General features: G+C 69.8%; 50 protein-coding genes and 1 tRNA gene (2 of these 51 cut by a window edge). 25 read left to right on the forward strand and 26 right to left on the reverse strand.

The window, feature by feature from the left end:
- The 9 genes from OG844_RS25050 to gntD all read left to right on the forward strand — a co-directional run.
- Positions 1-391: the end of a cytochrome P450 gene (locus OG844_RS25050; RefSeq protein ID WP_406393240.1), read on the forward strand. The gene continues 839 nt to the left of window position 1, outside the view; 391 of the gene's 1,230 nt are visible here — the last part of the coding sequence; the start codon falls outside the window, past its left edge; its stop codon occupies positions 389-391.
- Positions 388-1,125 (forward strand): thioesterase II family protein, encoded by a 738-nt coding sequence (locus OG844_RS25055; RefSeq protein WP_406393242.1) that lies wholly within the window; start codon positions 388-390, stop codon positions 1,123-1,125. The genes OG844_RS25050 and OG844_RS25055 overlap by 4 nt, the downstream gene beginning before the upstream one ends.
- A gap of 94 nt (positions 1,126-1,219) precedes the next feature.
- Positions 1,220-2,218 carry a TauD/TfdA family dioxygenase gene (locus OG844_RS25060; protein ID WP_406393244.1) on the forward strand — a complete coding sequence of 333 codons (999 nt, stop codon included), beginning with the start codon at positions 1,220-1,222 and terminating at the stop codon, positions 2,216-2,218.
- Positions 2,219-2,314: 96 nt separating this feature from the next.
- Positions 2,315-3,391 carry a phosphopantetheine-binding protein gene (locus OG844_RS25065; protein ID WP_406393246.1) on the forward strand — a complete coding sequence of 359 codons (1,077 nt, stop codon included), beginning with the start codon at positions 2,315-2,317 and terminating at the stop codon, positions 3,389-3,391.
- Positions 3,392-3,396: 5 nt separating this feature from the next.
- Positions 3,397-3,627, forward strand: coding sequence for an MbtH family protein (locus tag OG844_RS25070; protein ID WP_406393248.1), 231 nt, complete (start codon positions 3,397-3,399; stop codon positions 3,625-3,627).
- Positions 3,624-11,942: an amino acid adenylation domain-containing protein gene (locus tag OG844_RS25075; RefSeq protein ID WP_406393250.1), complete on the forward strand. Its 8,319-nt coding sequence runs from the start codon at positions 3,624-3,626 to the stop codon at positions 11,940-11,942. Before OG844_RS25070 ends, OG844_RS25075 begins: the two co-directional genes overlap by 4 nt.
- The gene (locus tag OG844_RS25080; RefSeq protein WP_406393252.1) at positions 11,939-13,249 is read left to right on the forward strand and encodes an MFS transporter; all 1,311 of its coding nucleotides are present in this window, start codon (positions 11,939-11,941) and stop codon (positions 13,247-13,249) included. The genes OG844_RS25075 and OG844_RS25080 overlap by 4 nt, the downstream gene beginning before the upstream one ends.
- Positions 13,246-13,863: a hypothetical protein gene (locus tag OG844_RS25085; protein WP_406393254.1), complete on the forward strand. Its 618-nt coding sequence runs from the start codon at positions 13,246-13,248 to the stop codon at positions 13,861-13,863. Before OG844_RS25080 ends, OG844_RS25085 begins: the two co-directional genes overlap by 4 nt.
- 77 nt (positions 13,864-13,940) lie before the next feature.
- Positions 13,941-14,963, forward strand: coding sequence for a guanitoxin biosynthesis L-enduracididine beta-hydroxylase GntD (gene gntD / locus OG844_RS25090; protein WP_406393256.1), 1,023 nt, complete (start codon positions 13,941-13,943; stop codon positions 14,961-14,963).
- A 723-nt stretch (positions 14,964-15,686) separates the two neighbouring features.
- On the opposite strand, the gene OG844_RS25095 is transcribed toward gntD, so the two are convergent.
- Positions 15,687-15,761: transfer RNA gene (locus OG844_RS25095), tRNA-Thr, on the reverse strand.
- Positions 15,762-15,938: 177 nt separating this feature from the next.
- On the opposite strand from OG844_RS25095, the gene OG844_RS25100 reads away from it, so the two are divergent.
- The 3 genes from OG844_RS25100 to OG844_RS25110 all read left to right on the forward strand — a co-directional run bounded on the left by OG844_RS25100 (position 15,939) and on the right by OG844_RS25110 (position 18,481).
- Positions 15,939-17,075: a sn-glycerol-3-phosphate ABC transporter ATP-binding protein UgpC gene (locus OG844_RS25100; protein ID WP_356426413.1), complete on the forward strand. Its 1,137-nt coding sequence runs from the start codon at positions 15,939-15,941 to the stop codon at positions 17,073-17,075.
- 236 nt (positions 17,076-17,311) lie between these two features.
- Positions 17,312-17,725 (forward strand): hypothetical protein, encoded by a 414-nt coding sequence (locus OG844_RS25105; RefSeq protein WP_406393258.1) that lies wholly within the window; start codon positions 17,312-17,314, stop codon positions 17,723-17,725.
- A gap of 36 nt (positions 17,726-17,761) precedes the next feature.
- Positions 17,762-18,481, forward strand: a complete 720-nt coding sequence (locus OG844_RS25110) for a nucleotidyltransferase family protein (protein ID WP_351172946.1) — start codon at positions 17,762-17,764, stop codon at positions 18,479-18,481.
- A 72-nt stretch (positions 18,482-18,553) separates the two neighbouring features.
- On the opposite strand, the gene OG844_RS25115 is transcribed toward OG844_RS25110, so the two are convergent.
- A complete protein-coding gene (locus OG844_RS25115) occupies positions 18,554-20,191 on the reverse strand; it encodes a DoxX family protein (protein WP_406393260.1) in 1,638 nt (545 codons plus the stop codon).
- A gap of 162 nt (positions 20,192-20,353) precedes the next feature.
- On the opposite strand from OG844_RS25115, the gene OG844_RS25120 reads away from it, so the two are divergent.
- Positions 20,354-21,835, forward strand: coding sequence for a hypothetical protein (locus OG844_RS25120; RefSeq protein WP_406393262.1), 1,482 nt, complete (start codon positions 20,354-20,356; stop codon positions 21,833-21,835).
- 30 nt (positions 21,836-21,865) lie between these two features.
- Positions 21,866-22,489 carry an NUDIX hydrolase gene (locus OG844_RS25125; protein WP_406393264.1) on the forward strand — a complete coding sequence of 208 codons (624 nt, stop codon included), beginning with the start codon at positions 21,866-21,868 and terminating at the stop codon, positions 22,487-22,489.
- Positions 22,490-22,523: 34 nt separating this feature from the next.
- Here the strand turns inward: OG844_RS25125 and rlmB are convergent, their stop codons facing one another.
- The 5 genes from rlmB to OG844_RS25150 form a co-directional block, all read right to left on the reverse strand.
- Positions 22,524-23,480, reverse strand: coding sequence for a 23S rRNA (guanosine(2251)-2'-O)-methyltransferase RlmB (gene rlmB, locus OG844_RS25130; RefSeq protein WP_351180170.1), 957 nt, complete (start codon positions 23,478-23,480; stop codon positions 22,524-22,526).
- 108 nt (positions 23,481-23,588) lie between these two features.
- Positions 23,589-24,989: a cysteine--tRNA ligase gene (cysS, locus tag OG844_RS25135; protein WP_406393265.1), complete on the reverse strand. Its 1,401-nt coding sequence runs from the start codon at positions 24,987-24,989 to the stop codon at positions 23,589-23,591.
- 180 nt (positions 24,990-25,169) lie between these two features.
- Positions 25,170-25,679: a 2-C-methyl-D-erythritol 2,4-cyclodiphosphate synthase gene (gene ispF / locus OG844_RS25140; RefSeq protein WP_406393267.1), complete on the reverse strand. Its 510-nt coding sequence runs from the start codon at positions 25,677-25,679 to the stop codon at positions 25,170-25,172.
- Positions 25,669-26,433, reverse strand: coding sequence for a 2-C-methyl-D-erythritol 4-phosphate cytidylyltransferase (gene ispD, locus OG844_RS25145; RefSeq protein ID WP_406393269.1), 765 nt, complete (start codon positions 26,431-26,433; stop codon positions 25,669-25,671). The genes ispF and ispD overlap by 11 nt, the downstream gene beginning before the upstream one ends.
- A 268-nt stretch (positions 26,434-26,701) precedes the next feature.
- The gene (locus OG844_RS25150) at positions 26,702-27,184 is read right to left on the reverse strand and encodes a CarD family transcriptional regulator (protein WP_006380568.1); all 483 of its coding nucleotides are present in this window, start codon (positions 27,182-27,184) and stop codon (positions 26,702-26,704) included.
- Positions 27,185-27,808: 624 nt separating this feature from the next.
- Here OG844_RS25150 and OG844_RS25155 point away from each other — a divergent pair.
- Positions 27,809-28,483 (forward strand): DUF461 domain-containing protein, encoded by a 675-nt coding sequence (locus OG844_RS25155; RefSeq protein ID WP_406393271.1) that lies wholly within the window; start codon positions 27,809-27,811, stop codon positions 28,481-28,483.
- Between the two features lie 129 nt (positions 28,484-28,612).
- Here the strand turns inward: OG844_RS25155 and OG844_RS25160 are convergent, their stop codons facing one another.
- Both OG844_RS25160 and OG844_RS25165 read right to left on the reverse strand, forming a co-directional pair.
- Positions 28,613-29,293 (reverse strand): response regulator transcription factor, encoded by a 681-nt coding sequence (locus OG844_RS25160; RefSeq protein WP_006377546.1) that lies wholly within the window; start codon positions 29,291-29,293, stop codon positions 28,613-28,615.
- Positions 29,290-30,561, reverse strand: coding sequence for a sensor histidine kinase (locus OG844_RS25165; protein ID WP_406393273.1), 1,272 nt, complete (start codon positions 30,559-30,561; stop codon positions 29,290-29,292). Before OG844_RS25165 ends, OG844_RS25160 begins: the two co-directional genes overlap by 4 nt.
- Positions 30,562-30,759: 198 nt before the next feature.
- Here OG844_RS25165 and phoU point away from each other — a divergent pair, with 198 nt between their 5' ends.
- Both phoU and OG844_RS25175 read left to right on the forward strand, forming a co-directional pair.
- Complete coding sequence (phoU, locus tag OG844_RS25170) at positions 30,760-31,437, forward strand: phosphate signaling complex protein PhoU (protein WP_351180153.1); 678 nt, start codon at positions 30,760-30,762, stop codon at positions 31,435-31,437.
- Positions 31,438-31,624: 187 nt separating this feature from the next.
- The gene (locus OG844_RS25175) at positions 31,625-31,774 is read left to right on the forward strand and encodes a hypothetical protein (protein WP_329208675.1); all 150 of its coding nucleotides are present in this window, start codon (positions 31,625-31,627) and stop codon (positions 31,772-31,774) included.
- A 104-nt stretch (positions 31,775-31,878) separates the two neighbouring features.
- On the opposite strand, the gene OG844_RS25180 is transcribed toward OG844_RS25175, so the two are convergent.
- A complete protein-coding gene (locus tag OG844_RS25180) occupies positions 31,879-33,141 on the reverse strand; it encodes an MDR family MFS transporter (RefSeq protein WP_406393275.1) in 1,263 nt (420 codons plus the stop codon).
- 201 nt (positions 33,142-33,342) lie between these two features.
- On the opposite strand from OG844_RS25180, the gene OG844_RS25185 reads away from it, so the two are divergent.
- Complete coding sequence (locus OG844_RS25185; RefSeq protein ID WP_356426355.1) at positions 33,343-34,104, forward strand: phosphoglyceromutase; 762 nt, start codon at positions 33,343-33,345, stop codon at positions 34,102-34,104.
- Positions 34,105-34,248: 144 nt separating this feature from the next.
- Here OG844_RS25185 and OG844_RS25190 read toward each other — a convergent pair whose 3' ends face one another.
- The 6 genes from OG844_RS25190 to OG844_RS25215 all read right to left on the reverse strand — a co-directional run bounded on the left by OG844_RS25190 (position 34,249) and on the right by OG844_RS25215 (position 39,998).
- A complete protein-coding gene (locus OG844_RS25190; RefSeq protein ID WP_406393277.1) occupies positions 34,249-34,473 on the reverse strand; it encodes a ribosomal protein L7/L12 in 225 nt (74 codons plus the stop codon).
- 78 nt (positions 34,474-34,551) lie between these two features.
- On the reverse strand, positions 34,552-35,010 hold the full coding sequence (locus OG844_RS25195; RefSeq protein ID WP_406393279.1) for a hypothetical protein: 459 nt from the start codon (positions 35,008-35,010) through the stop codon (positions 34,552-34,554).
- Positions 35,011-35,121: 111 nt separating this feature from the next.
- Positions 35,122-35,913, reverse strand: a complete 792-nt coding sequence (locus OG844_RS25200) for a phosphatase PAP2 family protein (RefSeq protein WP_406393280.1) — start codon at positions 35,911-35,913, stop codon at positions 35,122-35,124.
- Positions 35,914-36,867 (reverse strand): YihY/virulence factor BrkB family protein, encoded by a 954-nt coding sequence (locus OG844_RS25205; protein WP_406393282.1) that lies wholly within the window; start codon positions 36,865-36,867, stop codon positions 35,914-35,916.
- A gap of 1 nt (position 36,868) precedes the next feature.
- Positions 36,869-38,497 (reverse strand): diacylglycerol kinase family protein, encoded by a 1,629-nt coding sequence (locus OG844_RS25210; protein WP_406393284.1) that lies wholly within the window; start codon positions 38,495-38,497, stop codon positions 36,869-36,871.
- 565 nt (positions 38,498-39,062) lie between these two features.
- Positions 39,063-39,998, reverse strand: a complete 936-nt coding sequence (locus OG844_RS25215) for a MerR family transcriptional regulator (RefSeq protein WP_406393286.1) — start codon at positions 39,996-39,998, stop codon at positions 39,063-39,065.
- A gap of 269 nt (positions 39,999-40,267) precedes the next feature.
- Between OG844_RS25215 and OG844_RS25220 the strand changes: the two genes are divergently transcribed.
- A complete protein-coding gene (locus OG844_RS25220) occupies positions 40,268-40,516 on the forward strand; it encodes a hypothetical protein (RefSeq protein ID WP_406393288.1) in 249 nt (82 codons plus the stop codon).
- Positions 40,513-40,770 carry a hypothetical protein gene (locus tag OG844_RS25225; protein ID WP_406393289.1) on the forward strand — a complete coding sequence of 86 codons (258 nt, stop codon included), beginning with the start codon at positions 40,513-40,515 and terminating at the stop codon, positions 40,768-40,770. Before OG844_RS25220 ends, OG844_RS25225 begins: the two co-directional genes overlap by 4 nt.
- On the opposite strand, the gene OG844_RS25230 is transcribed toward OG844_RS25225, so the two are convergent.
- Positions 40,750-42,165: an IS200/IS605 family accessory protein TnpB-related protein gene (locus tag OG844_RS25230; RefSeq protein WP_406393291.1), complete on the reverse strand. Its 1,416-nt coding sequence runs from the start codon at positions 42,163-42,165 to the stop codon at positions 40,750-40,752. The two genes, OG844_RS25225 and OG844_RS25230, sit on opposite strands and share 21 nt — an antisense overlap.
- Positions 42,166-42,245: 80 nt before the next feature.
- Here OG844_RS25230 and OG844_RS25235 point away from each other — a divergent pair, with 80 nt between their 5' ends.
- Positions 42,246-42,449, forward strand: coding sequence for a hypothetical protein (locus tag OG844_RS25235; RefSeq protein WP_406393293.1), 204 nt, complete (start codon positions 42,246-42,248; stop codon positions 42,447-42,449).
- A 24-nt stretch (positions 42,450-42,473) separates the two neighbouring features.
- Here OG844_RS25235 and OG844_RS25240 read toward each other — a convergent pair whose 3' ends face one another.
- The 3 genes from OG844_RS25240 to mshA form a co-directional block, all read right to left on the reverse strand.
- Positions 42,474-44,234 carry a glycosyl hydrolase family 28-related protein gene (locus tag OG844_RS25240; RefSeq protein ID WP_406393295.1) on the reverse strand — a complete coding sequence of 587 codons (1,761 nt, stop codon included), beginning with the start codon at positions 44,232-44,234 and terminating at the stop codon, positions 42,474-42,476.
- A gap of 120 nt (positions 44,235-44,354) precedes the next feature.
- Positions 44,355-44,864, reverse strand: coding sequence for a YbjN domain-containing protein (locus OG844_RS25245; RefSeq protein ID WP_406393297.1), 510 nt, complete (start codon positions 44,862-44,864; stop codon positions 44,355-44,357).
- A 37-nt stretch (positions 44,865-44,901) separates the two neighbouring features.
- Entirely contained in the window at positions 44,902-46,254 is a 1,353-nt protein-coding gene (mshA, locus tag OG844_RS25250; RefSeq protein WP_406393299.1) for a D-inositol-3-phosphate glycosyltransferase, read from the reverse strand.
- A gap of 196 nt (positions 46,255-46,450) precedes the next feature.
- Between mshA and OG844_RS25255 the strand changes: the two genes are divergently transcribed.
- From OG844_RS25255 to OG844_RS25265, 3 genes are all read left to right on the forward strand, one after another.
- Positions 46,451-47,236, forward strand: coding sequence for a class I SAM-dependent methyltransferase (locus tag OG844_RS25255; RefSeq protein WP_406393301.1), 786 nt, complete (start codon positions 46,451-46,453; stop codon positions 47,234-47,236).
- A 223-nt stretch (positions 47,237-47,459) separates the two neighbouring features.
- Positions 47,460-48,533, forward strand: coding sequence for a C40 family peptidase (locus OG844_RS25260; protein ID WP_406393303.1), 1,074 nt, complete (start codon positions 47,460-47,462; stop codon positions 48,531-48,533).
- A gap of 245 nt (positions 48,534-48,778) precedes the next feature.
- Positions 48,779-50,107, forward strand: a complete 1,329-nt coding sequence (locus OG844_RS25265; RefSeq protein ID WP_406393305.1) for a PP2C family protein-serine/threonine phosphatase — start codon at positions 48,779-48,781, stop codon at positions 50,105-50,107.
- On the opposite strand, the gene OG844_RS25270 is transcribed toward OG844_RS25265, so the two are convergent.
- The 3 genes from OG844_RS25270 to OG844_RS25280 form a co-directional block, all read right to left on the reverse strand.
- The gene (locus OG844_RS25270) at positions 50,089-50,424 is read right to left on the reverse strand and encodes a DUF2516 family protein (protein ID WP_351166733.1); all 336 of its coding nucleotides are present in this window, start codon (positions 50,422-50,424) and stop codon (positions 50,089-50,091) included. The genes OG844_RS25265 and OG844_RS25270 overlap by 19 nt on opposite strands.
- A gap of 113 nt (positions 50,425-50,537) precedes the next feature.
- The gene (locus tag OG844_RS25275; RefSeq protein ID WP_406393307.1) at positions 50,538-51,167 is read right to left on the reverse strand and encodes a hypothetical protein; all 630 of its coding nucleotides are present in this window, start codon (positions 51,165-51,167) and stop codon (positions 50,538-50,540) included.
- A 27-nt stretch (positions 51,168-51,194) separates the two neighbouring features.
- Entirely contained in the window at positions 51,195-51,704 is a 510-nt protein-coding gene (locus OG844_RS25280; protein WP_406393308.1) for a helix-turn-helix domain-containing protein, read from the reverse strand.
- Between the two features lie 147 nt (positions 51,705-51,851).
- Between OG844_RS25280 and OG844_RS25285 the strand changes: the two genes are divergently transcribed.
- Positions 51,852-52,313, forward strand: a complete 462-nt coding sequence (locus OG844_RS25285) for an NUDIX hydrolase (RefSeq protein WP_406393310.1) — start codon at positions 51,852-51,854, stop codon at positions 52,311-52,313.
- Between the two features lie 93 nt (positions 52,314-52,406).
- Here the strand turns inward: OG844_RS25285 and rox are convergent, their stop codons facing one another.
- From rox to OG844_RS25300, 3 genes are all read right to left on the reverse strand, one after another.
- The gene (rox, locus tag OG844_RS25290) at positions 52,407-53,837 is read right to left on the reverse strand and encodes a rifampin monooxygenase (RefSeq protein ID WP_406393311.1); all 1,431 of its coding nucleotides are present in this window, start codon (positions 53,835-53,837) and stop codon (positions 52,407-52,409) included.
- Between the two features lie 350 nt (positions 53,838-54,187).
- Entirely contained in the window at positions 54,188-56,575 is a 2,388-nt protein-coding gene (locus OG844_RS25295) for an ATP-binding cassette domain-containing protein (RefSeq protein ID WP_406393313.1), read from the reverse strand.
- Between the two features lie 138 nt (positions 56,576-56,713).
- Positions 56,714-56,805, reverse strand: the 3' portion of a protein-coding gene (locus tag OG844_RS25300; RefSeq protein WP_406393315.1) for a VOC family protein. It continues 325 nt past the right edge of the window; the window shows 92 of its 417 coding nt (coding positions 326-417); its start codon lies off the right edge, out of view — the gene reads right to left on this strand; its stop codon occupies positions 56,714-56,716.

The following is a 56,805-nucleotide window of genomic DNA, read 5'->3' on the forward strand; positions in this document are numbered from 1 at the left end:
GGTCGGCACCGGTCTCGAGGAGTTCGTCCGCTGGACGTCCACCGCCTCGTACGTGCAGCGGCAGGTCACCAAGCCCGTCGTGGTGCGCGGCGTGCAGCTGGCCGAGGGCGACTCGGTCACGCTGTGGACGGCGTCCGCCAACCGCGACGAGGACCAGTTCTCCGACCCGAACCGGTTCGACCTCGGCCGCACCCCCAACCGCCATGTCGGCTTCGCCAGCGGACCGCATCACTGCATCGGTGCCGCAATGGGCCGCACCGCGCTCGCCGCCTTGCTCCAGGGACTGCGCGAGCGGCCCGGCCGGCTGGTCCCGGCCGGCCCGGCAGTCCGGCTCCGGTCGAACTTCATGCTCGAGTACAAGAGCGTTCCCGTCGAGGTGACCGCGGTATGACTGTCTGGACCCTGCAGCCCATTCCGGCCGACGGCGACTACCTGGTCTTCGGCGTGCCGTACGCGGGCACCGGAGCCGCCTCGTTCAAGGCGTGGCCGCGAGAGCTCGGGGCGGGCCGGTTCTGCGCCGTGCAGCCGCCGGGCCGCGAGAACCGGTTCGGCGAAGCCCACGTCAGCAGCCACCAGGAGTTCGCGGAGGGTCTGGTGGCGGAGATCCGCGACCAGCTGGACCGGCCATACGCGCTGATCGGGCACTGCGGTGCGGTGCCGTTCCTGCTGCAGATCGCGGCCCATCTGGAGAAGCAGGGCCTGCCGACTCCCCAGCGGCTGTTCGCCTCCGGGTGGGGCGCTCCGCACAAGGGGCTCTACGGCAAGCTGAACTTCGTCGACCTCGACGAGGTCGACATGGTCGCCGAGATCGAGGAGCGGTGCACAGCCCTGGGCTACCAACTGCCGCCAGAATACCTAGAGATGGCCGCGCAGACCCTGCTTGCCGATGTGCGGCTGCAGCGCGGCTACCGGGCCGAGGCACTGCCCAGCCGGAACATCCCCGTCTCGGTGATCGGCTGGACCGAGGACGCTGTCGTCCCCCAGGCCGAGGTATGGCCCGGATGGGACGAGTGCGCCTCGACCACGCACCACGTTCTTGAGGGCGATCACTGGGAATTCCTTCGCTTCCCCCAAGAACTGCGCGACCTCGTCGAGCGCGAGATGACCGCCGCGATCAGCACGTAGACGGCCGATGCGGCTCGTGACTGCCAGACACCACGCACACGAACGCGGCGTGACATTCAGCATCAAGGCTGCGTAGACGCTCAAAGGACCAGACATGCCCATTCACGTGTTGAGCCATCGAGCCCCCCAGGACATCGACCAACCGAGCGTGACGCTGACCGACCGGGAGCGCACCGAGGTGCGCTCCCTGGCGGAGGAACTGCACCGGTCTCCGGCCGCCGGGCAGGTCGACGATCCCCGCTGGCTGGCGCAAGCGCGGCGGCACAGCTGCCGGCTGCCGGTCCGGCTGCTCGAAGCCCTGCGCGACTTCCGCTCCGCGCCCGGCCCCGGCGGAACCCTGCTGGTCGGGAACCTCCCCGTCGACGTGGAGACGTTGCCCGACACTCCGTCGCTGCCGGACTCGGTGGAGCGCAGAGCCACGGTCCCCGCTTCGACGGCGATGCTTCTCGGCCAGCAGCTCGGCGATGTGTTCGCCTTCCGCAACGAGAAGCACGGCGCGCTGGTGCACAACGTCGTGCCGGTCCCGGCACTGGCGGCATCGCAGAGCAACGGCGGTTCCGTCGAGCTCGAACTGCACAACGAGAACGCCTTCCACCCGCACCGGCCGGACCTCATCGGGCTGCTATGCCTGCGCAGCGATCACGAGGGCACCGCGGGCACCCTGTTCTCCTCCATAAGGCGGGCGCGGGTGCTGCTCGACGACAGCGACGTGGCGATCCTGTGCCAGCCCCGCTTCGTCACCGAGGCGCCGCCGTCGTTCCATGCGGGCGGCGCGACCACCGCGCACGGCGTCCTGAACGGCTCGTTCGACGACCCGGACATCCAGGTCGACTTCAACGCGACCAGGGCACTTGACGACGAGGCCGGCGCAGCGCTGCGCAGGCTCGGCGCCGCCCTGGCCGAGGTGGCGTCGGAACTGGTGCTGCGGCCGGGCGACATGGCGTTCCTGGACAACCGCCTCGTCGTGCACGGCCGTACCGAGTTCACACCCCGCTACGACGGCAACGACCGCTGGCTGCACCGGGTCTACGCCCATCTGGACGGGCGGCCCAGTCTGTCGCACCGGATCGGCCCAGGGCCCGTTCTGGCCTAGGGGCTGGACTGAGCCCGGGCCGATCAGGCCCACGGCCTGATCCGCCGGACAGCTCCCAGTCGATCGCCCGTGAGATTCCCGAAAAGGACGAAGCACATGAACGCAGCCCAGACGGCTGTCATCCCGTCGGCCGAACCGGCGGTGCCGAGCTTGGTGCGCCAGATCCTCCTGGACATCTGGAGCACGACGCTCACGCACGACGTGACCGTGCACGACAACTTCTTCCAAGCCGGCGGCGATTCGCTGACGGCCCTTGTCACCATCGAGCAGATCAATCAGCGCCTCGGCTGGCGGCTCAACCTGGGCGACCTGATGCGGTTCCAGACCATCGCCGAACTGAGCGCGGAGAAGGCGCAGCCGCAGGCCGCCAACACCGAGACCGCGCTGATCCGGATGAGCAACCAGGGTTCGCGCACTCCGATCGTCTTCGTCCACGCCGGGCACGGCATGGTCGACGGCTACGGCCGGCTCATCCGGGAGCTGGGCACGGACCGGGCCTGCTACGGGCTGCAGTCCCCCTTGCTGGTCGAGGGCGCCGGGAGCGTGCCGGACGACATCCAGGGGCTTGCCGGGCTCTACGCGGACGCGCTGCAGGACGAATTCGGTGAGGACGAGTTCCATCTCTTCGGCTCCTGCGCAGGCGGCGCGCTCTGCCTGGAACTCAACCGCATCGCCGCCGATCGCGGGCTCACCATCGGCCGGACGATCGTGGTCGACGGCTACATCGAACGGAACCCCACCGGTGTGATGTCCGAGGACGAGCTGATCGTGGACTTCTACGAGGGCGTCCTGCGCATGTCGGGCACTACGGAACAGTTTCCGGCGATGAGCCCGCAGGACGCGGACCTCGAGCTGGCGTTGCGCAACTCGGCCGCCGCCATGTTCGGCGCGGGCCTGGGCTTCGACGAGCGGGCCGAGGCATTCTGCCGCCGCCTCTACACCTCCTTCGTCAGCACCGCGCGGGCGTGGGAGTCGTACCGCCCCGAGCCCGCCGACGTCGATCTGCTCCTGCTGCTCGCGCAGGACAACTACACGCTCGAGAACTGGAGTTCGGTCATCAAGGGCGAGCTGACCGCGGAAGTGCTGGATTCCACGTTCTACGGCCAGCGGCTCTGCATCGAAGAGGCCTCGTATCTCGTGGCCCGCACCATCAACTACCTGGGCGAGAACTGATCAGCATGGACAGCACAGCCACTAACCCGTTCGAGGACGCCACCGGCGTGTACCTCGTGCTGCGCAACACCGCCGGTCAGTACTCCCTGTGGCCGGGGTCCGTCGATGTACCCGCCGGATGGCACACCGCCTTCGGCCCCGGACCGCGGACGGCCTGCGCCGAGCACATCGAGAAGAACTGGACAGACCTGGGCCCCGTGCGCTCGGGTGCCGCGGCGGGAGAACTGGCTTCATGACCGAACAACTTGAACGCTTCGCCACCCTCGTCCAGGGAGCAGGACCGGCGACCGGTCTCATCGGCCGGTTCGCGGAACAGGTCGCCCGTGCCCCCCAGGCACCGGCACTGATCGCCGGGGACACCGTCGTGACGTACGGCGAACTCGACGACCGGGCCACCAGGGTGGCGCGTCGGCTGACCGACCAGGGCATCAAGGCGGAGGACACCGTCGGGATCCTCCTGCCCACCTCTCCCGATCTGGTCGCCGCGCTCCTCGGCACCCTCAAGGCCGGGGCGATGTACCTGCCGCTGGACCCCCACTACCCGCCGGACCGGCTCGCCTACATGGTGGCCGACGCCGCACCCCGGGCGCTGATCACCACCCGGGAGGCAGAGGCCGGATTCGACGGCCTGACCGGGGTCGACACGGGCGCGGTGCTGTACCTGGACCAGCAGGAGGACCAGCAGGAGGACCAGCGCGACTCAGCTCCGGCCGGCACGGTCGGTCCGGACTTCGATCCGGACCGCGGCGCCTACACCATTTACACCTCGGGCTCGACGGGGCGCCCCAAAGGCGTCGTTGTCACACACCGTTCGCTTGCGAACTTCCTGGACTGCCTGACCGACCGGTTCCAGGTGCACTCAGGTGACGTTGTCCTCTCCACCACCTCGATCTCCTTCGACATCGCCGGGCTCGAGCTGTACCTGCCGCTGGTGAACGGTGCCGTGGTGCATCTGGTGCCGCGGGAGACCACCGTGGACGGCGTGGCGCTGCGCCGGTACCTGGCCACGGCCGGGCCGACGCTGGTGCAGGGAACTCCGGCGCTGTGGCAGCTGCTGCGGGAGGCCGGTTGGAGCCCGGACGAACTTCTCGGAACGGCACGCCTGTTGTGCGGCGGCGAGGCACTGCCGCAGGATCTCGCCGACTTCCTCGCCGCAGGCACGGCCTCGGTGTGGAACCTCTACGGCCCCACCGAGACCACCATCTGGTCGCTCCTGGCACCGGTGGTCGCCGGGGAGCCCGTCACCATCGGACGCCCGCTGTGGAACACCGGAGTCCACGTCCTGGACGATTGTCTGGCACCGGTGGCGCAGGGCGGGACGGGCGAGCTCTACCTCTCCGGGGACGGCCTGGCCCGCGGTTACCGCGGGCGCGGCGCGCTCACCGCCGAGCGGTTCGTGGCCTGCCCGTTCGGTGCCCCCGGAAGCCGTATGTACCGCACCGGAGACCTGGTGCGGCAACGCGTCGACGGCCGGCTGGACTTCGTCGGCCGGGTCGACGAGCAGGTGAAGATCCGCGGCTACCGCGTCGAACTCGGCGAGATCGAAGCAGCACTGCGTCGGCTTCCCCAGGTGGCCCAGGCGCGTGTGATCATGCGTGAGGACGTCTCGGGCGTGGCCCAGCTGACCGGGTACGTCGTACCGACAGGCGGCCACAGCCCCACGTCCGACGAGCTGCGCCACGCCCTCGGCGCCTGGCTCCCGGCGCACATGGTGCCGTCCGGCATCGGGGTTCTCGACCGCTTCCCCCTGACTCCGGCGGGCAAGATCGACCGCAAGGCGCTGCCGTCGGCGGCCCGCTCCGGTACCGGAACGGGCCGGGATCCGGTTACCCCGCAGGAGCGGGTGCTGGCCGAGCTGTTCGGTGAGGTGCTGGGGCTCAGCGACGTCGGTGCCGACGACAGCTTCTTCGACCGCGGCGGCAACTCGCTCGCCGCCAACCGCCTCGTCGCCCGCGTTCGCAGCGAACTCGGCGTCGAGATACCCATCCGGGCCGTCTTCGACGAGCCCACCCCGGCCGCCCTCGCACTGCGGCTCACCGAGGCCGATCAGGCCCGCCCCGCCCTGCGCCCGATGGACCGCGGCGCCACGCTACCGCTGTCGTACGCCCAGCAACGTCTGTACTTCCTCCACCGGATGGAAGGTCCCAGCTCCACCTACAACATGCCCGTCGCCGTACGGCTGACCGGGGAGCTCGACATGGCGGCGTTGCGCGCGGCCGTCGTCCACCTCCTGCAGCGGCACGAGAGCCTGCGCACCCGATTCATGGACGGGCCCTTCGGAGCCGAGCAGGTGGTGGTGGCCGGCTCCGACGCCGCCGTGGCCGCCGCTGCCAACATCTCCGTGCACGAGGTCACGGACCAGGAACTGCCCGCCGCCGTCGATATCGCGGTGGAACACCTCTTCGACCTCACCACCGACATTCCGGTGCGCGTCGACCTGTTCCGCACCGGCGGACACGAGCACGTGCTGCTGTTGTGCATCCACCACATCGCCAGCGACGGCTGGTCCCTGGTCCCGCTGGTGCGCGACCTGTGCGACGCGTACACCGCCCACCGTGCGGCCACGGCTCCCACGACGCCGCCGCTGGAGGTCCAGTACGCCGACTACACGCTGTGGCAGCGCGAACTCCTCGGTTCGACCGACGACGCGGACAGCCTCATGGCGCGGCAGCTCGCCTACTGGCGCGAGCACCTCGACGGTGCGCCCGAGCTGTTGGAGCTGCCCGTCGACCGTCCGCGCCCCGTCACGGCGACCTACCGGGGCGACGTGGTGCCCTTCGAGGTGCCGGCCTCGCTCGCGGACCGGTTGATGAAGCTGGCCAAGCAACAGGGCGTCAGCTTGTTCATGGTGCTCCAGGCGGCCACGGCGACGTTGTTGACCAAGCTGGGCGCCGGCACCGACATACCGCTGGGCAGCGTCCTTGCCGGACGCGCCGACCGTGCCGTCGATGACAACGTCGGCTTCTTCGTCAACACCCTGGTGTTGCGCACCGATACTTCGGGCGAACCGACCTTCACCGACCTGCTGGCCCGGGTCAGGACCGCCAACCTGGCCGCGTACGAGAATCAGGACCTGCCGTTCGAGTACCTCGTCGAGGTGCTGAACCCGGCCCGCGGCACCAGCCACCACCCGCTGTTCCAGGTCATGCTGGTGCTGCAGAACAATGCGGCCCCGCAGTGGCGCCTTGGCGAGCTGGCGGCAGAGCTCGAGGTGGTGCCGACCCGGACCTCGAAGTTCGACCTGACCTTTGAGCTGACCGAGCGGTTCACCGCGGGCGGTCAGCCGGACGGGCTCGGCGGTGAGATCGAGTACGCGACCGATCTGTTCGACCGGTCCACGGCCGAGACCCTGATCGAACGGCTGCTGCGGGTGCTGCGGTCGGTGGCCGACGACCCGGCGCGTCCGCTGGCGTCCATCGACGTCCTCGGCGCAGCCGAGCGGCGCACGATTGTGCAGGAGTGGAACGACACCGGCCTGGAACTGTCCGGTGCGACCTACCCGCAGCTGCTGGCCGATCAGGTGGCCCGTACCCCTGACGCCGTCGCGCTCATCCACGAGGACACGGAGCTGACCTTCGCCGAACTGGACCGTCGGTCGAACCGGATCGCTCACTGGCTGATCTCCCGTGGCGTCGGCCGTGACGACGTGGTCGGACTCGCGATGCGGCGCAGTCCCGAGCTGCTGTGCGCGCTGCTCGGAATCCTCAAGGCCGGCGGTGTGTATCTGCCGCTCGACCCGGACTATCCGCCGGACCGCCTTACTTTCATGATCGCGGACAGTGCTCCCCTCATGCTCCTGACCACGAGCGACGTCGTCGCGAAGCTGACCGGCGAGGCGCGACAGCTGCCACGCCTGGAGTTCGACGACCCGTACACGGCAGGCGGGTTGGCGCAGTACCGCTCCGACGCACCGACGGATGCGGACCGCCGCGCGCCGCTGCGCCCGGACGACCTGGCGTACGTCATCTACACCTCCGGCTCCACCGGGCGCCCCAAGGGCGTCGCCGTCACGCACCGGGGCATTCCCAACCTCGCCCACAGCTACATCGAGCGGTTCCGGCTCGGGCAGGGCTCGCGGTTCCTGCAGTTCTCCTCGATCAACTTCGACCCGACGTTCTGCGAGCTGTGCTGCACCCTGCTCGCCGGCGCGACCGTCGTGCTCACCTCGCCCGACGAGCTGCTCTCCGCCGACCGGCAGCGTGAAGTGACGGCCCGGTACCGGCCGACGCACATCACCTTCTCGCCCACCATTCTCAGCGGGATGGCCCAGGACGCACTCGCGGACTGCGGCAACGTGATGGTCGCCGGTGAGGCCTGCCTGCCCGCACTGGCCGCCGCCTGGGCGCCGGGCCGCCGGATGATCAACGCGTACGGGCCGACCGAAGCCACCGTCGACACCCTGTACTGGGAGTGCGGCAGCGGCCCGGACGGCTTCGAGGAGGCGTCGGTGCCGGTGGGCCGTCCGCTGAGCAACACCAAGGTGTACATCCTCGACGCCGCGCTGCGCCCGCTGCCGCCCGGTGTCACCGGCGAGCTGTATATCAGCGGTGACGGTCTGGCTCGCGGCTATCTCGGCAGGCCGGCCCTGACCGCCGAGCGGTTCGTGGCCTGTCCGTTCGGTGCCCCCGGCAGCCGTATGTACCGCACCGGAGACCTGGCGCGCTGGCGCGCGAACGGTGCGGCCGGTGTGGTGGACTTCGTCGGCCGCGCCGACGACCAGGTCAAGATCCGCGGGATGCGCATCGAACTCGGCGAGATCGACGCGGTGTTGAAGGACCACCAGGAGGTGGCGCAGTCCGCCGTCGTCGTCCGCGAGGACACCCCCGGCCATCAGCAGCTCGTCGGCTATGTGGTCCCCCGGGCGCACGGCGGGGCCCACGACATCGAGCACGTCGACAAGTGGCACCAGATCCACGAGCAGGGATACAGCGAGCAGCGCGACCTCGGCACCGAGCAGGATTTCACCGGCTGGAACTCCAGCTATGACAACGAGCCGCTGCCACTGGAGCACATGACCGAGTGGCAGGCGGCCACGGTCCGGCGCATTCTCGACCTGCGGCCGGCCAGGGTGCTGGAGGTCGGGGTCGGTTCCGGTCTGATTCTGCGGCCGGTCGCACCGCACTGCACCGCGTACACCGGTGTGGACTTCTCCAACGCTCTGATCCAGAACCTCGGCAGGGCGATCGAGGGCAGCGACCTGCACGACCGGGTCGAACTGCACACCATGGCCGCCCACGAGGTCGGTGCGCTGGCGCCCGCCTGCTTCGACACCGTGGTGATCAACTCGGTGGCGCAGTACTTCCCCAGCGTCGACTACTTGATCGACGTCGTGCGCCGGACCATGGAGATGCTCGCTCCCGGCGGGCGGATCGTGCTGGGTGACATCCGCAATCTGCGGCTGCTGCGGGCCTTCGTCACGGCCATCGCCCTGCACGACGGCGCGCACGCCGACGAGTCTCTGGCCACGGTGCGGGACATCGTCGCCCACCAGCAGGAGCTGGAGAGCGAGTTGCTGCTCGATCCGGCCTTCTTCACCCGGATCGGCGATCTGGTCCCGGACGTCGTCGGTGTGGACGTACAGCTCAAGCGGGGTTCCTTCCACAACGAGTTGACGGACTTCCGCTACGACGTGGTCCTGCACAAGCGGGGAGCGGACCTGGTGTCCCTCGCCGACGTGCCCGCGCGCGAGTGGAGCAGCGCCGAGGACGTCGACACCCACCTGGGTACGGCCCGGCCGCAGGCCCTGCGTGTCACCGGTGTTCCCAACGGCCGGGTGACGGCACAGGTGGCGACCGCGCAGCGGGTGGCTTCCGGGACCGGCGCTCTCGTACGCAGCCTGTCCGAGGCCACCGACGTACGGTCCGGGGTCGACCCCGAGACCTTGTGCGAGATCGGCGCCAGGCTCGGCTACACCGTGCACCCGACGTGGACCGACACCGAGGAAGGCGACCGGTTCGACGTGGTGTTCCTCGCTGCCGGGCGGGCCGCGGGGCAAGGGCTGACCGACGTGTTCCTGGCCTCGGACGAGGACGAGCGTCCGCTGTGGCAGCTTGCCAACGACCCCCAGGCCTCCGATCGCGGTCGCAACCTCGCCACCGAACTGCGCCGCCACGCGGCACGACGGCTGCCGGACCACATGGTGCCCGCCGCCGTCGTCGTACTGGACGCGTTGCCGTTGACGCCCAACGGCAAGCTGGACACCCGGCAGTTGCCCGCACCCGAGTTCGGCTCCCGGGCGGGACGACCGCCGGCCACGCCGCAGGAAGCAACGATGGCGGCACTCTTCGCCGACGTGCTCGGCCTGGCGGCGGTCGGCGCGAATGACCGCTTCTTCGACCTCGGCGGCGACAGCATCCGGTCCATCCAACTCGTCAGCAGGGCACGCGCAGAGGGCTTCCGGATCACCCCGCGCGATGTGTTCCACGAGCAGACGGTCGAGGCTCTGGTGGCCCGGGCCGCTCGGCACGCCGAGGCGCACCCGACGGACGACGGCGCGGTCGTGGACGTCGACGCCTGGGAGAAGATCCTGCGGACTCCCGATCCGGCCTACCCGGTGTCCGACGCCTCACCCGCCGTGGATCGGGGGCGCATCACCCGGCGCGTCCTCGGCAAGGACGCCGAACGGCTGCTGACCGGCCTGCCGCGCCTGTACCGCTGCGGCCCCGAACACATCGCGGTGGCCGCGCTCGCTCCGGTGCTCATCGAGTGGCGCCGTACGCAGCTGCCAGGGGCCGGAGCCTGGCTGCGACTCGACCTGGCCACGGCGGGCTCGCCGACCGCGCACCCGGTGCGTCTCAATCCGGGCACCCCGGACCCGGACAAGACTCTGGCCGAACCGCAGGAGCTGGCCCGTGTGCTGAAGCGGGTCAAGGAGCAGGTACGCGCCGTACCGGAAGCCGGCCGAAACTACTCCGCGCTGCTCGCCGACCCCGCGGCCGCGCAGCGACTGTCCTCGTACGGGGCTTCACACGTGCGCCTGCGGGTGATGCCCGCCGGTACGGCCCGTGCCAACAGCAACGTGCGCTTCGAGGACGACGCTACGGAACCCGCTCTCAGCATCGATGTCCGGCCGGCCGACGACGGCATGGATCTGGAGACCATCTGGTCCTGGGACGCCACACGGTTCACCGAAGCCGCCGTGGGGGCGCTCGCTGACCGGTGGGAGACCTTCCTGGTCGCGCTGGCAGACCTCGCGAAACATCCGGAGCTCGGTGGGCTGACTCCCTCGGACGTCGCTCTGGTCGATGTCAAGCAGTCGACCATCAACCAGTTGGAGACCGACTACCCCGGCCTCTGCGACATCCTGCCGCTCACCCCGCTCCAGCAGGGCTTCCTGCTGTACACCGCCGCCGACCACCGCGGCCCCGATCCGTATCAGAGGCAGAGCCTGTTCGACCTGGACGGGCCGCTGGACACCGAGCGGCTGCGAAAGGCAGCGCACGCACTCCTGATGAGACACCCCAACCTGCGCGCCGGCTTCACCCACAGAGGCGTTCAGACCCCGGTGCAGGTGGTGCAGGAACAGGTGGAGGTGCCGTGGACGGTGCACGATCTGTCCCGGCTCGCACCAGCGGAGCAGGAGCGCCGGGAGGCGGAGATCCTCGCTGCGGACCGGGGCCGGCGGTTCGACCTGTCGACGCCCGTGCTGATGCGCTTCACCCTGCTGCGCCTTGGAACGGAACGGCATCGGCTGCTCGTCGGAGACCACCACATCCTGCTCGACGGCTGGTCGAACTCGCTGGTGTGGCAGGAGCTGTTCGCCCTGTACCGCGGCGAGCGGCTGCCGGCGGCGCCGCCCTTCCGTGACTACCTGGCGTGGCTCGCGTCGTGCGACCGTGATGCCGCGGTGTCGGCATGGCGAAGCTATCTGACGGACGTCGATGGCCCGACCAGGGTCCATGCCGCCAAGCCGACGCCGGACGTCTCGCTGCGCACCATGGGTGTCACGCTGACACCGGAGCTGACCGGTTCACTGCAGCACCGGTGCGCACAGGCCGGGATCACTCTCAACACGGCCCTCCAAACGGCGTGGGGCATCGCGCTCGGCCGTCTCACCGGGCGCGACGACGTGCTGTTCGGCAACACCGTCTCCGAACGGCCGGCTGAACTCGACGGCGTCGAGTCCATGGTCGGGCTGCTGCTCAACACCGTGCCGCTGCGCGTGCGTATCCAGTCGGGCGAATCCATCGGCACAACCATGGCTCGGGTGCAGGAATCGCAGCTGGACATACTCCCGCACCGCTCCCTCGAACTCACCGAAATCCAGCGACTGTTCGGGGCAGGCGAACTGTTCGACGCCTGTTACGTGTTCCAGAGCTACCCCGCAGATTCCCTCGAGGAGAGCGAGACCGCCGGACTGCAGGTGCGTGAACTGGTAGACGGTGCGGAGGGGCTTCCGCATTACCCGCTCGGCATCACGGTAACTCCGGGCCGACACATCCGATTCACCGTCGGATACCACCCTCATGTGTTCGACGACGACCAGATCAACGAGATCAAGGAATCCATCATCGGTACGCTCGAAACGATCGCGGCAGGGGAACACGGATGAAGAATTTCCTGACGATGGTTCGTGGACTCCCGTTCGCGATGAAGGTCCTGCTGGCCTCCGCTGCCGCGCGAAGCCTGAGCTCCTTCGCGATCCTGGCCTACATGCCCATCTACCTGTACGACACGGTGGGCATGGACGGTGCCACCATCGGCTATGTGATCGGTGGGAGCGTACTGGTCGGCACGCTGACGGGCGTTTACGGTGGCTATCTCGCGGACCGGTTCAGGAAAGTCGACCTGGTCATCGTGCTCGACGTCGCGCTCATACTGCTCTATCTCAGCCTGACGGTGTTCCACGATCCGGTCACCGTGACGGCCATCCTGTTGATGGCCAACGTCGCCTCCTGGTCGATGGGCGTCGCCGGCAGTGCCCTGCTCTCCGAACTGGTGCCATCCGAGAACCGCGTCAAGGTGTTTTCTCTACGCTATTCGTTGCAGAACATAGGTGCAGCAGTAGGTCCCTTCCTGGGCATTGCCGCGCTCGCGGCCGGACCCGGTGGGCCGTTCATTCTCAGCGTCACCGTCATTGGCGCCTCCTTGCTGCCTCTGATAATTTTCCGCCACCGGTTCGTGCCCGCCGGCAGTGGTACGACGGCACCGGCTGGGGCAGCAGAGCAGAGCACAGAAGAGCAGAGCGCAGACAAGCAGGACGAGGAAGAGACTCCCACGTTCCGTCAAGTGCTGAAGGTGATGGGGGCGGACCGGCGGCTGACTTACTTCACCATCGGCGGAATTCTCAGCATCGTGGTGTACGGACCGCTCCTGACCTTCATGTCGCAGTACCTCATCCTGGTGGAGGACCGCGACACCGCCTACAAGCTGGTCGCCTACATTTCCGCCGCCAACGCCATTACGGTCATCGGCGCCCAGTACGCCCTCGGCAGCCGCCTGAGGCAGGACAATCTCCTGAAGTGGCTGACCGTCGGGATCGGCGCCTTCGTTGTCGGGTTGGTCGCGATGTCGCTGTCCACGAATGCGGCCATCATCGTCATCGCTGTGGTGATCTTCAGCCTTGGCGAGGTCGTTCTGGTGCCCGCGGAGTTCACATTCATCGACTCCATCGCTCCCGACAACCTGCGCGGCAGCTATTTCGGCGCACAGAATCTCATCCATATCGGCATAGCTCTGGGGCCGATACTCTGCGGTTTTCTGCTCCAGCATTTCGTGCCAGCCGCAATGTTCTACGTCCTGATCGGCGTCGTGATCGCCAGCTGGTGGTTCTACGTCATCGGCTGCCGGGTCACGGCAGCCGATCGCGAACCGGTGCAGGTGGGCGCGGAATCAGTGAAGGTGGGGAATGAGAAATGAGCTTCGCGGAGATCACCCAGAAGACGTACTGCCCCTTCGCCAAGCCATCGAAGATGGGGCCGGGGATCACCATTCGGACCGATGACGTCGAGAATGAGCTGGCGCGGCACCGTGACATCATCTCGGACTTCTTCCGCACGGCCGCCGAGCGCTCACGCGACGGCATGATCATCACCTTCGAGGAGTCGACGCTCGGTATCACGCTGGACGCGCTGGTGGATCTCACTCGACGCTTCTACACCACGCTCACCCAGATGTTCTCAAGCGTATATATTCCCGATGATCCGCGGCCTGATGAACGCTGGTACGCGATGATCGAAGGTGAACTGTTCTTCCTGGTCTCGTTCGCCCCCTGCTACCCGGAGACATCACCGCGGTACACCTACGGCGATCAACGGACCTACTTTCTGCTGCAACCCGCCAGCACTTTCGATCGGCATGCCAAATTTATCGATCGGCAACGTACGGGGATCAATCGCGCTTTTGCCGCGGTCGGCAAACCGTACGATGCGCGACTGGCCAATGTGGAGAACGACATGTTCAAGGCCGTCATGCCGATCGACTCTCTCGGTGATCACATTCCATGGTGGGTCCCTGAGGGCAGCACAGCGTAAGAACAGCAGGATCGCCTCCTGCACGCCGGCCTTCAAAAGGCTGACAGCAAACATTCGACACCAGAAGCGAGGCGCCCATGAGTCAGTACCGCGGCATTCTGAACTACGACCTCTCCGCCGAAGAAATATCGTCCCTCGAGCAGTTGCTCGCCGACCCGAATGTGGCACAGTACGATCCCGGCGAGCAGACGTTCTATGACAACGCCTGGGAGCTGGTGTCGAAGGTACCGATCGGACTTCGTCGGTTCTTGGAGGAATTCCGACGCAATGACGCAGCTGCCGGCTTCCTGCTGCGCGGCTTCGGCGTCGACGACGACGCTGTCGGCCCGACACCCTGTAACTGGGCCGAGGCCGCCGCCGCCGGACGTACCCGCCGAGAAGAGCTCTTTCTCGCGTTGATGGGCCAGTGCCTCGGCGAAGTGTTCAGCTGGCCCACACTGCAGGCCGGACGAATGATCCAGAACGTGCTGCCCATCGCCGGCGAAGAAGGCGAGCAGAACGGACACGGCAGTGACGTGCTCCTCGAATGGCACACCGAGGACGCTTTTCATCCCTACCGCTGTGACTACCTGGCCCTCTTCGGCATCCGCAACCACGACCGGGTGCCGACGACGCTGGCTTCGGTCCAGGACGTGGAACTGTCGGCGGACACGCGACAGGTGCTGTCCGAACCGCGGTTCTACATCCTGCCCGACGACGAGCACCTGCGTCAGCTCGCTGTCCAGCGGCCCGATGACCCCGGACTGCTGCGGATGCGCGAGATGCGGGACAACCCCGAGCCCGTCGCCGTGCTCTTCGGTGCCGGGGACACTCCGTACCTGCGCATCGACCCGTTCTTCATGCGCTGCGTCGACGGCGACGCCGAAGCGGAAGTGGCGCTCAAGGAGCTGGTGACAGAGCTGGAGCGTGTGCAGCAGGACGTGGTGGTGGAAGCGGGCACCCTGCTGGTCGTCGACAACTACCTTGCCGTGCACGGTCGTCGCGCGTTCACGGCACGCTACGACGGAACCGACCGCTGGCTGCAGAAGGCGGTTGTCGCACGTGATCTCCGTAAGTCGCGGTCCGCGCGGGAGTCCGCCGCAGGACGCCTCCTGGGCTGATCCAGATGCTCGGGATCAGAGGCTCCATCCGTTCCCGGATGGAGCCTCTGTCGTGCCGCTTGCCCATCGTCCTGCGCGTCCGGGGGCTCTTCCGGCTCCGGCATTCAACGACCGGACATCAGCGCCCAGACGCTCAGGCCCAGCCCGCCGACCGAAATTCCCGCGTGGACCCCGCCCCGGAGCGCCCAGATCTTCACCCCTCCCGATGTGCGAAGGATTCCGTGCTGTGCCAGCAACCCGAAGCCGGCCGCGGCAGGCTTGGGCTGCCGCGGCCCGCCCGACGCCGTACACCGCAGACAAGTGATCCACCCGGCTCACCGGAGATTCATCCGGAAGCGGAACCGGTACCACTGGCAGACGGCGGGGAAGACCGATAGCGGCAGAAGCAGGCACCCAGTAGCCGGCCTGTTGACCCGATCGCCGTCATCAAGCGACGCGACGCAGTCGCGGCTTCCCGACGCTTCCGGACCGTCGGCCAGATCGAACCTGCTCTCGCGCTGCTGGAAGCCCACGGCTACCTCCGGGCCGAGGAGCGGGCGATCCACGCTCTCGATGGACGCGATGCGTCGTATGGGAGACGCGTTCATGCCCGCCCCGGAACCGGTGACTGGGACCAGAACCGATACCCCCGGCATCAGGGCAGCGCGCGACCGGCGTCGGCGTCGCGTCCGCCGAAACGAAGAAAGCCCAGCTCAGAGCGCATCTGAGCTGGGCTTTTCGTTGAGCCCCCTGTCGGATTCGAACCGACGACCTACGCATTACAAGTGCGTTGCTCTGGCCGGACTGAGCTAAGGAGGCAGCGGAAGCAGTGTAACCAACGCCGGGACCGGAACCCGCTCCATATTCGGGACCTTCGGACTGCTGACAGATCCGAAAACGCCAGGTAGCGTCACACCAGGCTCACTCAAGTGGACCAGACCACTCCCTTACTCGGATCGTCCGGCACGTTCCTGCCGGTGGAGGAGAAGATTCAGCATGGCCAGTGTCACGTTCGACAAGGCGTCCCGCGTCTACCCCGGCTCCACGAAGCCGGCCGTGGACCAGCTCGAGATCGACATCGAAGACGGTGAGTTCCTCGTCCTCGTCGGTCCTTCCGGTTGTGGCAAGTCGACCTCCCTGCGCATGCTCGCGGGTCTCGAGGACGTCAACGGCGGTGCGATCCGCATCGGTGACCGTGATGTCACGCACCTGCCCCCGAAGGACCGGGACATCGCCATGGTGTTCCAGAACTACGCGCTCTACCCGCACATGTCCGTCGCGGACAACATGGGCTTCGCGCTGAAGATCGCCGGGATCAACAAGACGGAGATCCGGGCGAAGGTCGAAGAGGCCGCCAAGATGCTGGACCTCACCGAGTACCTGGACCGCAAGCCGAAGGCGCTCTCCGGTGGTCAGCGTCAGCGTGTGGCCATGGGCCGCGCGATCGTGCGTGAGCCCCAGGTCTTCCTCATGGACGAGCCGCTGTCGAACCTCGACGCCAAGCTCCGTGTGTCGACCCGTACGCAGATCGCCTCGCTGCAGCGCCGCCTCGGCATCACCACGGTGTACGTGACCCACGACCAGGTCGAGGCCCTCACCATGGGCGACCGTGTCGCGGTCCTCAAGGACGGTCTGCTCCAGCAGGTCGACTCGCCGCGCAACATGTACGACCGCCCGGCGAACCTCTTCGTGGCCGGCTTCATCGGCTCCCCGGCGATGAACCTCGTCGAGGTCCCGATCACGGACGGCGGCGTCAAGTTCGGCAACAGCGTCGTCCCGGTCTCCCGTGCGGCACTCTCCGCCGCCGCGGACCGCGGCGACACGACCGTCACCGTCGGCATCCGCCCCGAGCACTTCGACATCCTCGAGCACGGCGGCGCCGCCGCGCAGACCCTCACCAAGGCTTCGGGCGACGCGCCGGCCGGCCTGGCCGTGTCGGTCAACGTGGTCGAGGAACTCGGCGCCGACGGCTTCGTCTACGGTGCCGCGCAGGTCGGTGGCCAGCACAAGGACCTGGTCGTCCGTGTCGGCGGCCGTGCCGTTCCGGAGAAGGGCACGGAGCTGCACGTCGTGCCGCGCCCGGACGAGCTGCACGTCTTCGCGACCTCGACCGGTGAGCGCCTCACCGACTGACGTCGTCCGAACCGTACGACGGCCCCGCACTCCCGAGTTCCGGCTCGGGGGTCGCGGGGCCGTTTGCGTGGCGTTGCGCGCCTGGGGGTTTCGGACGCGGGCAGCCCCAAATATCGTGGCACAGCGGTCATTTCACCCCGGTTCGTCAACCGGCGATTCGAAAGGCCACCTCGAACGACCCCCCGCAGGAGTGACGAAATGTCGCCACGTCATCACTGACCGCTACGCTCGCCTGCGTGACCCACACCGCGCGCCGAATCGGCCGAACCCTCGCTCTCGTACTGCCCGTCGTCATGGTCCTCTCCGGGACCCTCGCGGTCACCCGCGTGCAGTGGTCGGCGCACAACACCGAGTCGCAGCTGCTGACGGCCGCTTCCGAGACCGTGTCCAAGCGCGCCAAGGCGCGTGAGCCGCAGGATGTCCTGCGGGACAAGCTGCTCCGGGAACTGCGGGAGGAGGACCCGGGCGTCGCACTGACCGAGCTCCAGCGCACGGTGGAGGCGCGTCCGTCGCTGGCCACGCACTGCATGTCGATCGCGAAGGCGCTGGGCAAGGCGGCCGTAGACCAGTACGGACCGACGCGTGCGCACCGCTTCTCCCGTCCGGTCTGCGACACGTCGTTCGCTTCGGGCGTCGCCCAGTTCAGCTGAGCCGGGTGTGCGCGGGCACGGCATATCGTGCCTGGCATGCAAACGTTTCCGACGCAGGCCGTGATCCTGGCGGGTGGCCAGGGCTCGCGGCTGCGCCCGTACACCGATGACCGCCCCAAGCCGATGGTCGAGATCCCGGGGACCGGGACCCCGATCATCGGCCATCAGCTTTCCTGGCTGGCCGCCGAGGGTGTCACCGACGCCGTGATCTCGTGCGGCCATCTTGCCGATGTGCTGCAGGAGTGGCTGGACTCGGCCGATCTTCCGCTGCGTGTCACGACCGTCGTCGAGACCGAGCCTCTGGGCCGGGGCGGCGGTCTCAAGCATGCCGCGACACGGCTGCCCGACCCGTCGGAGCCGTGGTACGCGACGAACGGCGACATCTGGACGCGTTTCTCGTTGCGGGAGATGGCGGCGTTCCACGCCGAGCGGGATGCCACCGCCACGCTCGCGCTCGCCCGTCCGCGGATTCCGTGGGGTGCGGTGGAGACGGACGCGTTCGGGCACATCACGGACTTCATCGAGTCGCCGCCGTCGCCGTACCTGATCAATGCGGGCGTGTACGTGTTCGCGCCCGCGTTCACGTCCCTGCTGCCGGACCGGGGCGACCACGAGCGGACGACGTTCCCGCGGCTGGCCCGTGAACGGCTGCTGGCCGGCTTCCCGTTGCCGCACGGGGCGTACTGGCGGGCGATCGACACCGCGAAGGATCTGACGGAGGCGGCGAAGGAGCTGGGCGCCCACACGGGCGGCTAGACGGCACCGCGGACGTGCGCGAGGGCGGCCACCGGTTTCCGGTGGCCGCCCTCGCGGTGTGCGGTGGGGGTGTCAGCCGAGCAGGCCGCCGATGGGGTTCTGGCCGGCGCCTCCGCCTCCGGTGGAACCACCGCCGCCCGTGGAACCGCCGCCGCCGGAGCCGCCGCCCGTGGAACCGCCGGACCCGGACCCGGACCCGGAGCCGGAGCCGGAGCCGGAGCCGCCGGAGGAGGGGCCGGCGCTGCTGGCCGGGGGCTGCTCAGGGGTCGTCTCCCGGGCGGGCGGCTCCTGACCGGTGCCCTGGGTCTGGCTGGGCTGTCCGGTGTTCGCTCCGGTGGCCTGGCCGGACTCGCGGACGGAGTCCGCTCCCGGGGTGGATTCCTCGGCCGTCGGGCTGCTGGACCGGCTGGACGGGGAGGGTTCGGGGCGCCGCCCCTCAGGGGTACCGGAGGGCTGGCGCTTGCCGGTGGACTCCTCGGGGAGCGGGGATCCGGGGAGCTGGTTGTACGGGTTGGCGGGGCCGGGAACGGTGACGACCTCGGTGGAGCGGACCGCTCCGCCGAGCATGGAGCCGACGAGCAGTGTCATACCGACGACGACGGTGGCGACGACGGTGCCGCGGCGCAGGACACGGCGGCGGAGGTCCCAGATGTCGGAGCGGGGGCCGAGCTTGCGCCAGGCTTCCCCGGCGAGGCGTCCGTCGAGGGAGTAGACGGGGGCGCCGGCAATGACGAGGGGACTCCAGGCCGCCAGGAAGATGATGTCGGGCGCGTCGTACGCGGCGACGCTGCGCCAGCTGACCGTCACGAGGAGGGCTGCGGAGAGCAGGGCTCCGAAGGTGGCGGCGACGCGCTGCCAGAGGCCGAGGACGGTGAGGACGCCGGCGACGACCTGGAGGAAGGCGACGGAGAGTCCGGCGCCGACGGGGTGGGTGAGCGCGAAGTCGCGCAGCGGTTCGGCGAGGGCCCAGGGCTGCAGCGAGGTCAGCCACTTGACCATGGAGCCCCGGTCGCCGCCCTCGAAGTAGACGGGGTCGCAGAGCTTGCCCATGCCGGCGTAGATGGAGATGAAGCCGAGCAGGACGCGCAGGGGGAGCAGGACGACGCCGAGGTTCATGCGGCGGCCGGGGTAGTACGCGTGCCGGACGTTGTCGGCGGCGTGACGACGTTCCTGGGCGGTGTCGTCGGGTTCGTCGTCGAAGGGGTCGCGGGGCTCGTGGGGTCCCGTTTCGACGGGGTCGTAGGCGCCGACGGCCTGGCGCATGGGGGGCAGCAGCGGCCCCGTGCGGCCCGGTCCGGGCTGGGGTGCGATGAGTACGGGGTTGGGCTGGGTCTCGTCGAGGCGCGGGATGACCTGGGTGCCGAAGCCCACGTCCTCGCCGGCTCCGGTGCCGCCGCCGGACCTGGTACCGAGGTGGCCCGCGGTGGAGTTCCGTACGGCCTGCAGGAGTCCGGTCGCTCCTGGGTCACCCGGCTCCGACCTGCCGCTCCAGACGACGGGGGCCCGCCTGCGTCCGCCCGCGCCGCTCATGGCGGGGATCCGGGGCTGTGCGGTGGCCAAAGAGCGCAGGCGCGTGCGCTGGCCCGGGGCGAGCTGCACCCGGAAGCTGGCGTGGTTGACGATGACCTGCGCGGGGTCGCTGTCCACCTTGGTCATGCTCAGGGCGGCGGGCTGTTCGTCGAACCGCGGCGTTCTGGTGTCCACACTCATCTAACCGAGTGATGTGTGATTAGGACACTGCCTTGACGCGGCCGAAGTGTCCGAGACCCGTCAAGATCCAGCCATTCCTCGCCACCCAGGAACTTTTGTTCACCTTCCGTACGTCAACCAGCCCGGCCATCATGTGCGTTATCCGTAGTCGACTGGGGAGTCATGGGCGGGCAGCAGCTTACTTTCAAGGACCTGACGCGGTATCCGGTGATGGCCCAGGCCCTGGACAACCAGTGGCTGCCCGGCGATCTCGCCGCGGCGCGGCAGCGGGCGAACGCCGCGCCGGGCCGCTCCCCGGACGATGTGGACGCTTCCGCCGCCGAGTTGCGACGCGCGTTGGTGAACAGCGGCACCCTGGTGGTCAATCGGGCGTACTTCATCAACAACGAGGCGGTCTCGGCCAATTTCGCACCTGATGCCGATCCGGCCGAACGGCAGGCTTTCGTCCGCCTGCTGAACGGGAAGGCGCTCGTGCCCTTCCTGTACTCCGAGCGTGACCCCGCTGCCGAGTTCGCCTGGACACACGATCCGCAGGCTCACCGGTCCTGGGGACGGCTGCTCGCCGACGAGGCGGAGCCGGACCTGGTCCGCTTCGACTGGGACGATGCGGCGAACCGGGAGGCGACGGACACGGTCAACCACTTCTTCTCCAGCCAACTGCTGACGCTCCAGCGGCTCCGCGAGGAGCCGCTGAGGAAGAACCTGGGCATATCCCTCGCCCAGGCGCGGGCCATGAAGGAGGGCATCCTCACCGACATCCTCCTCTGGGCCGCGCGGCAGGATCTCTACTCGACGATCACGCGTGAGGCCGTGTACCGGGAGTTCCTGACCCGGCCGGGCACACAGGTGCACGAGGGTCTGCTGCGGGAGGGCGATCACATCGTGCCCGCCAAGCAGCTCATCGACCTCCTGTACACACTGGGTGTTCCGAAGGCGAGCGGCATCACCGCTCTGACGCCTCCGGGTTCGCCGCCGCGCTCGGCGTTGCAGGAGCTGCGTGACGACGTCCGCAGCCAGAACGACGACCCGGAGCAGATCGGTCTCCTGCTGCGCGATCTGTTCGCCGACGCCCTGCACCGGGCCGTGGACGGCCCCAACTCCTACGGTTCGCTGTCGCTGTCCGACATCACGCGGCTGCGCACCACGGAGGAGTGGAACGGTTATGTGAACGCCCTGGACTCGTTCGTCCTGGGCAGCTTCAGGGACGGACGGGTGCCCAGCCCCGAGGAGTTCCGTGCAGGTACGGGCGATGTCGCCAAGCTGCACCGCGGGATGCTGCGGACCGCGCGCGAGGTGAGCGGTACCCGTCAGGGTTTCCAGCGCGAGATGAAGGTGGCCCTCGTCCTCGAGTCCGCCGGTATCGCCCTGCAGGTGACGTCCGGGGAGGAGGTGTCGCTGCTCGCGGGCTCCCTCCAGATGGCGACGGCCGTCGCAGGCGCCCTGAGTGTCCGGCTGGAGTTCTTCGACCAGGGAGGCCGGGGCGCGCGCAAGGGTCTCGGGCATTCGCTGACATTGCCGTCGCTTCAGCTGGGCAATGTCAGAAGGGACTGGGAGAAGATCCTCAAGTCGTACGGGGGCCGGGTCGTGGAGACCGGGTCGGCGCCCCGGGGCGGCCAGGCGGATCAGCAGTCGCCGCATGTGTGAGGCGTGACGGGCTCGGAGGGAGCACGGCAGATGGGTGTCGAGCGGTACGAACGGCTGCGTGCGGAGCGTCCGGGGCTGTTCGCGAATCAGCCCGGCGGTATCGAGATCCTCACCGAGCCGGAAGCGGTCTCGGCGGCGGGCGGGGTGCTGTACGAGGACCGGTACGTCGTGCTGCTGCGCGATCCGGTGCGCTTCCCCGACGGCTCCACGGGTACGTACATCCGCTCGATCAGCCCCACACCGGAGCAGGGGTGTGTGGTGCTTCCGTTCCTCGACGGCCAGGTGGTGCTGGTCGAGCACTTCCGGCACTCGACGCGTTCCTGGCAGTGGGAGGTGCCGCGCGGTTTCGGCACGGCGGGCATGGAGCCCGGGGCGAACGCGGCGAAGGAACTGCGGGAGGAGATCGGTGCGGTGGCCCTGGAGATCGTTCCTCTGGGTGAACTTCACCCCGACACGGGGGTGACGGCCGACCGGGTGTCGCTCTTCGCGGCACGGATCGAGGCGCTGGGGCCGCTGGAGACGGCCGAGGGGATCCGCAGCTCCGTCACGGTGCCGTTCGCCGAGGCGGAGGCGATGGTGGCCGACGGGCGGATCACGGACGCCTTCACGATCGCGGTGCTGATGAGGGCGAGGCTGGCGGGCCTGACGGCGTGAGAGCCGTCAGACCCCTGGGACCGCCCGTACCGGGTCACGCGCGGCGGCGTGCGACCTCGTACAGGACGATGCCCGCGGCGACTCCGGCGTTCAGGGACTCGGCGCCGCCCGGCATCGAGATCCGGACCCGGTAGTCACAGGTCTCGCCGACGAGGCGGCCGAGGCCCTTGCCCTCGCTGCCGATGACGATGACGACGGGGCCCGCGAGGGCCTCGAGGTCCTCGACCGTGTGCTCGCCGTCCGCGGCGAGGCCGACGACGGTGATGCCGGCCTTCTGGTAGCCCTCGAGGGCGCGGGTCAGGTTGGTGACCCGGGAGACCGGGGTACGGGCGGCCGTGCCCGCGGAGGACTTCCAGGCACCGGCGGTCATACCGGCCGCGCGGCGCTCGGGGACGACGACGCCGTGGCCGCCGAACGCGTTGACCGAGCGGACGATCGCGCCGAGGTTGCGCGGGTCGGTGACGCCGTCGAGGGCGACGATCAGCGGCTCCTCGTTGTTGTCGTACGCGGCGGCGGTGAGGTCCTCGGGGTGCGCGTACTCGTACGGCGGGACCTGGAGGACGAGGCCCTGGTGGTTCAGGCCGTTCGTCATCCGGTCGAGCTCGGGGCGCGGGGCCTCCATGAGGTGGATGCCGCCGCGCTCACCGGCGAGCTGGATGGCCTCGCGGACCCGCTCGTCGTTGTCGATGTACTGCTGCACGTAGAGGGTGGTCGCGGGGACGCCGTCGCGCAGGGCCTCGAAGACCGGGTTGCGGCCGACGACCATCTCCGACGTGCCCTTGGCGCCACCGCGGCGCGGGGCGGGACGGCGGGCCGCGGCCTGCTTGGCCTGGGCGTTCGCCACCCGGTTCTTCTTGTGCCCCTTGCGGTCGGCGGCGGGCGGCGTGGGTCCCTTGCCTTCGAGACCCCGGCGTCGCTGACCACCGCTGCCGACCTGCATGCCCTTCTTGTTGGACGTGCGGCGGTTCCTGCGCTGGCTGTTCCCGGCCATGACCTACCTGTTTCGTTGCTTCAGAAAAAGTGTCTCAAGTGAAAGTGTGCCGCCCGGATGGCCGGGCGGCACATTTGTGCTGCTCACGCATGGTGCGAAGGGTGCCGCTCAGCGCGGGCCGAGGGTCCACCTGGGGCCGCTCGGGCTGTCCTCGATGACGAGGCCGGACTGGTTGAGCTGATCGCGGATGGCGTCGGCCGCGGGCCAGTCCTTGCGCTCGCGTGCCGCCTGCCGCTGGTCCAGGACGAGGCGCACGAGGGTGTCGACGACTCCGTGGAGGTCCTCGCCGCGGTCGCTCTCGCCCGCCCAGTGCGGGTCGAGGGGGTCCAGGCCGAGGACTCCGAGCATGGCGCGCACCTCGGCGAGGCGGGCTACCGCTGCTTCCTTGTCGTCGGCTGCGAGGGCGGAGTTGCCCTGGCGGACGGTGGTGTGGACGATCGCGAGCGCCTGCGGGACGCCCAGATCGTCGTCCATCGCCTCGGCGAACGCGGGCGGCACCTCGGCTGCCGGGGCGACCTCGCCGCCCGCCTTCTCGACGACGCGCTGTACGAAGCCCTCGATCCGCGCGAACGCGGACTCGGCCTCGCGCAGTGCTTCCTCGCTGTACTCGATCATGGAGCGGTAGTGCGGGGTCCCGAGGTAGTAACGCAGGACGATGGGGCGCCACTGCTTGACCATCTCGCTGACCAGCACGGAATTGCCGAGGGACTTCGACATCTTCTCGCCGGCCAGGGTGACCCAGCCGTTGTGCACCCAGTACTTCGCGAAGTCGTCGCCGAAGGCCTTGGCCTGGGCGATCTCGTTCTCGTGGTGCGGGAAGATCAGGTCGATGCCGCCGCCGTGGATGTCGAAGGCGCTGCCGAGGTACTTGTGCGCCATCGCGGAGCACTCCAGGTGCCACCCGGGGCGGCCGCGGCCCCAGGGGGTCTCCCAGCTGGGCTCTCCGGGCTTGACCGACTTCCACATGGCGAAGTCGCGCTGGTCGCGCTTGCCCGTCTCGCCTTCGCCGGACGGCTGGCGCAGGTCGTCCAGGTCCTGGTTGGAGAGCTCGAGGTATCCCTCGTACGAGCGCACGTCGAAGTAGACGTTGCCGTCGGCCTCGTAGGCGTGGCCGCGCTCGATGAGGCCGCGCATCATCTCGACCATCTCGGTGATGTGGCCGGTGGCGCGCGGTTCGTACGTGGGCGGGAGGCAGCCCAGGGCGTCGTAGCCGTCGTTGAACGCGCGCTCGTTCTCGTAGCCGATGGACCACCAGGGACGGCCCTGCTCGGCCGACTTCCTGATGATCTTGTCGTCGATGTCGGTGACATTCCGGATGAACGTCACGTCGTAGCCGCGGTATTCGAACCAGCGGCGCATGATGTCGAAGTTCAGTCCGGACCTGATGTGCCCGATGTGCGGGGCGGCCTGGACAGTCGCGCCACAGAGGTAGATCGAGACACAGCCCGCTGTGAGCGGGACGAAGTCACGGATCTGCCGGGCGTTGGTGTCATGCAGGCGAATAGTCACCTCTCAAGGGTAGTGGGCCCGCACCAGTGCCCAGCGCCCCCTGTGGCGACGTGTCACAACTAATCCCCGACGGTGGCCTCCGGAACCCCGGGAGCGGTCCGCGGGGCGGGTCCGGAGTGCCGGGGGCGTGCCTGCGGGGGCACTGCCCCCGACGCCGGCAGGAGCCCCGGGGGACCCGAGTCAGCCGGTGCGGTAGACGAGGGCCGTCGCGATGCCCGCGATGCCCTCGCCGCGGCCGGTGAAACCGAGCCCGTCGGAGGTCGCTGCGGACAGCGAGACCGGCGCGCCGACCGCTTCGGACAGCACCTTCTGCGCCTCGTCGCGACGCTTGCCGATCTTCGGGCGGAGGCCGACGACCTGCACGGCGACGTTCCCGATGCCGAAGCCCGCGGACCGCACGATCCGAGCCGCCTCGGTGAGGAGCGTGACACCGGAGGCTCCCGACCACTCGGGCCGGCCGGTGCCGAAGTGCTGTCCGAGATCGCCGAGCCCGGCCGCCGAGAAGAGGGCGTTGCACGCGGCGTGCGCGACGACGTCGGCGTCGGAGTGCCCGGCCAGCCCGGGCCCTTCGTCCTCCCAGAGGAGCCCCGCGCACCAGAGCTCACGGCCCTCCTCGAACGCGTGGATGTCCGTACCGATGCCGACGAGCGGGATCAGGGGCGCCGGCTGCTTCGCGGCTTCAGAATCCATCGTTCGCCCTCCTGCGTGCGAGAACGGCCTCGGCCAGGACGAGGTCCAGGGGCCTGGTCACCTTGAACGCCTCCTCGTGCCCGGGTACGACGACGACGGGCGCGCCGAGCTGCTCGACCATGCCCGCGTCGTCGGTGGCGCCGTCGCCGTCGACCCCCACGGTGCGGTGGGCCCGCACGAGCGTGTCCCGGTCGAAGCCCTGGGGCGTCTGGACGGCACGCAGCCTGGCGCGTACGGGGGTCGACAGAACCGGCTCGGGCTCACCCGGCGTGCCGGGTTCGACTTCCTTGACGGTGTCGGCGAGCGGCAGGGCCGGTACGACGGCGGGCGCCCCGTCCCGTACGGCTTCGATGACCGCGTCCACGGTGTCGACGGGCACGAGGGGCCTGGCGGCGTCGTGGACGAGCACGACGGAGATGTCGTCGGGGAGCGCGTCGAGTCCGATCCGCACGGACTCCTGACGTGTCGCACCGCCCGGGACGACCAGGTAGTCGGTGCGCTCGGGCAGGGCGTGCTCGTCGATGAGGTTCTTGACGACGGTCGCGCCGTCCGGCGGCGCGACCACGACGACGAGTGCGACCGCCCGTGATGCGGCCATGGCCCGTACGGCGTGGATCAGCATGGGTGTCCCGCCGAGACCGCGGAGCGCCTTGGGGGCCCCGGGGCCGAGCCGGACGCCGCGGCCGGCTGCGGGAATCACCGCTGCGGTGCGGGAGGGGCGCGGTTCAGCAGGCGTCGGTGACATCGATGACATCGGTTGTACTCCGAAGCTTCGGCAGGTTTGTTTCCACGGCCGACATGGGTATGGCCACAGCGAGCCGGGCGCGACGCCTTGACTTGACCGGGACCCTTCCGTGACCCCTGGTCGGGCAAGCCGCAGCGAGGGCTCCTCTGTGGTGCGGGGATGGCGCCAGTAGCGGATCCGACAGGATCCGAACATGCCGCAGCGCCCGACGACTTACCGTCAAGGACGGTTCGTCAGCGGGCACCGCGGCACATTCTTGCGACCGGTGTGATCCGGTTCAGGACGCGAGGACCTCGTCGAGCAGAGCCTCGGCCTTGTCCTCGTTCGTGTTCTCCGCGAGAGCGAGCTCGCTCACCAGAATCTGGCGGGCCTTGGCGAGCATGCGCTTCTCACCTGCGGAGAGTCCGCGCTCACGCTCACGACGCCACAGGTCGCGAACGACTTCGGCGACCTTGATGACATCGCCGGAGGCGAGCTTCTCGAGATTTGCCTTGTAGCGTCGGGACCAGTTCGTCGGCTCTTCGGCGTACGGCGCGCGCAGCACCTCGAAGACCCGGTCCAGCCCTTCCTGCCCGACTACGTCACGCACACCGACGAACTCCGCATTGTCCGCCGGCACACGAACAGTCAAGTCGCCCTGGGCGACCTTGAGCACCAAGTAGGTCTTGTCCACGCCTTTGATCTGGCGAGTTTCGATAGCCTCGATCAGCGCGGCCCCGTGATGGGGATAGACCACGGTGTCGCCAACCTTGAACGTCATGTGACAGGTACCCCTTCCGTGGCTATCCAGAGTAACACGAGAACCGCTTCTCCTGAATGGCGTTTTCGCAGGTCAGGGCATATCTCGGGGCTTGACAACAGCATCACGAACGTGCTGCGGAAGGCTTCCGGAAGGCGATATTCGCAGGTCGGAGCGGGCGCGCGGGCGAGCCGAAACGCGCGCGTCACACAGACCGGAAGCCCTCCGGAAGTGACTGAACGTCCCGTTTTGCCGGATTCTGGATGGTGATCTTTCCGCACCCCGTTCGGACGTCGATCACCCGTACGAGCCTTTGAGTCGATGGTCAATGAAATTGATCAACGGCCGGCCGCCGGGTGGATTATGCGCAAGGAATGCGCCGCCACCAGGGGAATTGATCACCGGCCGCCCGCTCGGCGATCACACGGGTTTTGTGAACGCCGTGCGAAACGGCGTGATCGCCGCGCGATCGCGAGCCGCGCCCGTGCCGTAGGGCCATAGGGGGCGGGTCGGGTGCGGGCCCGGGACGGTGGCTCGGTAACCTGAGCCCGCTGACACACACTTAGGGCGGCTTTACCCCGCTCGGCCTTCCTGTCCGCAGAGTCCGAAGTCCGCAGTCCGAACGTTCAAGGAGTTGCCGCCGCCGTGAGCCGCAGCCTTCGACACGGCGCCCTCGCCGCCACTGCCCTCGTGTTCTCGATCGCCTCGTTGTCCGCGTGCAGTGCGGGCAACAACGCGGAGACGCTCAAGGTCAGGCCGGACAACGCAGCCACCGCTGTCGACCACATCAAGATCCAGAACGTGAACGTCATCACCCAGCCCGGGCACGAGACGGAGGGACCGGCCGCCGTCACCGCCACGCTGTTCAACAACGGCCCCAGCAGCGAGGTCCTGGAAGCCATCACGCTGCCCGGCACCAGCGCCACCGTGGAACTGCTCCCCGCCAAGGGCAAGGGCCCCGTCGTGATCCCGTCCGGCGGGCGGGTCATCCTGGGCGGCAAGGGCAACGCCTCCGCCGTGGTCGAGGACGGCAGCCAGGCCGGGCAGGACGGCGCCGTACAGCAGGTCGTCTTCCAGTTCAGCAAGACCGGTGACATCGGGCTCGGCGCCACGATCGTCCCGGCGGCCGGCTTCTTCAAGGGCTTCGGCCCGAGCGCGGCGCCGTCGCCGACGCCCACCCCGAAGCCCTCGGAGGACGCCTCCGAGACGCCGGGCGAGGCGTCGGGCACCCCGACGGACGCCGCGTCGGAGGGGTCTTCGACCTCGGAGCCGGAGAGCGGCTCCGCCACGCCGACGGACGAGGCGTCCGCCGGCCACTGATCCACGCGTGGAAGGGGGCGTCTCCGGTCGGGAGACGCCCCCTTTTCATGAGGCTGACGATGCTGCTGCGGCTGCCCGTACGGCCGGACGCGTTACCGGCGTCAACGCTGCGCCACCGCGGTCACCGGTTTACGGCTCGAACTTGTAGCCCAGCCCCCGCACCGTCACCAGGTACCGCGGCGCCCCCGGGTCCGGCTCGATCTTGGCGCGGAGTCGCTTCACGTGGACGTCGAGGGTCTTGGTGTCGCCCACGTAGTCCGCACCCCAGACCCGGTCGATCAGCTGCATGCGCGTCAGGACGCGGCCGGCGTTGCGCAGCAGCATCTCCAGGAGGTCGAACTCCTTCAGCGGGAGGTCCACCTTGCCGCCGGAGACGGTGACGACGTGACGGTCCACGTCCATCCGCACCGGACCGGCCTCCAGGGCGGCCGGGGTGACCTCCTCCGGCTCCCCGCGACGGCGCAGGACCGCGCGGATGCGGGCCACCAGCTCCCGCGAGGAGAAGGGCTTGGTCACATAGTCGTCGGCTCCTATTTCCAGGCCCACGACCTTGTCGATCTCGCTGTCCTTCGCGGTGACCATGATCACCGGAACGTTGGACTTCACCCGCAGCTGCCGGCAGACCTCCGTACCGGGCAGCCCGGGCAGCATCAGGTCCAGCAGGACGAGGTCGGCACCGTTGCGCTCGAACTCGTCGAGGCCGTCGGGGCCGGTGGCCGCGATGGCTACCTCGAAGCCTTCCTTGCGAAGCATGTAGGACAGGGCGTCGCTGAAGGATTCCTCATCCTCGACGACAAGCACTCGGGTCACGGAAGAGCCTCCGGGGCAGGAAATGGTTCAAGAGTGTCGGTCTCGTACGGCCCCTCGTCGTCGACGGAGTGACCGTTGACGATGAGCGGTCCGCCGGTGGTGCGCTCACGTACGACGCCCGACTCGGGCAGTCGCAGGGTGAAGGTGGAGCCCTGGCCCTCAGAGCTCCAGACGGTGACCTCCCCGCCGTGCGAGGCGGCCACGTGCTTGACGATGGCGAGGCCGAGACCGGTGCCACCAGTGGCCCGGGAGCGGGCCGGGTCGACGCGGTAGAACCGCTCGAACACCCGCTCGCGGTCCTTCTCGGAGATGCCGATGCCCTGGTCGGTCACGGCTATCTCGATCAGATCCCCGCCGGGTGCGACCAGCTGCCGGGCAGCGATGCCGACGCGGGTGCGGGCGGGGCTGTAGTTGACGGCATTCTCCACGAGATTGCCGAGCGCGGCGGCGAGCTGTCCGCGGTTCCCCCAGACGAAGAGGTCCGCCGTACCGCCAGAGGCCATGGTGATCTGCTTGGAGCCCGCCTGCTGGCGGCACCGGTCGATGGCTTCGGCGACCAGTTCTTCCACCCGAACGGGTTCCGCGTCCTCGAGCGGATCGTCGTTCTGGACGCGGGAGAGGTCGATGAGCTCCTGTACGAGGTTGGTCAGCCGGGTCGCCTCGATCTGCATGCGCCCGGCGAACCGCTCCACCGCCTCCGGGTCGTCGGAAGCGTCCATGACCGCCTCGGAGAGCAGCGAGAGTGCGCCGGTCGGGGTCTTGAGCTCATGGCTGACGTTGGCCACGAAGTCGCGCCGTACCGCTTCTATGCGACGTGCTTCGGTGAGGTCCTCGACCAGCAGCAGTACCAGCCGGGAACCCAGCGGAGCGACCCGGGCGGAGACGGCGAGCGCCTCACCCCGACCTGTACCGCGCCGTGGAAGGTCCAGTTCGACCTGTCGTATCTCACCGTCGCGACGGGTGTCCCTGGCCATGTGGAGCATCGCCTCGACCGACAGGCGCCCGCCCCTGACCAGGCCCAGCGCATAAGCGGCGGAGCTGGCCTTGACGACGCTGTCGCTCTCGTCGAGCACGACGGCCGAGGAACTGAGCACGGAGAGGACCGTGTCCACCCCGGGGGGCAGCGCGGCGTTGCTGTCGGGCCGCAGGGACGTACGCGTGGGCTGTCTCTGCTCGCGTTCGCTCCAGCGGAACGCCAGCATCGCGATGACACCGGTGCACAACCCGGCTATCGCGGCAGCTGCGGCGACTGCCGCGTTCACGTCCATGCTTCAAGGTTATGCGGGTGCGTCGGGTCTCTCCCAGCCATCCGGGTGCCATCTCGAACACTCGTCGCCCAGAGTTCACCGAGGAGAAAGTGCCGGTTCACTTCGGGGGCCGGATCCCGACGCGTTGTGCCCCCACCGTGGGAGCGTGGGGGTCGGCCCAGAGACCCCGGCTCAGTAAGGATCTGGAGAGGGACTTCCATGCGCGACGCTTACCACGAGGAACTCGATTCGATCGGCGAAGGCCTGGTCGAGATGGCCCGGCTCGTCGGCTCGGCGATCGGCCGGGCGACGACGTCCATGCTCGACGCCGATCTCAAGCTCGCCGAGACTGTGATCGCCGCGGACCAGAAGGTCGACGACCTGCAGCACGATCTGGAGGCACGGGCCATCGCGCTGCTGGCACGCCAGCAGCCGGTCGCGACCGATCTGCGGATCGTGGTCACCTCGCTGCGGATGAGCGCGGACCTGGAGCGCTCGGGCGACCTGGCCCAGCACGTGGCCAAGCTGGCCCGGCTGCGCTTCCCGAATTCAGCCGTGCCGCACGACCTGCACGCCACCATCCTGGAGATGGGACAGCTCGCGCAGCGGCTGATGGCGAAGGCCGCCGAGGTCATCATCACGAAGGACGTCGACCTGGCCCTCCAGCTGGAGCAGGACGACGACGAGATGGACCTGCTGCACCGGACGCTGTTCCAGCACCTGATGGACGACCGCTGGAAGCACGGCATCGAGACGGCCGTCGACGTGACGCTGCTCGGCCGCTACTACGAGCGCTTCGCCGACCACGCCGTGTCGGTCGCCAAGCGCGTCGTCTACCTGGTGACGGGTGAGCACGCGGACGAAATCCAGACGGCCACCCCGGTGGAAGGGGCCTAGGAGCGCCGAACGCGCGCGGTCGCACGTTTGTCCCGGCGCGCGTGCGCCGTTGATGCGCCCGCCGGGGTGGGCATGCAATGGGGGCGGGGGCGGCACGCCATGCCGTATGCCCCCGTCGTGCACAGCTGTCGTACGAGGCCCAGGCAGCTGTCGTGCGCCGCCGAGTCGTACGCCCCGAGGAGGGACCATGGCCGATTCGCCCATGACCGAACCCCAGCAGGAGACCCCGACCGAAGTGGTGCAGCTGACCGTGCTCGGAGCCTGCGGCTGCGGCTCGGGCTGCGGATGCGGCTGTCAGTCCGGCGCGCCGTGCCAGTGCGGCGGCTGCTCCGGCTGACCGGGCAGATGGGACGTGCCCCGCGGCGACGTGTGTCGCCGCGGGGCATCGCCGCGCCCGCCTCCGATCGGACCGTCGGCCCCGGCCAGACCTCCCGCCCCCGGTCAGACCGCCGGCTCGGCGACCGCCCGCTCGGTGGCGAGGGGCGGCGCGGCCACCGGATCCGGCAGCTTCCGCATCAGCAGCCAGTAGCCGAACGCCGCCACGGTGCCCAGCAGCGCGCAGGTCACCCACAGCCAGTCCGCGCCGTAGTGGTCGATCACGAAGCCGGACATCAGCGGTGCGACGAGCGCCGCGGCGGACCAGGACAGCGTGTACATGCCCTGGTAGCGGCCCCTGCCGTGGGCCGGCGAGAGCTGGACGACGATGCCCGTCTGCGTCGGGGCGTTGACGATCTCGGCGAGGGTCCAGACGCACACCGTCAGCGCGTACACGCCGACCGACCCCGCGAAGGCGGTCAGCCCGAACCCGTACCCGGCGAGCACGGACGAGATGATCAGCAGACGGCGTGGGTCGCGGTGCTGGATGAACCGCGTGACCGGAATCTGCAGGACCACGATCAGCACGCCGTTGACGGCGATGGCCGTACCGAAGTCCGAGCTGGAGAACCCGTCCGCACCCATGGCCACCGGCAGCCCCAGGTGCCCCTGCTGGAAGATCAACGCGACCAGGAACGACAGCCCGACGACGCCCATGTAGCGTCCGTCGCGCAGGACCGTGATCAGCCGTACGTCGTCCGGGGCGCGGGTCCCCGCCACCCGGGGCGCCGCCTCGGGCCGGGATTCCGGCACCTTGAGGAAGACGACGACGGCGCAGACCAACGTCATGGCGGCCTCGCCCAGGAAGCCGGCCAGATAGCTGTACTCGGCGATGAAACCGGCCGCGGCCGAGGAGACGGCGAAGCCCAGGTTGATGGCCCAGTAGTTGAGCGAGAAGGCACGCACCCGGTCCTCGGGCCGGACGATGTCGGCCATCATCGCCTGCACGGCCGGCCGGGACGCGTTGCTGGCCATGCCCACCACGAAGGCCATGGCGGCGATCGCGGCCGGATGGACCATGAAGCCGAGCACGGCCACCGACGCCGCGGTCGAGAGCTGCGCGATCAGCATGGTGGGCCGGCGTCCCAGCCGGTCCGTCATCACCCCCGCCCCGAGCGAGGAGACGACTCCGCCGAGCCCGTGGAGGGCGGCGACCAGACCGGCGTACGAGGCCGAGTAGCCCCGGTCCAGGGTCAGGTAGAGCGCCATGAACGTGGCGACGAACGCCCCCAGGCGGTTGACCAGCGTGCTGATCCACAGCCACCAGAACTCCCTGGGGAGCCCGGCAACCGTCTCGTGTGCCGCCTTCCTGAGACCGGCGACGGACATAGGGCTCCCCCTGGAGACGTGCGAACGGATGCGAGCCGACAGGTGTAAGCGGCCCTATAGCAGTCCGAACATTACGAAGAGGGAGTCCCGAACCGCCACTCGATTGACGCCCATCGTCAAACGGCGCGGGCCCGCACCCCCCTTTGTCCGCCCTGTGACCGGGCGCGCGGAGGCCGCGCGGGTTCGATTACGCTCGGAGCCATGGCCGACGCACCGTACAAGCTGATCCTCCTCCGCCACGGCGAGAGCGAATGGAACGCCAAGAACCTGTTCACCGGCTGGGTGGACGTAGACCTCACCGACAAGGGCGAGAAGGAGGCGGTCCGCGGCGGTGAGCTGCTCAAGGACGCCGGCCTGCTCCCCGACGTCGTGCACACCTCCCTCCAGAAGCGCGCGATCCGCACCGCCCAGCTCGGGCTGGAAGCCGCGGACCGCCACTGGATCCCCGTCCACCGCTCCTGGCGCCTGAACGAGCGCCACTACGGCGCCCTCCAGGGCAAGGACAAGGCCCAGACGCTCGCCGAGTTCGGCGAGGAGCAGTTCATGCTGTGGCGCCGCTCTTACGACACCCCGCCGCCCGCCCTCGAGGACGGCACCGAGTTCTCGCAGAGCGACGACCCGCGCTACGCCTCCATCCCCTCGGAGCTGCGCCCGCGCACGGAGTGCCTCAAGGACGTCGTCGACCGCATGCTGCCGTACTGGTACGACGGCATCGTCCCGGACCTCCTCGACGGCAAGACCGTCCTGGTCGCCGCCCACGGCAACAGCCTGCGCGGCCTGGTGAAGCACCTGGACGGCATCTCCGACGACGCCATCTCGGGCCTCAACATCCCGACCGGCATCCCGCTCGCGTACGAGCTGGACGCCGACTTCAACCCGCTGAAGCCGGGCGGCACGTACCTCGACCCGGACGCGGCGAAGGCCGCGATCGAGGCCGTGAAGAACCAGGGCAAGAAGAAGTAAGCAGAGCTGAACTAGCCCCCCACCTGCGGGTTCTCCGCGCGGTGGGGGGCTTTTTCGGTGCGCTGGGCTGTCAGATGCTCGGCGGGCCGTCTCTCAGGGCTTGAGGTGGTCAGTTTCGGGCTGTTCCCTCATCTCTGCCCGCGCTCAGGCTTCGCGGAGGGCCGTGACTGCCGCCTCGGCGCCCTCTTGAGGCACGCCGACGAGAATCGCGGCGGGAACCTGCGTGGCCAGGACCTTGCTGCGCCAGAGGCTCAGCCCCGTCAGCCGACGCACCGCCCGTGCGACGTACAGCACACGGATAGCGGGGTCGGTGAGCACGACGTCATCGGGCACGTCGTCGCACACCAGCAAGAAATGGTCGTCCACCATGCCCCTCCCCAGTGGGCGGACCAGGGCAACAAGAAACAGGAACAGCCATCCTGTCCCTGGCCTGCGGCCGGGCCCCGGCTAGGACCGCTTCTCCGCGTCCATCGCGTGCGCCCGGCAGGCCAGGAACGGCTTTCCGCCCACGCCCATGACCTCCTGGCTCACCGGCTCGAAGCACGTGGAGCCGAGCTTCTCGTAACCCCACTTCCGTGAGCAGCCCGCCACCGTGCACCAGGAACTGTCGCCGCCTGCGCGGAGGGTGTTCCCGTGGTCCGGGCAGACGCCCCAGGGCACTCCGCACAGGCTCTCGGTTCCGGGAACGACATAGACGCGGGCGAAGCTGCCTGAGATCCTCTCCAGCGCCTCCCAGGCCCGGCGGATGTCCCCGGCCGCCTCCTCCAACTGGTAGGCGACATCGTGCGTCTCCGGAGCGGACCACAGCTGCAGGTAGGTGTCCTGTACCCGCCCCTGCACGGTGTGCAGTTCGCGCATCACCTCGTGGAGCTCGGCGGCGGTGGGTGCCTGCTGCTTGTCGGTCATGGGGCTGGATCCTCCTGGGTGTGCCGTGTCCACCGAGTCTCCCAACGACCACTGACGACCTGGGGCCTGCCCCCCGTCCTCGGCGCCGGTGGCCACGACAGCGAGAGATGCTCAGTCACGGCGAGGGGCGGGGTCGGCCGACTCCGGGTCTTCGTGGCCCAGTTCCGGCTCCAGGCCCTCCGCCACCTCGGTCCGGCCGAGGCCCGCGTCGGCGCGCCATGCCTCGAAGGACCAGCCGGTCACCGCCACCACGGCGAGCCCGAGCGTCCAGCCGCCGACCACATCGCTGAACCAGTGGACGCCCAGCGCGATGCGGGTGAAGCCGACACCCAGTACGGAGACGGCCGCGACGGCCCAGCACAGGGGGCGGAGGCCGGGGCGCACCAGGGGCAGGAGAACGAGCAGCAGGATCGCGAACGAGGTCGTGGCCGTCATCGCGTGGCCGGAGGGGAAGGAGAATCCGGGGGCGTGCGCCACCGGGTCCGGCAGGTCCGGCCTCGCCCGCTCGACGACCATCTTGACGAGCAGCCCCGTCAGCCCTCCCGCCACGGCGGTGAAGGCCGACCACGTGGCCAGGCGCCAGGCACGTCGGTACACCAGCCACAGGGTGAGCACCGCGACCGCCGCGCGCAGGGTCACCGGGTCCCACACCACGTCGGAGAAGAAGCGCAGGGTGCCGGTCCACGCCGGATGGTCGAGGGCGGTCCGGTTCAGCCACCTGGCCGCGCCCGCGTCGAGGCGCCGCAGCGGACCCCAGCCGCTCTCCACGAGGACGAACAGGAGGCCGAAGACGACTGCCGCGGCCGCGGCGACGGCCGCGGAACCGAACAGCCGGATCCCGAATCTGCGGTCGGCGTCCCGGCGGCTCCGTCGTCGGGCCAAGGCAGCGGGTCGGGCAGTCATTCAGGCTCCTGGGTCGGGTTGTACGGGACCGGGCCGCTTGGCCCGCACCGCCTCCAGCTGAGCGGCGAAGGAGAGGCCGAGGAAGAGCGCGATGGAGGTGAGGTAGGCCCAGAGCAGCAGGGACATGAAGGCCGTGAGCGGGCCGTACACGGTGTCGAACGAACCGCTGACCTCGAGGTAGAGGCTGAGCAGCCAGGTCAGGGTGGTCCAGAGCACCAGGTACACGGCGGCGCCGAAGGCCAGCCAGGTGTAGCCCGGCTGCCGGCGCCTCGGCGAACGGCGGAAGATCGCACTCGCCGAAATGACCACGAGGACCACCCCGGCCGGCCAGCGCAGCAGTTCGCATGCGGACCGGGCGCCGGCTCCGAGGTCGTACACCTCGACGACGGCCGGCACCAGGTCGCCTCCGGCGACCATGGTGACGAAGCCGATGCCGAGCGGGATTCCGGCGGTCAACGACATCACGAGCCCCCGCAGGTACTTCAGATGGAAGACCCGGTCCCGCTCGACCCCGTATATGCGGTTGGCACCGCGCTCTATCTGGCACATCGCCGTCGTGGTGTTGGTCAGGGAGAAGACCAGTCCGAACCACAGGGCGAGCTGGGCCCCCTCGTCGGCCGTCCGCCGACTGCGGTCCAGGGCGTCGTCGACCACCGCGGCGCTCGGCCCCGCCGTGATCCGGTGGATCGTCAGTTCCGCCACCCTGCCCAGATTTTCCGTGTGCAGGGCCGTCGACAGTCCGACGAAGGCGATGACCAGCGGCACCACGGCCAGCACGGTCTGCAGGGCGAGCGCCCGGGAGTGGCTGAAGCCGTCGGCGTACCGGAAGCGGACGAAGGAGTCGCGCAGCAGCGGCCATCGGCCGTAGCGCCGCAGGGCGGCCAGCGCCTCGTCGCCGGAGAGTTCGCTGCCGACCATGTCGCGGGTCTGCGGGACCCGGGTTGCGGTGCCCATCTCACTCCCCCCGCTCAGGCATGAGCACGGTCAGCGCGCCGGGCCTGACCTGCGCGGTGAGGCGCCTGCCCGGGGCCACGGGGTCGCCGTCCAGCTCGCGTGGCTGCGGTGCCTCGAAGCGGATGTCCGCGTGACGGAAGGTGAAGTACTCCACGGGCGACCGGCCTGTGTGGCCGATCTCCCCCTCCGGCCTGCGGCGTACCAGCGAGACGACGGCGCCCACCCAGCCCATCGGTCCGCGCGGGTCGAGGATCATGAGGTCGAGCACACCGTCGTCGGGCCGGGCCGCCGGGACCAGCGCGGCACCGCCCTGCACCTTGCCGGTGTTGGCGACGAGCACCATCCGGGCGGTGCGGCGCAGGGGCCGCGCTCCGTCGAGGCCGACCGTCAGGCGCATCCGGGGCGCGCGCAGTTCCCGCAGGCCCGCCACCACATAGGCGGGCCAGCCGAGCACGGCCTTGGCGCGGTCGCTGGTGCTCTCCAGCATCGCGGCGTCGAGCCCGGCCCCGGACATCACCGTGAAGTGCGCGGGCGCCATGCCGTCGCCCTCGATCCGCCCGAGGTCGATGCGGTGCGGAGCACCGCGCAGCGCGACGGCCAGCGCCTCCGCCGGTTTCACCGGGAGCCCCAGGTTGCGGGCGAGGAGGTTGCCCGTGCCGCAGGGCACCACCGCGAGCGGTATGCCCGTGCCGGCCAGCGCCTCCGCCGCTGCCCGGACCGTCCCGTCACCGCCGCAGACCACGACGAGTGACGCACCGTCCCGCACCGCACGCGCTGTCTGTCCCTCCCCCGTGTCGTCGGCCGTGGTCGGTACGAAGTCCGCCCCGTGGTGACCGTGGTCCTCGAGAACCCGTCGCAGGTCGGCACAGGCCGCCTCGTCGGTGACGGTGGGGTTGAAGACCACCGTGGTGCGGCCGGGAGCCTGCCCCGTCGACGCCCCGGCGGCCGGTGCCTTACGGGCCGCCGCGTCGGCAGGCGCGGGGGCGGGCACGTGCGGTCCGGTCAGCAGGGCGCGGCTGACGATGAAGAGGGACACTCCGCCGTTGAGCAGGCCGCCCGCGATGTCCGTCGGATGGTGCATCCCCCGGTACGCCCTGGCGATCCCCACCAGCAGCGGTACGAGGAGCAGCAGTACCGCCACGACTCTGCGCCACGGCCCCTTCGTCCGGTGCAGGACCAGGATCGCGATGCCGGCGTACAGGGCTGTCGCCGCACCGGTGTGTCCGGAGGTGTAACTGGAGGTGGGGGGCGAGGCGTCGAGCCGTTCGACGTCCGGCCGGGTGCGGTCCACGGCCCCGGTGATGACCAGGAAGACCAGGGACTGGAGCGAGACGGCGACCGCCAGGAAGAGCGCGTCCCGCCACCTGGGAAGCCGCGGGACCACGAGGAGGACGAGGCAGGCCAGGAGGGTGCCCGCGACGACCGTGGCCGTGTTGCCCGCCTCGGAGACGACGAGGGACACGGTGTCGAGGGCGCCGGTACGGGCACGCTCCAGCGCGTCCGTGACCTCGTCCTCGGACGTCAGTGGCCATACCCGGGCTGCGGGCCCGGTGATCAGGAGTCCGAACCCCACCATCAGGGCCGCCTGGCAGACCGCCGCCGAAGCGATGATTCCCGCGGCCCGGCCCATGCCCCCGGCGGTCTCCGGGGCAGGGAGCGAACGCTCCGTATCAGCCCGGAAAGGCCGGGACGGCCGGGAAAGCCGGGACGACTGGCCCGGCCGGGAAAGCCGGGACGACTGGCCCGGAACGTACTCGCCGACAGGGGGCGGCGTGGCGGACACGTGCCCGCCGGGGAGGGCGGTGCGTCTTTCCGGTGTGTCGGTCGGCATGGCGGCGTTCCCGTCGTCTCGGTGGCCCTCGGGCTCGGATGGAACCGGGGCTCACCCGGCGTTTCGCCGTGTTCCCCCTCCTCGTCCCTCCAGACCTGCCGACGGGGACCGCCTCTCTCCCTTCACGGCCCGGCGGCTGCCCCGGTCGCCGCAGCCGGGGGTCCGGTCGTGCGCTGCCGGAGCCGACGGGGTGTGACCGTCATGCGTCTGACCAGGGCTTCTGCTCCGCCCGGCAGTCGAATCGCGCGCGCCCGGGAGGATGAAGGGCCACCCGGGAGGACGGGGCGGCACGCACGGCAGAACGGCGTCGCAGCCGTCACTGCCGGGGCCCGCGTCCGGCCCATGGCTCCCTGCGACCGCGCCGTTATTGCCGTGTCCGGACGCGCAGAGCCTGGAGGGACCAGTCCAACACCGGAGCCAGACTTTCCGGGGCCGGCCAGCCGTTGACGACGGCAAGCAGCTGGAGGTACCGCTCCCTGCGGGGGTCGTTCACGCTCTCCAGCCGAGCCGCCAGCCGGCGGCGAAGCTCGATGTCGTCGGGGCGGGCGACCAGGTGCGCGTAGTGCGCCGCGAATGCCGCGACGATCGGATCGGCCTGGGGCGAGGCCGGGTCGATACCGGCGGCCAGAGCCGGTCCGGCCTGGTCGCGGACGGCTGCCGCAATGTCGCGGTGCGGGCCCGTCGTCCCGCCTCGGGCCTGCTCAGCCGCCTGGTACTCGACCATCCGCCGCAACACGGCGCGGAAATCCGGGTCCAGGGACATCTCAGCCAGCTCGACCCACGCCCGGACCTGCTCCGGCTCCGGGTTGCCGGGCAGTTCCGGGGTCATCGAGCGCATGGCCCCCGCGAATGCGGGAGCGGCGTCAGGACCGCCGAAGACGGCGTCGAGGAATTCGCCGATCAGACGACGGCGTTCCGCCTCGGAGAGCTGGGCCAGTCGGTGCATGAGTTCCGTCTCCTCTGGTGTGGACCCACGCTCGGCGACCGCCGTCAGCACCGCGCGCCGCAGGCGCAGGACACGGATCTGCACGGCCAGCGCTTCGGCGTGCGCCGCGGCGACCTCGGGAAGCGAGAGTTCGCGGTCCACGACCTTGCGGATCGTGGAAAGGTCCAGCCCCAGCTCGCGCAGGGTCCGCACGAGGTCCAGGCGTGCGACGGCATCGGTGTTGTAGAGGCGGTAGCCGGCCGGGCTACGGTCCGTCGGCGCCACGATTCCGCGATCGGAGTAGAACCGAACGGTCTTGACCGTGAGACCGGTCCGCCGAGCGAGCTCGCCGATCGGGTAAAGCGTGTCGTCCATGCCCCCCATGTTCGTGTCTCCCCCTACTGGAGACTCAAGTACGGGGGACCCACGTCCCGGTGGAGCGGGAGCGGTTCGAGGAGTACGGCGCGGATCAGCGGTTCGGGTGCCGGGCTCCCTGCCCGCGGGCCGGCCGCCCGCAGGGGGCCCGGTGCCGGCCCGTGCCGCACCGGCTAACGTGACGCCCGTGCCCGCCTGTTCGCAGGTGCCCAGGCAGCGTGGAACGGGTAGGCAGTGCACAGAGAGCAAGGAGATCGGGGAGAGCGATCATGAGCGAGTCTCTGAAGACCTTCGTCGGCGGTGCCGAGGTCGAGGTGCCCAACAGTATCCCCGACATCCGCGCCGCGCTGCCCGAGGACAGACGGGAGGAGTTCGACCTCGCGATCAACGGGGCCGGTGTCCACGAGATCCACGCCGTCATGCGGCACTGGATGCTGGAGTCCGTCCCCGATCCCGAGGCCGAGCGCATCCTCGTACGGCTGGCGCAGGACGAGGCCGAGAGGCGGAACGTCGCTTGAGTTTCCGCATCTCCTACGCGCCGCCGGCAGACGACACCCTGGCCAAGATGCGGGACGGCGACTTCTTCCGGGACGAGATGGCACGCACCCTGGCCAAGGATCCGTACGGGCACGGGTCGTCCGCCGTCAAACGGGAACACGACCGGCGCGAGGCGACGGTCGACGGGGCGATCGTCCTCTACTACGTCTCAGGATCCGTGCTGACGGTCACCGTGGTCAGACTCGTACCGTTCCTAAGCAGTGTCCAGGAGTGACATCTGGTGCCAGCTCCCAGAACTGCGCGCATCCCGAACGGTGTTGGATGCGCTGGGTTCACGCGTTCTTTGTTCCCCGATCCGGCGACGCGCATCGTGTGCACGCTCCGTGACCGGTGGACGGGTTCCGTCACGCCCTCGTGCGCCTGGTCCGGCCTGGGCGGTCCGATGCCCGCGACGATCACTCTGGTCGTCGCGGGGCGGTGCCGTCCGTCGCCGGATCGGGTACCCGAGGGCGCGCCTGCCGATCGCGATGCCAGCGGCATCGTGACGGGACATCTTTCGCTTGTTGCTGGTGAGGGGCTTCTTCCAGTGCTCATCGCCCCACATCGACGTGTACGCCGGATCGACCGCGCCGATCGACAGACCGTGCTCGGCCGCCATCGAGACGAGCCGGGCCTTGAGCTTGCCGGTGGGGATGCCGGAGAGGAGCTGCCTGAACCGCTTCTTGCGTCCGTGTTTCTCGCGGGTCTTCTCGGCCGTGAAGTCCAGGTTCTCCAGGCCGATGGCCTTCACGCCGTGCCGGTCGGTCCAGTGCAGCAGTCGGCTGATGGCGTGCCGGATCTGGGCGTCACGGTGTCCGGCGGTGCCGGACAGGTCGTAGAAGAACCGGCGCGGGTCGCCGACCGGGTTGCCCTGCGCGTCGAGCTGGTAGGCGGCGAAGTGGTCGGCGTTCGTGTCCACGCCGACGATGCCCTGAGCACGGGCACTCTCCAACGGCACGGTCCTGACCGTGGGCCGGGTCCACGACGCGGTCAGGGACCAGCGCCCGCGTTCCACGTCGAGGTGAATGCGGTAGGCCACGGCCCGGTTCGCTTCGATGCGGTCGCGCCACTCCTGGCCCCGGTGCTGGAAGGCGACCTTGGAGGCGAGGACGTACCGGCCGTGCCTGCTGTCGGCGAGGTGGGCGAGCGGTGCGGGCAGCTTGATGCTGACCTCGCCGTCCGGGGTGACGCGGATCGTCTCGTTGCCGAAGCGTTTGCCGGACTCACCGTCAGCGGCGAGGAACCACCGCTCGGTCGCCCAGCGTTGGCGCCACTCGTGCTCGGTGAGCTGTGCGGCCTCCAGGCCGTGACGGTTCTTGAGGAGCTTCCGGCCGCCGCGTACGACGTGCACGACACCGGCCTCCCACTCAGCGCGGGCCACGTCGAGGCGGTGTTGAAGGGTGGCCAGGCGGCGGGACTCGTGGAACCACTCGCCCTGGGGGCGGTAGCCGCCCGGAGCCCGCTTGGTACCTTTCTCACCGATCGGCTGCGACAGGCGGTGCATCGAAGTGCGCACGCCCGCTTCGAGGGACTGGATGTGAGCGAGCCGGCAGCGGCGGGACAGGGCCCACTGATCGTGGGTCGCCTTCGTGATCGCACCGGCCCAGCGGGACGACGACTCACTGGTCATGCCCTGCTTGCGGGCCGCCCACGACTGCGAGTTGTGGTCCAGGCCGTCAGGACAAGGACTTCCTCGCCGGGTACGCGTCCGTGACGGGCGGCCAGGTCGCGTTCACCGCGTCCGTACGGTTGCGGATCGCCCTCTACCGCAGCTACCTCTACCTGATCATGCTGACCGAGACGGTCCCCCGGGAGGCCCCGGCGGACACGCTGCAGTGGACGTGGACGGAGGTGGCGCCTCGGCTCGTGGCGGCACTGGAGGCAGTGGAGTCGGCGCCGCGCTCGCGGGAGTGAGCGCGGCGCCGGGTCGGCGGGGTCTCAGCGGGTCAGGGCGCGCTGGGCCTCGTACAGGTTGTGCGGGCGGACGGCCTCAGGAGTCCCGTACGCCTCAAGGCGGGTGTGCAGGTCGCCGGTGAAGTCGGGGACGTCGATCTGGTCGAACTCCGTCACCTCGCTGATGCCGACCGTCGCGCTGTACGGGGCGAGGCCGTCGATCCGCATGAGGCCCGCGCGGCCGTTGGTGACCCGGATGTTCCAGTGGGTGAACCGTGCGCCGAAGAGGGGGCCGGCGCCGGCGTCGCCGCCGTGGCGCCCGTTGTTGTCGACCGTGATGTCCGTACGGACGTTGGCGAACGGCATGCCCCGGTGGGAGTCGAACGTACCCATCTCCATCCGCCCGTTCGACCAGACGTTGTAGCTGGACAGGCCCTCGACGTTGATGCCGTGGAGCTGGGTCCCGGCGGGCGCCGGGACCGTGCGCTCCTCGACGGTGAAGTCCTCGATCAGGTTGTCGTGCGAGCCCTCACGGCAGTAGTACGGGTGGTGCGCGCCCCGGCCGGCGACCTTCGTACGGCGCAGCGTGCAGGCGGACGCGCCGATCAGCCCGAAGCCGTTGTCGACGTGGCGGACCGTGATGTCGTCCGCCCAGCAGTCGTAGGCGCACTGGAACGCGACGCCGTTGTACCCCTTGTCGAGCAGGTGCGGCGCCTGCGGGGTCTCGACCGCTTCGAGGGTGAGGCCCTCGACACCGGAGTTGCTGAGCGGGGTGGCGAGGGTGGTGAGACGGGGGTCCCACTCGGGACGCACGTCGAGCGGGAGGGGCCGCTCCAGGGTGACGTTCCGCCCGCGCACGGCGGTGATGCGCACCGGCCATTCGTAGGGGACGTACGAGGTCAGCTTCGTCTTGTCGTCCCAGACGTACGACGCGGCGCCCTCGCTGTCGCCCGCCATGTGCCGCAGGAGCGTGTGGCCGGCGTCGTCGGCGAGGCGGAGGAGGACCAGCCCGCCGGGCTTCAGGTGCCGTGCGGAGGAGACGGTGACCGTCCGGTCGCCGCGGCGGGCGGGGGCGACGGTGGTCAGGGTCTGCCACTCGTCGCGCTTGTTGCCGGTCCAGCCCTCGAAGGGCCAGGCCTTCGCCCTGATCGCGTCGGTGAGCGAGGTCCAGCGGTCCTCCGGGCAGAGCCAGATGAGGCCGCCGGCCCAGGACCAGCTGGACTTGTCGCCGCCGTAGCGGCTGCCGTAGGTGCCGATGAGCTCGGTGAGGTTCCTGGTCGCGTACAGCTTCGTCGCACCGCTGCCCGCGCCGCGCACCACGACGTTGCTGTGGGCGATGCGGATGATGTCGTCGATGCGGTACGTCCCTGCCGGGATGAGCACCGTGCCACCGCCACGCTCTCCGGCAGCGGCGATGGCACGGTTGATTGCGGGGGCGGCGTCGGCCGAGCCGTCCGGCCTGGCCCCGTACTTCAGGACGTCCGCGACGAAGGGGCGGGCGGCCCGGCGCGGCAGGTCGGAGCCCGAGCGGTAGCCGGCGCGGCCGATGAAGGGGATCTGGGGGTGGGTGAACGGGGCGGCGGTGAACTCCCGCCACAGGGGCGACGACCCCGGGGTCCGGGCCACTGAACCTGTCGCGCCTGCCGTTCCTCCCGCCCCTTCCGCACCGGCGCCGCTCGCCGCGCGTGCCGTGCCGGCCCCGTTCTCGGCCCGTGCCGTGCCCGCGCCGCCGAGCGCCCCCGTGGCGGCCGCTGCGGTGACGGCGACGGCGCTGCCGAGCAGCCGGCGTCTGCTGAGGTTCCCCATGAGCCCGAACCGCCTTTCAGATATATGAACGACGTTCACATCTGCGTCGGCGGTGAGCATGCCACGGGTCGACAGCGCAGCGGAAGATGCCTGCGCTGCCGAATTCTCGGGGGTCGAAGGTCAGTTGACCGGGCGCTGGGTCAGGTGGGTGAACGCGTCCAGATTCCGGGTGGATTCGCCCCGCTCGACCCGCCAGGCGTACTCCTTGCGGATCGCGCTCGCGAAGCCCAGTTCGAGGAGGGAGTTGAAGGCGCCGTCCGCCGCCTCGAGAACGGTTCCCAGCAGTCTGTCGAGCTCCTCGGGGGTCACCACCGAGAGCGGGAACTTGCCGACGAGGTAGACGTCGCCGAGCGGGTCGATCGCGTAACTCACCCCGAACAGGCGCAGATTGCGCTCCAGGAGCCAGCGGTGCACGGCCGCGTCGTTCTCGTCCGGGTGACGGACGACGAACGCGTTGAGGGAGAGGGAATGCTTGCCGACGCGCAGGGAGCAGGTCGTGGACAGCTTCCGGGTACCGGGCAGCTTCACGACGAAGGTGCCGGGCTCGGGGCTCTCCCACTCGAGCTCCGCGTCGTTCAGCGTCGCCTCGATGACCTGCGCCACTGCTGCTTCGTCGGATACGTCAGCCATGGTGCGAGCGTACGACAGAGGTACCGCGCACGAGACCTCAGCCGTGGTGCGTGCGCGCCCTGCGGCGGTGTTCGTGCATCGCCGCCGTGTACACGTCGGCGGTGGCCGAGGCGGCCGTGTCCCAGCCGAAGGACTGGGCGTGCGCGGCAGCCGCCGCGCCCATCCGGCTGACCAGCTCCGGGCTCTCGGCGAACCGGCCCAGCGCCTGTGCGTACGGGTCCGGGTCGTGGCCGGGGATCAGGAAGCCGCTCACCTCGTCCCGTACAGCCACCGGCAGACCGCCGACCGCCGCCGCGATCACCGGCGTACCGGAGGCCTGGGCCTCTATGGCGACGAGCCCGAACGACTCGCTGTACGAGGGCATGACCAGCACGGACGCCGCCCGGAACCAGTCGGCGAGCTCGTCCTGCCCGACCGGCGGGTGGAAGCGCACGACATCGGCGATACCGAGGCGCGCCGCCAGCTTCTGCAGTCCCTCCGGCTTCGCCAGCCCGCTGCCGCTGGGGCCGCCGACGACCGGCACGACGATGCTGGAGCGCAGCGAAGGCTGACGGTCCAGGAGTACGGCGACGGCGCGCAGCAGCACGTCAGGGGCCTTCAGCGGCTGGATGCGGCCGGCGAAGAGCGGGATCATGGCGTCCTGCGGCAGTCCGAGGCGGGCCCGCGCGGCGGCGCGGCCGTCGGCGGGACTGAAGCGGTCCAGGTTGACCCCGGGGTGGACGACGGCGACCGCGGCCGGGTCGGCCTCGTAGAAGCGGACGAGCTCGTCCGCTTCCTCCGCCGTGTTCGCGATGAGCCGGTCGGAGGCGTTCACGATCTGCGTCTCGCCGATGACCCGCGCGGCAGGCTCGGGGGTGTCGCCCTCGGCGAGCGCCGCGTTCTTGACCTTCGCCATGGTGTGCATGGCGTGGACGAGGGGAACGCCCCAGCGCTGGGCTGCGAGCCAGCCGACCTGGCCGGAGAGCCAGTAGTGCGAGTGGACGAGGTCGTAGTGGCCGGGACGCTGACCGGCCCAGGCCTGCATCACGCCGTGCGTGAAGGCGCAGAGCTGAGCGGGCAGCTCCTCCTTGGCCAGGCCCTCGTACGGCCCCGCGTCGACGTGCCTGACCAGGACGCCCGGTGCCAGTTCGACCGACGGGGGCAGGGCGCCCGTGGTGGCCCGGGTGAAGATCTCGACCTCGATATTGATCGCGGCGAGGCGCTTGGCCAGCTCCACGATGTACACGTTCATGCCGCCCGCGTCGCCGGTGCCCGGCTGGTGCAGCGGGGAGGTGTGCACGGAGAGCATCGCGACACGCCGGGGCTTGCGATGGCCGCCGGAGAAACCGCCGGGAAAGCGGATGCGGGGTGCCACACGGCTGTTGCCGAGCCGGGAGACGTACTGGCTCACGTGGGTCCGCTCCTCCTCGCTCGGGGCATCACGCGTCGGGGACACATGGACCCTTTCAAGGGTCAAAACAGCGGAATCAGGCCTTTCATTTCCACTTTGCCAAATCATTGCCATGCGATCGGCGCGAACCTGCCCGCCTTGCCCTCCACAAGCTCCCCCGCCTGCCCCGTGCGCGGCTTCGCATACGCTCGCTGTCATGCCCCAGCGCCCCATCGGCACCGCGACCCGCGGGACCACCAACCCCAACCGGCTGCGCCGCATGGACCGCTGGATCGCCGCCACCCACGGCCCCGCCCTGCGCCGCAGCGACTCACCCGTCGCGGTCGACCTCGGCTACGGCGCGGCCCCGTGGACCGCCGTCGAGCTCCTGGAACGGCTGCGCACCGCCGACCCGCGCACCACGGTCGCCGGCATCGAGATCGACCCGGAACGGGTGGCCGCGGCGAAACCGTACGAGCGCGAGGGCCTCACCTTCGTCCACGGCGGCTTCGAGATCCCGCTGCCCGGCCGGCCCGCCCTCATCCGGGCGGCGAACGTGCTGCGCCAGTACGACGAGGCGGAGGTCGGCGCGGTCTGGCAACGGCTGTGCGCACGGCTCGCCCCGGACGGACTGCTCGTCGAGGGCACCTGCGACGAGATCGGACGCAGGCACGTCTGGGTGGCCCTCGGCCCCGAGGGTCCCCGCACCGTCACCTTCGCGACGCGCCTGGGCTCCCTGGACCGCCCCTCGGACCTCGCCGAACGCCTCCCCAAGGCCCTGATCCACCGCAACGTGCCCGGCGAACCGGTGCACGCCTTCCTGCGGGACCTCGACCGGGCGTGGGCGGCCGCCGCCCCGTACGCCTCGCTGGGCGCGCGGCAGCGCTGGATCACGGCGGCGCGGGCGGTCTCCGCCGACTGGCCGCTGACGGACGGGGTACGGCGGTGGCGTCAGGGTGAAATCACGGTGCAGTGGTCCGCCCTGCGGCCCAACACGCGCTGAACGGACCCCGAAGGAGTGCCCGATCCGGCCACTTCGGGAACCCGGACGGAGCACCGTTCGTGTGAGTATCGGCGGGTGTCCACCCCGGTTGCCGCCTGCCTCTGTTGCTTTACGGGACGACATGGCACGATCGCGACGTCGCCGGAACGTTACTGACGGTAAGTCAGATGTCCGCCATCCGGCGGTCCGCACCTTTACTGCTTTCTGTCCGGAGGGGGAGCTCGTGAACCGACGCCACTGTGCCGCTGCCGCGATCACACTGGTCTGCGCGCTGGCTGTACTGGCCGCGCCGGTCCCGGCCATGGCCGCACCCGTGCCCGAGCCCTCCCCCACCGCCCCGGTGACGGCCCCCGCGAAGGGGCAGAAGACCCTCGAAGAGGTACGCGAGGAGATCGACACCCTGTACCGCAAGGCCGGGGCGGCCACGGACGCGTACAACCTCGCCGAGGAGCAGACGAAGAAGCAGTCCGGCGAGATCGTGAAGCTCGCCAAGGCCATCGCCGACGGCCAGGCACGGATCGCCGGCCTGAAGAGCCAGGCAGGCGCCCAGGCCCGCGAGCAGTACCGCAACGGCGGACTGCCGCCGGGCGCACAGCTCGTGCTCAGCAACGACCCGCGGCTCTTCCTCGACGGTGTGAACCAGGTCAGGCAGGGCCAGCAGGCGACCAAGAGCGTCCTCACCCAACTCAAGCGGACGCAGGAGGACTTGGAGACGTACACACAGGACGCGAGCATCAACTGGACGAAGCTCGAGTCCAACCGCGTCAAGCAGGCCAAGGCCAGGAAGAGCATCAACGCCCAGATCGCCGCGGCGAAGAAGCTCGAATCACAGCTGGAGAAGAAGGAGCAGGCCCGGCTCCTCGAACTCGAGCAGCAGGCGGCTTCCACGGCGCAGGCCGCCTGGCTCTCCTCCGGCGCGCTGAAGGACATCAACCGCGAGGCGAGCGCGAGCGGCAGGCAGGCCATCGCCTTCGCGACCGCCCAGATCGGCAAGCCGTACGTGTGGGGCGCCGAGGGCCCGGGTTCGTACGACTGCTCGGGACTGACCTCGCAGGCCTGGGCGGCGGCGAAGCGGCCGATCCCGCGGACCTCCCAGGAGCAGTGGCGGCTGCTGCCGCGCATCGCCATCCGCGACATGCGCCCCGGCGACCTGATCATCTACCACAGCGACGCCAGCCACGTCGGGATGTACGTCGGCGACGGCGCGATCGTCCACGCCCCGAGGCCCGGCCGCGACGTCACGCTGACCGGTGCCGGCTCCATGGCCATACTCGGCGTGGTCCGCCCCGACAAGTAGCCGACCGGGCGCAGGCCGCCCACCCCCCGCGGCGCGTGATGTTTGTCATGGCCCCCATGTCCGTTTCGCACACGCTCATCACGCCGGATCCGTGACAGGACGCGGCTTATGGCCGCGCATATGACAGCGGCCGATCTTCGAACGCCATTCCGTTCCCCTGCCGCGGACCGCTATCGTCCCGGTCTGGCGGGTCGTCGATCGTCGTCCCGCCGCGCCCTCGGGGGGAGGGAAGGAAACCCGAACCGATGCCCGTACCCGTACCGCAGCAACGCGCTGTTCCCGCTGCGGAGACCACCCATGGCGCCGACCTCACCCTCCTGGTGATCGAGGACGACCCTGCGGGCACCTTCACCGTCCCCGAGCTGCCGTCCGCCGCCGGGACCCGGGTCCGTGTCCGTACCGCCCGCAACCTCACCGAGGCCGGACGGCTCCTCACCGACGACGTCGACTGCATCCTGCTCGACCTCGACCTGGCCCTGCCCACCGGAGCACGCGCCGACGCCTCCGCGCACCCGGACGAGCTCGCCACCCTCAAGCACATCCTGCGCATCGCACCGCGCCACGCGGTCCTCGCCCTCACGGCGGAGAACGACGCGGAGCGGGCCGCCGAGGCCGTACGGGTCGGCGCCCAGGACTACCTCTTCCGCGGCGAGCTCGACGGGCGACTCCTCAGCCGTGCCATCCGGTACGCGGTGGAGCGCAAACGCGCGGACACCGCCCAGCACCAGCTGACCGAATCCCGGCTGCGCGCCCAGGAGAACGCCAGGCTGGAGCGCGGGCTGCTGCCCACTCCCCTGCTCCAGGGATCCGACCTGGGCTTCGCCGCCCTCTACCGGCCGGGGCGCAGCCGCGCCCTGCTCGGCGGGGACTTCTACGACACGGTCCGCACGCCTGACGGCACCGTCCACGCGATGATCGGCGACGTCTGCGGGCACGGCCCGGACGAGGCGGCGCTCGGCGTCGAGCTGCGCATCGCCTGGCGGGCGCTGACCCTGGCGGGACTCTGCGGCGACGAACTGCTCTCCACGCTGCAGCAGGTCCTGGAGCACGAACGGCAGAGCGAGGAGATCTTCGCGACGGTCTGCACCGTCGACATCGCGCCCGACGGCCGACGCGCGGGTCTCTGCCTCGCGGGGCACCCCGCACCGCTGATCGCACGCCAGGGACGGGCCGCGCACCTGCTCCCCTACGAGGACGGCGGCCCGGCACTCGGCCTGCTGCCGCACGCCCGCTGGCCACGACGGCAGGTGCAGCTGGGCGGCTCCTGGAGCCTGATGATGTACACCGACGGGCTGATCGAGGGGCGTGTCGGAGCCGAGGGAACCCAGCGGCTCGGCCAGGACGGCATGGTCGCGATGGTCAACGGCCACCTCGACCGGGGACTCGGCGGCGAGGCGCTGCTGAAAGCCGCGGTCACCCAGGTGCAGGAGCTGAACGGCGGCGAGCTCACCGACGACGTGGCGGTCCTGCTGCTCGACCGCGACGAGGCCCGGATACGCGGACGGGGCCGGAGCGCTGTGCGCTCCCGCCCCGGCTCGGCCACACCTGCGAGCGCTCAGCGCCCGCCGTTGTAGGGGCCGTACGGCCCGTCGCTGCTGGAACCGCCGCGGCCGCCACCGCCGCCCGTCACCGCCTTGATCGCCGGCCGGACGTCCACCATGAAGACGATGGACGCGATCACGCCAGCGATCTGCAGGAAGAGGATCGGGATGATCAGGTTCACGAAGACGGTGATACCGAGGATGATCAGCCAGAAGGACTTCTTCTGCTTGTCCGCCGCCCGGTAGGCGTCCTCCCGCGCGGTCGCGGCGAAGATCAGCGCGACCACGGCCAGGACGAGCATGGCCAGGTAGAGCATCTGAAGGAACGAGCCGAATGCTTCGAGCAGCATGGTGAGCACCGCCTAGTCAGTGGATGAGCGCCTCGCGGCCAAGGTACCGGGACAACGACCCGGCCACCCCCAAAGGTGCCCGGACCGTTCCCGCCGTCCCGGAACCGCTCCCGCTACTTGGCGGACGGCGGAGTGGTCTTCTTCGCCGCGGGCTTGCGCACGGGCGCAGGCTTCTTCACGGGCGCGGCCTTGGCCTCGGCGGGCTTCGGTGCGGCCTTCTTCGGGGCCGGAGGGGCCGGCTTCGCCTGAGGGGCGGCCGCCTCGGACTTCTGCTTCGGCACCGACTTCGGCTCCGCCTCGACGACGGCGGCGATCTCGACGATCTCCTCGGCCGCCTCGCCGCGCCACGTCCGCACGGTCTTCTCGCCGCGCTCGGCGACCTTCTCGTACGTCTCACGGGCACGCACCGCGTACTCGGCGGCCACGCCGACGCTCCGCAGAGCCAGGTCCTGGGCACTCTCGCCCAGCTTCTTCAGGTCGGTGTCCAGCGCCCCGATGACCTCGGTCACCTTCGCCTGAACGGTGGCCTGGGCCTCCTTGGCCTGCGTGGCCACCTTCTCCTGAACGGCCTTGGGGTCGGTGTTGCGTACGGCCTCGATCCGCTCGGGCGCCTCGGCCCGCAGCTGCTCGATCAGCGCCGGAACCTTGCGCGCCTGCTCGACGGCGAGGTCGGCCGTGCCGGCGGCGAAGTAGAAGGGGGTGCGGTCGGTGAGAGTCTTGCGCAGGTCATCGGTGATGGCCATGACTGTGGTCCTCCCGGATCATCGGAGTCAGTTCAGAGGTGTGTCTGCGTCACTGCCGCCGGCCGTGCGGGGGCCGCGGGCATTCGTACCGGCGCCGTTTCCGTCACCGGCACCGCTTTCCGCGTCGGCATCGATTCTGCTCCCCGCATCCGCAGCACCGTGTACCTCGGCGCCGGTGTCGGGCACGACGTCGAAACCGTTCTCCTTGCGGAAGGAGTCGTAGATCTGCAGCAGTACGTTCTTCTGCCGCTCGTTGATCGACGGATCGGCCAATATGACCGCTCGCGTCTCCAGCTCCTCCCGCTCCCGCTCGTCGAGGATCCCGGCCCGCACGTAGAGCGTCTCGGCAGAGATCCGCAGGGCCTTGGCGACCTGCTGCAGAACCTCGGCACTCGGCTTGCGCAGGCCGCGTTCGATCTGGCTGAGATACGGATTGGACACTCCGGCGGCGTCGGCGAGCTGCCGCAGGGAGAGCTGCGCGGTACGCCGCTGCTCACGCAGGTACTCGCCGAGATTGCCGACGTTGAGTGATGCCATGACTCGATACTGCAACACCCTTGCTAACTATTGCAAGCGCCTGCTTGCAAAAGTGTTCGGGGCCACGTGTGATCGGGCCTGCACCGTTCCGTCACGTCACCCCGCCACCAGGGCATGGAGACGGTGTCCGGGTGGGGAGGTACAGGTATGAGCTTCCGACTTGCGGCGTACGCCGTGTGCATCGAGAACGGACGGGTGCTGCTCGCCCACCACTTCTCAGGGAACTGGTCCCTTCCGGGCGGCAAGGTCGAGCACGGGGAGGATCCCTTCGACGCGGTCATCCGGGAGGTCGCCGAGGAGACCGGCTGCGACGCGGTGGCCGAACGCCTGCTGGGCGTGGACTCAAGGGTGATCCCGGCCGCCGAGCGCACCGACCCCGTCGGAACGGACCACCAGAACGTCGGCATCTTCTACCAGGTCCGCATCACCGGCGGCCGGCTCCGGCCCGAGCCGAACGGCGAGACGACCGAATCGGTCTGGACGCCGCTTGCCGACGTCGCCGGCCTGTACCGGTCCTCGCTGGTCGACATCGGCCTCGCCCTGGCGCAGACCCTGCCGGCGACGGGCCATGTCGCTCCCGTCCGCGCAGGCGGCCTGATCCGGCACTGAGGCCACCGCCGGCGTCTGCCCGGGCTTGGCGGCAGGCCGGAAGAGAGAAGATCCCGCCCTGACGCCCCGTCCTCTCCGGGCCTCGACCCGCGCTCAGCCGGCGGCGGCGCCGAACCACTTCGTCAGCCGGCCGAGCAGGTCCTGCTGATCCTCACCGACCCACGCCACGTGGCCGTCCGGCCTCAGCAGCACCGCGGGCACGTCGAGTTCCTCGCCGACGTCGACGACGTGGTCGACCCGGTCCGCCCAGCCCTCCACCGAGAGCCGGCCGGTCCGGTCGAGCAGCAGCCCGCGGCCGCCGCGCATCAGCTCGTAGAGGCGCCCCTGCTTCAGCTCCACGTCCCGCATCCGCCGGCCGAGCAGTTCGTGGCCCTCGCCGAAGTCGTAGCTGACGTCCACCGCGGTGATCATCCCGGTCACGTACCGGTTCACCTCCTCGAAGTCCATCAGCTTCGAGAACAGCTCCCGCAGCGCGGTCGCGCCCGCATCGGCCCCGAGGAGGGTGATCTGCGCACGGGTGTTGTCCAGCACGCGGGCCCCCACCGGATGCCGTTCGGCGTGATAGCTGTCCAACAGCCCTTCCGGGCCCCAGCCGTTGACCGCCGCGGCGAGCTTCCAGCCGAGGTTGAACGCGTCCTGCACACCGAGGTTGAGCCCCTGCCCGCCGGTCGGCGGATGGATGTGCGCCGCGTCGCCGGCCAGGAACGCCCGGCCGACCCGGTAGTGCTCGGCCTGCCGGGTGGCGTCGCCGAACCGGGACAGCCAGCGCGGTGAGTGCACACCGAAGTCCGTGCCCGCGAACGCCCGCAGCTGCTTCTTGAAGTCGTCGAGGCTCGGCTCGGCCGCACGGTCCTCGGCCACCCCGTCGGCGGGCACGACCACGCGGCACACCCCGTCCTGGTCGGGCGGGGCGATCCCGAAGCGCATTTGGGTCCTGTGCACTTCCGCGACGGCGGCGGCGATCGTCGCCCGATCGTCGGTCACCTCCATCTCCCCGAGCAGCGTCTCGACCTTGGCGGGCTCGCCGGGGAAGTCGACGCCGAGCAGCTTCCGCACCGCACTGCGGCCGCCGTCGCACCCGACGAGGTAGCGCGAGCGCAACCGCGTGCCGTCCGCCAGCTCGACGGTCACCCCGTCCTCGTCCTGACTCAGCCCGACTACCTCGCAGCCGCGGCGGATGTCCGTGCCGACGTCGAGGGCGTGCTCGTTGAGCAGCCGCTCGGTGACCGGTTGCGGGGTGGCGACACCGTAGGGGTGCGCCGTGTCCAGCAGCTCCGGCCACGGTTTCGTGATGCCTCCGAAGAGACCGCCGACCTGGAACTTCTCGCTGACCGCGAGGAACCGGTCCAGCAGACCGCGCTGATCCATCACCTCGACGCTGCGCGCGTGCAGGCCCTGCCCCCGGGACTGCCGGGTCTGCGCCGTCAACTTCTCCAGCACGACCACGTGCACGCCGTGCAGCCGCAACTCGGCGGCCAGCATCAGGCCGGTGGGTCCGCCGCCGACCACGATCACGTCAATCATTCAGAACGCCCATTCAGTTCGACTGGAGGAGAGGCACTTCGCGCATACCTGATTTCCGCAGGTCCTGGCCTTGGCCGGTCATTCTGCGGCAGCCCCCGGGCCTTGCCGCAAGCCCCCCGGTGCGCTATACGTTGAGAGTGGACAGGAGTGATCAGCCTCCTCCCACGGGGTGAAGACTTCCCCCGAACCCGATCCGAAGCCCCAGGCGTACTTGGCGTGCACGGGCATCGAACTGTCCTGCACACCTGTCCAGTTGATGGACTCGCCGCCCATCAGTCGGTCACGCCCCACGAACGAGGAGGTGGGGCCGGCACTGCCGGCCCCACCTCCTCGTTTCCGCGCGTCCCCGGTCAGGCGCCGACGTACTCCGCGAGGTGCTCGCCGGTGAGGGTGGAACCGTCGGCGACGAGGTCGGCCGGTGTGCCCTCGAAGACGATCTTGCCGCCGTCGTGGCCGGCGCCCGGGCCGAGGTCGATGATCCAGTCGGCATGCGCCATGACGGCCTGGTGGTGCTCGACGACGATCACCGACTTGCCGGAGTCCACCAGCCGGTCCAGCAGGCCGAGCAACTGCTCGACGTCGGCGAGGTGCAGGCCCGTGGTCGGCTCGTCGAGGACGTAGACGCCGCCCTTGTCGCCCATGTGGGTGGCCAGCTTGAGCCGCTGCCGCTCGCCGCCCGACAGCGTGGTGAGCGGCTGGCCGAGCGTGAGGTAGCCGAGACCGACGTCGGCGAGCCGCTCCAGGATCCTGTGCGCGGCAGGCGTCTGGGCCTCACCGGCGCCGAAGAACTTCTCGGCCTCGGTCACCGACATCGCGAGCACCTCGCTGATGTCGCGACCGCCGAGGTGGTAGTCGAGCACCGAGGCATCGAACCGCTTGCCCTCGCAGTCCTCGCAGGTGGTGGCGACGCCGGCCATCATCGCCAGGTCCGTGTAGATGACGCCGGCGCCGTTGCACGTGGGGCAGGCACCCTCGGAGTTGGCGCTGAACAGCGCCGGCTTCACGCCGTTCTCCTTGGCGAAGGCCTTGCGGATCGGCTCGAGCAGTCCGGTGTACGTCGCCGGATTGCTGCGCCTGGAGCCCTTGATCGGGGCCTGGTCGACCGCCACCACGCCCTCGTCCGCCGGGATCGAGCCGTGGACGAGCGAGCTCTTGCCGGAACCGGCGACACCCGTGATGACGGTGAGCACGCCGAGCGGGATGTCGACGTTCACGTTCCGCAGGTTGTTCGCCTTCGCACCGCGGATCTTCAGGGCACCGGTGGGCTTGCGCACCGTCTCCTTCACGGAGGCCCGGTCGTCGAGGTGGCGGCCGGTGACGGTGCCACTGGACCGCAGCCCTTCGAGGCTGCCCTCGTAGCAGACGGTGCCGCCCGCCGTACCGGCGCCGGGACCGAGGTCGACGACGTGGTCGGCGATCGCGATGGCCTCCGGCTTGTGCTCGACCACGAGCACGGTGTTGCCCTTGTCGCGCAGCTGCAGGAGCAGGCCGTTCATCCGCTGGATGTCGTGCGGGTGCAGCCCGATCGTCGGCTCGTCGAAGACGTACGTGATGTCCGTGAGCGAGGAGCCGAGGTGACGGATCATCTTCACGCGCTGCGCCTCGCCACCGGACAGCGTGCCCGCCGGCCGGTCGAGCGAGAGGTAGCCGAGACCGATCTCCACGAACGAGTCGAGGGTCTGCCGCAGCGCGAGGAGCAGCGGCGCCACCGACGGCTCCTCGATGCCGCGGACCCAGTCGGCCAGGTCCCTGATCTCCATGGCGCAGGCGTCGGCGATGCTCTTCCGCTTGATCTTCGACGAGCGGGCGCCCTCGTTGAGGCGGGTGCCGTCGCACTCGGGGCAGCTGCTGAAGGTGACCGCGCGCTCCACGAACGCCCTGATGTGCGGCTGCATCGCCTCCTTGTCCTTGGACAGGAAGGACTTCTGGATCTTGGGGATCAGCCCCTCGTAGGTGAGGTTGATGCCGTTGACCTTGACCTTGACCGGCTCCCGGTAGAGGAAGTCCTGCATCTCCTTCTTGGTGAACCTGCGGATCGGCTTGTGCGGGTCGAGGAAGCCGGACTGGGCGTAGAGCCCCACGGTCCACTGGCTGTCCGACTTCCAGCCGGGGATGGTGAACGCGCCCTCCGCGAGCGACTTGGAGTCGTCGTACAGCTGGGTGAGGTCGATGTCGGAGACCTTGCCCCGGCCCTCGCAGCGCGCGCACATGCCTCCGGTGATGCTGAAGCTGCGCCGCTCCTTCACGGTCTGCCCGGCGCGCTGCACCGTGACCGCGCCCGCGCCGCTGATCGAGGCGACGTTGAAGGAGAACGCCTTGGCCGAGCCGATGTAAGGCTTCCCGAGGCGGCTGAAGAGGATGCGCAGCATCGCGTTGGCGTCGGTGGCGGTGCCCACCGTGGAGCGCGGGTCGGACCCCATCCGCTGCTGGTCGACACTGATCGCGGTCGTCAGTCCGTCGAGTACGTCGACGTCGGGCCGCGCGAGGGTCGGCATGAAGCCCTGCACGAAGGTGCTGTACGTCTCGTTGATCAGCCGCTGCGACTCCGCGGCGATCGTGCCGAACACCAGGGAGCTCTTGCCGGATCCGGAGACACCGGTGAACACCGTCAACCGACGCTTCGGGATCTCGATGCTGACGTCCTGGAGGTTGTTCACGCGCGCGCCGTGCACGCGGATCAGGTCGTGGCTGTCGGCATCGTGCAGCGCGGGCGACTGCGTGTCCTTCTTCGTGGCCATGCTTATCGTCTCTCCATCTGTGAGGCGGGGCCGCCGGGTGGTCCCGGCCGGTGTCGCCCGGTTCGATCCGACCGGCTTCGAGCACGTACGTCCGGTTCTACATTCGTGGGAACTGTCGCGGCAACGGTCCGGCGTCGCTCATGCCTTGCGGGACTGGCTGAAGCGGATCATGTTCCCGGCCGGGTCGCGGAAGGCGCAGTCGCGGACGCCGTACGGCTGGTCGATCGGCT

Source organism: Streptomyces sp. NBC_00887, assembly GCF_045207585.1.

What these genes read in the sequence shown, in the direction of transcription:
- OG844_RS25100 (WP_356426413.1), top strand. Translation starts at nt 15,939, where the DNA reads ATGGCCAGTGTCACGTTCGACAAGGCGTCCCGCGTCTACCCCGGCTCC.
- OG844_RS25070 (WP_406393248.1), top strand. Translation starts at nt 3,397, where the DNA reads ATGGACAGCACAGCCACTAACCCGTTCGAGGACGCCACCGGCGTGTAC.
- OG844_RS25255 (WP_406393301.1), top strand. Translation starts at nt 46,451, where the DNA reads ATGCCCCAGCGCCCCATCGGCACCGCGACCCGCGGGACCACCAACCCC.
- OG844_RS25275 (WP_406393307.1), bottom strand. Translation starts at nt 51,167, where the DNA reads ATGGCCATCACCGATGACCTGCGCAAGACTCTCACCGACCGCACCCCC.
- OG844_RS25270 (WP_351166733.1), bottom strand. Translation starts at nt 50,424, where the DNA reads ATGCTGCTCGAAGCATTCGGCTCGTTCCTTCAGATGCTCTACCTGGCC.
- OG844_RS25055 (WP_406393242.1), top strand. Translation starts at nt 388, where the DNA reads ATGACTGTCTGGACCCTGCAGCCCATTCCGGCCGACGGCGACTACCTG.
- OG844_RS25210 (WP_406393284.1), bottom strand. Translation starts at nt 38,497, where the DNA reads ATGGGCCGGGCCGCGGGAATCATCGCTTCGGCGGCGGTCTGCCAGGCG.
- OG844_RS25115 (WP_406393260.1), bottom strand. Translation starts at nt 20,191, where the DNA reads ATGAGTGTGGACACCAGAACGCCGCGGTTCGACGAACAGCCCGCCGCC.
- rox (WP_406393311.1), bottom strand. Translation starts at nt 53,837, where the DNA reads ATGATTGACGTGATCGTGGTCGGCGGCGGACCCACCGGCCTGATGCTG.
- OG844_RS25285 (WP_406393310.1), top strand. Translation starts at nt 51,852, where the DNA reads ATGAGCTTCCGACTTGCGGCGTACGCCGTGTGCATCGAGAACGGACGG.
- OG844_RS25075 (WP_406393250.1), top strand. Translation starts at nt 3,624, where the DNA reads ATGACCGAACAACTTGAACGCTTCGCCACCCTCGTCCAGGGAGCAGGA.
- OG844_RS25175 (WP_329208675.1), top strand. Translation starts at nt 31,625, where the DNA reads ATGGCCGATTCGCCCATGACCGAACCCCAGCAGGAGACCCCGACCGAA.
- OG844_RS25165 (WP_406393273.1), bottom strand. Translation starts at nt 30,561, where the DNA reads ATGGACGTGAACGCGGCAGTCGCCGCAGCTGCCGCGATAGCCGGGTTG.
- OG844_RS25065 (WP_406393246.1), top strand. Translation starts at nt 2,315, where the DNA reads ATGAACGCAGCCCAGACGGCTGTCATCCCGTCGGCCGAACCGGCGGTG.
- rlmB (WP_351180170.1), bottom strand. Translation starts at nt 23,480, where the DNA reads ATGGCCGGGAACAGCCAGCGCAGGAACCGCCGCACGTCCAACAAGAAG.
- OG844_RS25080 (WP_406393252.1), top strand. Translation starts at nt 11,939, where the DNA reads ATGAAGAATTTCCTGACGATGGTTCGTGGACTCCCGTTCGCGATGAAG.
- OG844_RS25085 (WP_406393254.1), top strand. Translation starts at nt 13,246, where the DNA reads ATGAGCTTCGCGGAGATCACCCAGAAGACGTACTGCCCCTTCGCCAAG.
- OG844_RS25180 (WP_406393275.1), bottom strand. Translation starts at nt 33,141, where the DNA reads ATGTCCGTCGCCGGTCTCAGGAAGGCGGCACACGAGACGGTTGCCGGG.
- OG844_RS25125 (WP_406393264.1), top strand. Translation starts at nt 21,866, where the DNA reads ATGGGTGTCGAGCGGTACGAACGGCTGCGTGCGGAGCGTCCGGGGCTG.
- ispF (WP_406393267.1), bottom strand. Translation starts at nt 25,679, where the DNA reads ATGGATTCTGAAGCCGCGAAGCAGCCGGCGCCCCTGATCCCGCTCGTC.
- OG844_RS25185 (WP_356426355.1), top strand. Translation starts at nt 33,343, where the DNA reads ATGGCCGACGCACCGTACAAGCTGATCCTCCTCCGCCACGGCGAGAGC.
- OG844_RS25200 (WP_406393280.1), bottom strand. Translation starts at nt 35,913, where the DNA reads ATGACTGCCCGACCCGCTGCCTTGGCCCGACGACGGAGCCGCCGGGAC.
- OG844_RS25280 (WP_406393308.1), bottom strand. Translation starts at nt 51,704, where the DNA reads ATGGCATCACTCAACGTCGGCAATCTCGGCGAGTACCTGCGTGAGCAG.
- OG844_RS25295 (WP_406393313.1), bottom strand. Translation starts at nt 56,575, where the DNA reads ATGGCCACGAAGAAGGACACGCAGTCGCCCGCGCTGCACGATGCCGAC.
- OG844_RS25150 (WP_006380568.1), bottom strand. Translation starts at nt 27,184, where the DNA reads ATGACGTTCAAGGTTGGCGACACCGTGGTCTATCCCCATCACGGGGCC.
- OG844_RS25060 (WP_406393244.1), top strand. Translation starts at nt 1,220, where the DNA reads ATGCCCATTCACGTGTTGAGCCATCGAGCCCCCCAGGACATCGACCAA.
- OG844_RS25220 (WP_406393288.1), top strand. Translation starts at nt 40,268, where the DNA reads ATGAGCGAGTCTCTGAAGACCTTCGTCGGCGGTGCCGAGGTCGAGGTG.
- OG844_RS25205 (WP_406393282.1), bottom strand. Translation starts at nt 36,867, where the DNA reads ATGGGCACCGCAACCCGGGTCCCGCAGACCCGCGACATGGTCGGCAGC.
- phoU (WP_351180153.1), top strand. Translation starts at nt 30,760, where the DNA reads ATGCGCGACGCTTACCACGAGGAACTCGATTCGATCGGCGAAGGCCTG.
- OG844_RS25195 (WP_406393279.1), bottom strand. Translation starts at nt 35,010, where the DNA reads ATGACCGACAAGCAGCAGGCACCCACCGCCGCCGAGCTCCACGAGGTG.
- ispD (WP_406393269.1), bottom strand. Translation starts at nt 26,433, where the DNA reads ATGTCATCGATGTCACCGACGCCTGCTGAACCGCGCCCCTCCCGCACC.
- OG844_RS25190 (WP_406393277.1), bottom strand. Translation starts at nt 34,473, where the DNA reads ATGGTGGACGACCATTTCTTGCTGGTGTGCGACGACGTGCCCGATGAC.
- OG844_RS25240 (WP_406393295.1), bottom strand. Translation starts at nt 44,234, where the DNA reads ATGGGGAACCTCAGCAGACGCCGGCTGCTCGGCAGCGCCGTCGCCGTC.
- OG844_RS25215 (WP_406393286.1), bottom strand. Translation starts at nt 39,998, where the DNA reads ATGGACGACACGCTTTACCCGATCGGCGAGCTCGCTCGGCGGACCGGT.
- OG844_RS25265 (WP_406393305.1), top strand. Translation starts at nt 48,779, where the DNA reads ATGCCCGTACCCGTACCGCAGCAACGCGCTGTTCCCGCTGCGGAGACC.
- OG844_RS25120 (WP_406393262.1), top strand. Translation starts at nt 20,354, where the DNA reads ATGGGCGGGCAGCAGCTTACTTTCAAGGACCTGACGCGGTATCCGGTG.
- OG844_RS25245 (WP_406393297.1), bottom strand. Translation starts at nt 44,864, where the DNA reads ATGGCTGACGTATCCGACGAAGCAGCAGTGGCGCAGGTCATCGAGGCG.
- OG844_RS25110 (WP_351172946.1), top strand. Translation starts at nt 17,762, where the DNA reads ATGCAAACGTTTCCGACGCAGGCCGTGATCCTGGCGGGTGGCCAGGGC.
- gntD (WP_406393256.1), top strand. Translation starts at nt 13,941, where the DNA reads ATGAGTCAGTACCGCGGCATTCTGAACTACGACCTCTCCGCCGAAGAA.
- OG844_RS25230 (WP_406393291.1), bottom strand. Translation starts at nt 42,165, where the DNA reads ATGACCAGTGAGTCGTCGTCCCGCTGGGCCGGTGCGATCACGAAGGCG.